Origin of the sequence: Dolichospermum sp. UHCC 0352, assembly GCF_009711925.1 — a bacterium.
In the GTDB taxonomy this organism is placed as follows: domain Bacteria; phylum Cyanobacteriota; class Cyanobacteriia; order Cyanobacteriales; family Nostocaceae; genus Dolichospermum; species Dolichospermum lemmermannii.
The window spans coordinates 1-42,511 of record NZ_VIKY01000258.1 but is presented as its reverse complement, the minus strand read 5'-3'; the positions used below and the strand labels follow the sequence as shown (position 1 = coordinate 42,511).

At 37.2% G+C, this 42,511-nt stretch carries 47 protein-coding genes; 20 read left to right on the top strand and 27 right to left on the bottom strand.

Annotation, left to right across the window (positions count from 1 at the left end; genetic code table 11):
- Positions 1-85: 85 nt before the first annotated feature.
- On the bottom strand, positions 86-241 hold the full coding sequence (locus tag FJR06_RS24510) for a hypothetical protein (protein ID WP_235082109.1): 156 nt from the start codon (positions 239-241) through the stop codon (positions 86-88).
- On the opposite strand from FJR06_RS24510, the gene scpB reads away from it, so the two are divergent.
- Both scpB and FJR06_RS18530 read left to right on the top strand, forming a co-directional pair.
- Positions 234-785 (top strand): SMC-Scp complex subunit ScpB, encoded by a 552-nt coding sequence (gene scpB / locus FJR06_RS18535; protein WP_015083111.1) that lies wholly within the window; start codon positions 234-236, stop codon positions 783-785. The genes FJR06_RS24510 and scpB overlap by 8 nt on opposite strands.
- Positions 786-902: 117 nt before the next feature.
- Positions 903-1,247, top strand: a complete 345-nt coding sequence (locus FJR06_RS18530; RefSeq protein ID WP_041458567.1) for a DUF760 domain-containing protein — start codon at positions 903-905, stop codon at positions 1,245-1,247.
- Positions 1,248-1,257: 10 nt separating this feature from the next.
- On the opposite strand, the gene FJR06_RS18525 is transcribed toward FJR06_RS18530, so the two are convergent.
- Entirely contained in the window at positions 1,258-1,458 is a 201-nt protein-coding gene (locus FJR06_RS18525) for a hypothetical protein (RefSeq protein ID WP_041458566.1), read from the bottom strand.
- Positions 1,436-2,638, bottom strand: a complete 1,203-nt coding sequence (locus tag FJR06_RS18520; RefSeq protein ID WP_015083110.1) for an HhoA/HhoB/HtrA family serine endopeptidase — start codon at positions 2,636-2,638, stop codon at positions 1,436-1,438. The genes FJR06_RS18525 and FJR06_RS18520 overlap by 23 nt, the downstream gene beginning before the upstream one ends.
- Positions 2,639-2,895: 257 nt before the next feature.
- Here FJR06_RS18520 and FJR06_RS18515 point away from each other — a divergent pair, with 257 nt between their 5' ends.
- Together FJR06_RS18515 and FJR06_RS18510 are read left to right on the top strand one after the other, a co-directional pair.
- Positions 2,896-3,783, top strand: coding sequence for a M23 family metallopeptidase (locus tag FJR06_RS18515; RefSeq protein ID WP_015083109.1), 888 nt, complete (start codon positions 2,896-2,898; stop codon positions 3,781-3,783).
- A gap of 5 nt (positions 3,784-3,788) precedes the next feature.
- The gene (locus tag FJR06_RS18510; RefSeq protein WP_168652003.1) at positions 3,789-3,956 is read left to right on the top strand and encodes a hypothetical protein; all 168 of its coding nucleotides are present in this window, start codon (positions 3,789-3,791) and stop codon (positions 3,954-3,956) included.
- A 26-nt stretch (positions 3,957-3,982) separates the two neighbouring features.
- Here FJR06_RS18510 and FJR06_RS18505 read toward each other — a convergent pair whose 3' ends face one another.
- Entirely contained in the window at positions 3,983-4,255 is a 273-nt protein-coding gene (locus FJR06_RS18505; RefSeq protein WP_015083108.1) for a hypothetical protein, read from the bottom strand.
- Positions 4,256-4,663: 408 nt separating this feature from the next.
- Here FJR06_RS18505 and FJR06_RS18500 point away from each other — a divergent pair, with 408 nt between their 5' ends.
- From FJR06_RS18500 to FJR06_RS18475, 6 genes are all read left to right on the top strand, one after another.
- Entirely contained in the window at positions 4,664-7,690 is a 3,027-nt protein-coding gene (locus tag FJR06_RS18500) for a DUF1574 family protein (protein WP_168652002.1), read from the top strand.
- A 75-nt stretch (positions 7,691-7,765) separates the two neighbouring features.
- A complete protein-coding gene (locus tag FJR06_RS18495) occupies positions 7,766-9,265 on the top strand; it encodes an MBOAT family protein (protein ID WP_168652001.1) in 1,500 nt (499 codons plus the stop codon).
- A 173-nt stretch (positions 9,266-9,438) separates the two neighbouring features.
- A complete protein-coding gene (gene psbA / locus FJR06_RS18490) occupies positions 9,439-10,521 on the top strand; it encodes a photosystem II q(b) protein (RefSeq protein WP_015083105.1) in 1,083 nt (360 codons plus the stop codon).
- A 124-nt stretch (positions 10,522-10,645) separates the two neighbouring features.
- Entirely contained in the window at positions 10,646-11,170 is a 525-nt protein-coding gene (locus FJR06_RS18485; protein ID WP_015083104.1) for a Ycf51 family protein, read from the top strand.
- A gap of 164 nt (positions 11,171-11,334) precedes the next feature.
- The gene (locus FJR06_RS18480; RefSeq protein ID WP_168652000.1) at positions 11,335-12,513 is read left to right on the top strand and encodes an iron-containing alcohol dehydrogenase family protein; all 1,179 of its coding nucleotides are present in this window, start codon (positions 11,335-11,337) and stop codon (positions 12,511-12,513) included.
- A complete protein-coding gene (locus FJR06_RS18475; RefSeq protein WP_168651999.1) occupies positions 12,510-13,715 on the top strand; it encodes an aspartate aminotransferase in 1,206 nt (401 codons plus the stop codon). The genes FJR06_RS18480 and FJR06_RS18475 overlap by 4 nt, the downstream gene beginning before the upstream one ends.
- A gap of 83 nt (positions 13,716-13,798) precedes the next feature.
- Here FJR06_RS18475 and FJR06_RS18470 read toward each other — a convergent pair whose 3' ends face one another.
- Genes FJR06_RS18470 through FJR06_RS18450 form a run of 5 tightly spaced genes read right to left on the bottom strand, consistent with a single transcriptional unit; the run spans position 13,799 to position 18,982 of the window.
- Positions 13,799-14,194, bottom strand: coding sequence for a type II toxin-antitoxin system VapC family toxin (locus FJR06_RS18470; RefSeq protein ID WP_168651998.1), 396 nt, complete (start codon positions 14,192-14,194; stop codon positions 13,799-13,801).
- A 4-nt stretch (positions 14,195-14,198) separates the two neighbouring features.
- Positions 14,199-14,453: a hypothetical protein gene (locus tag FJR06_RS18465; RefSeq protein WP_148761238.1), complete on the bottom strand. Its 255-nt coding sequence runs from the start codon at positions 14,451-14,453 to the stop codon at positions 14,199-14,201.
- A 44-nt stretch (positions 14,454-14,497) separates the two neighbouring features.
- Positions 14,498-15,877: a hypothetical protein gene (locus tag FJR06_RS18460; protein ID WP_168651997.1), complete on the bottom strand. Its 1,380-nt coding sequence runs from the start codon at positions 15,875-15,877 to the stop codon at positions 14,498-14,500.
- 8 nt (positions 15,878-15,885) lie between these two features.
- Positions 15,886-16,251 carry a hypothetical protein gene (locus tag FJR06_RS18455; RefSeq protein ID WP_168651996.1) on the bottom strand — a complete coding sequence of 122 codons (366 nt, stop codon included), beginning with the start codon at positions 16,249-16,251 and terminating at the stop codon, positions 15,886-15,888.
- Positions 16,252-16,261: 10 nt separating this feature from the next.
- Entirely contained in the window at positions 16,262-18,982 is a 2,721-nt protein-coding gene (locus FJR06_RS18450; protein WP_168651995.1) for a CHAT domain-containing protein, read from the bottom strand.
- Positions 18,983-19,425: 443 nt separating this feature from the next.
- Between FJR06_RS18450 and FJR06_RS18445 the strand changes: the two genes are divergently transcribed.
- Positions 19,426-20,535, top strand: a complete 1,110-nt coding sequence (locus FJR06_RS18445; RefSeq protein ID WP_168651994.1) for an S-(hydroxymethyl)glutathione dehydrogenase/class III alcohol dehydrogenase — start codon at positions 19,426-19,428, stop codon at positions 20,533-20,535.
- A gap of 87 nt (positions 20,536-20,622) precedes the next feature.
- Positions 20,623-21,114 carry a DUF29 domain-containing protein gene (locus FJR06_RS18440; RefSeq protein ID WP_168651993.1) on the top strand — a complete coding sequence of 164 codons (492 nt, stop codon included), beginning with the start codon at positions 20,623-20,625 and terminating at the stop codon, positions 21,112-21,114.
- Positions 21,115-21,208: 94 nt separating this feature from the next.
- Here the strand turns inward: FJR06_RS18440 and hemW are convergent, their stop codons facing one another.
- Positions 21,209-22,393, bottom strand: coding sequence for a radical SAM family heme chaperone HemW (gene hemW, locus FJR06_RS18435; RefSeq protein WP_168651992.1), 1,185 nt, complete (start codon positions 22,391-22,393; stop codon positions 21,209-21,211).
- Between the two features lie 242 nt (positions 22,394-22,635).
- On the opposite strand from hemW, the gene FJR06_RS18430 reads away from it, so the two are divergent.
- Positions 22,636-23,712 carry a PIN/TRAM domain-containing protein gene (locus FJR06_RS18430; RefSeq protein WP_168651991.1) on the top strand — a complete coding sequence of 359 codons (1,077 nt, stop codon included), beginning with the start codon at positions 22,636-22,638 and terminating at the stop codon, positions 23,710-23,712.
- Between the two features lie 266 nt (positions 23,713-23,978).
- On the opposite strand, the gene FJR06_RS18425 is transcribed toward FJR06_RS18430, so the two are convergent.
- Positions 23,979-24,776, bottom strand: a complete 798-nt coding sequence (locus tag FJR06_RS18425) for a D-alanyl-D-alanine carboxypeptidase family protein (RefSeq protein ID WP_168632870.1) — start codon at positions 24,774-24,776, stop codon at positions 23,979-23,981.
- 87 nt (positions 24,777-24,863) lie between these two features.
- Here FJR06_RS18425 and FJR06_RS18420 point away from each other — a divergent pair, with 87 nt between their 5' ends.
- Positions 24,864-25,781 carry an AEC family transporter gene (locus FJR06_RS18420; RefSeq protein ID WP_168651990.1) on the top strand — a complete coding sequence of 306 codons (918 nt, stop codon included), beginning with the start codon at positions 24,864-24,866 and terminating at the stop codon, positions 25,779-25,781.
- Between the two features lie 65 nt (positions 25,782-25,846).
- Here the strand turns inward: FJR06_RS18420 and FJR06_RS18415 are convergent, their stop codons facing one another.
- Complete coding sequence (locus FJR06_RS18415; protein WP_168651989.1) at positions 25,847-26,368, bottom strand: phosphoribosyltransferase; 522 nt, start codon at positions 26,366-26,368, stop codon at positions 25,847-25,849.
- Between the two features lie 71 nt (positions 26,369-26,439).
- On the opposite strand from FJR06_RS18415, the gene FJR06_RS18410 reads away from it, so the two are divergent.
- Entirely contained in the window at positions 26,440-27,891 is a 1,452-nt protein-coding gene (locus FJR06_RS18410) for an MFS transporter (RefSeq protein WP_168651988.1), read from the top strand.
- Positions 27,892-28,149: 258 nt separating this feature from the next.
- Here FJR06_RS18410 and FJR06_RS18405 read toward each other — a convergent pair whose 3' ends face one another.
- From FJR06_RS18405 to acnB, 11 genes are all read right to left on the bottom strand, one after another.
- A complete protein-coding gene (locus tag FJR06_RS18405; protein WP_168651987.1) occupies positions 28,150-28,551 on the bottom strand; it encodes an endonuclease domain-containing protein in 402 nt (133 codons plus the stop codon).
- A 264-nt stretch (positions 28,552-28,815) separates the two neighbouring features.
- On the bottom strand, positions 28,816-30,834 hold the full coding sequence (locus tag FJR06_RS18400) for an ATP-binding protein (protein WP_168651986.1): 2,019 nt from the start codon (positions 30,832-30,834) through the stop codon (positions 28,816-28,818).
- Positions 30,835-30,969: 135 nt separating this feature from the next.
- Positions 30,970-31,311 carry a XisI protein gene (locus FJR06_RS18395; protein WP_168651985.1) on the bottom strand — a complete coding sequence of 114 codons (342 nt, stop codon included), beginning with the start codon at positions 31,309-31,311 and terminating at the stop codon, positions 30,970-30,972.
- Positions 31,299-31,433: an element excision factor XisH family protein gene (locus FJR06_RS24990; RefSeq protein ID WP_168652004.1), complete on the bottom strand. Its 135-nt coding sequence runs from the start codon at positions 31,431-31,433 to the stop codon at positions 31,299-31,301. Before FJR06_RS24990 ends, FJR06_RS18395 begins: the two co-directional genes overlap by 13 nt.
- Complete coding sequence (locus FJR06_RS18385) at positions 31,424-31,630, bottom strand: type II toxin-antitoxin system HicA family toxin (protein WP_168651984.1); 207 nt, start codon at positions 31,628-31,630, stop codon at positions 31,424-31,426. Before FJR06_RS18385 ends, FJR06_RS24990 begins: the two co-directional genes overlap by 10 nt.
- On the bottom strand, positions 31,623-31,889 hold the full coding sequence (locus FJR06_RS18380; protein WP_168651983.1) for a type II toxin-antitoxin system HicB family antitoxin: 267 nt from the start codon (positions 31,887-31,889) through the stop codon (positions 31,623-31,625). The genes FJR06_RS18385 and FJR06_RS18380 overlap by 8 nt, the downstream gene beginning before the upstream one ends.
- 10 nt (positions 31,890-31,899) lie before the next feature.
- On the bottom strand, positions 31,900-32,103 hold the full coding sequence (locus tag FJR06_RS18375; RefSeq protein WP_168634443.1) for a type II toxin-antitoxin system Phd/YefM family antitoxin: 204 nt from the start codon (positions 32,101-32,103) through the stop codon (positions 31,900-31,902).
- 35 nt (positions 32,104-32,138) lie between these two features.
- Complete coding sequence (locus FJR06_RS18370) at positions 32,139-32,387, bottom strand: hypothetical protein (RefSeq protein ID WP_168634444.1); 249 nt, start codon at positions 32,385-32,387, stop codon at positions 32,139-32,141.
- Positions 32,388-32,408: 21 nt separating this feature from the next.
- The gene (locus FJR06_RS24500; RefSeq protein ID WP_015083081.1) at positions 32,409-33,488 is read right to left on the bottom strand and encodes an MAE_28990/MAE_18760 family HEPN-like nuclease; all 1,080 of its coding nucleotides are present in this window, start codon (positions 33,486-33,488) and stop codon (positions 32,409-32,411) included.
- Positions 33,485-34,579, bottom strand: a complete 1,095-nt coding sequence (locus FJR06_RS18360) for a DUF262 domain-containing protein (protein ID WP_168651982.1) — start codon at positions 34,577-34,579, stop codon at positions 33,485-33,487. The genes FJR06_RS24500 and FJR06_RS18360 overlap by 4 nt, the downstream gene beginning before the upstream one ends.
- A 186-nt stretch (positions 34,580-34,765) precedes the next feature.
- Positions 34,766-37,396 (bottom strand): bifunctional aconitate hydratase 2/2-methylisocitrate dehydratase, encoded by a 2,631-nt coding sequence (gene acnB / locus FJR06_RS18355; protein WP_168651981.1) that lies wholly within the window; start codon positions 37,394-37,396, stop codon positions 34,766-34,768.
- 147 nt (positions 37,397-37,543) lie between these two features.
- On the opposite strand from acnB, the gene FJR06_RS18350 reads away from it, so the two are divergent.
- Genes FJR06_RS18350 through FJR06_RS24985 form a run of 4 tightly spaced genes read left to right on the top strand, consistent with a single transcriptional unit; the run spans position 37,544 to position 39,381 of the window.
- Positions 37,544-37,960, top strand: a complete 417-nt coding sequence (locus tag FJR06_RS18350; protein ID WP_015083078.1) for an element excision factor XisH family protein — start codon at positions 37,544-37,546, stop codon at positions 37,958-37,960.
- Entirely contained in the window at positions 37,948-38,292 is a 345-nt protein-coding gene (locus FJR06_RS18345) for a XisI protein (protein ID WP_015083077.1), read from the top strand. The genes FJR06_RS18350 and FJR06_RS18345 overlap by 13 nt, the downstream gene beginning before the upstream one ends.
- Positions 38,293-38,352: 60 nt before the next feature.
- The gene (locus tag FJR06_RS18340) at positions 38,353-39,105 is read left to right on the top strand and encodes an HNH endonuclease (protein ID WP_015083076.1); all 753 of its coding nucleotides are present in this window, start codon (positions 38,353-38,355) and stop codon (positions 39,103-39,105) included.
- Positions 39,106-39,153: 48 nt separating this feature from the next.
- A complete protein-coding gene (locus tag FJR06_RS24985; protein WP_015083075.1) occupies positions 39,154-39,381 on the top strand; it encodes a hypothetical protein in 228 nt (75 codons plus the stop codon).
- Positions 39,382-39,664: 283 nt separating this feature from the next.
- Here FJR06_RS24985 and galE read toward each other — a convergent pair whose 3' ends face one another.
- Positions 39,665-40,663, bottom strand: coding sequence for a UDP-glucose 4-epimerase GalE (gene galE, locus FJR06_RS18330; RefSeq protein ID WP_015083074.1), 999 nt, complete (start codon positions 40,661-40,663; stop codon positions 39,665-39,667).
- Between the two features lie 497 nt (positions 40,664-41,160).
- On the opposite strand from galE, the gene FJR06_RS18325 reads away from it, so the two are divergent.
- Positions 41,161-41,349 carry a CPXCG motif-containing cysteine-rich protein gene (locus FJR06_RS18325; RefSeq protein WP_015083073.1) on the top strand — a complete coding sequence of 63 codons (189 nt, stop codon included), beginning with the start codon at positions 41,161-41,163 and terminating at the stop codon, positions 41,347-41,349.
- 50 nt (positions 41,350-41,399) lie between these two features.
- Here the strand turns inward: FJR06_RS18325 and FJR06_RS18320 are convergent, their stop codons facing one another.
- From FJR06_RS18320 to FJR06_RS18310, 3 genes are read right to left on the bottom strand one after another with little or no spacing between them, the layout of a single operon-like run.
- Complete coding sequence (locus FJR06_RS18320; RefSeq protein WP_041458565.1) at positions 41,400-41,669, bottom strand: cation transporting ATPase C-terminal domain-containing protein; 270 nt, start codon at positions 41,667-41,669, stop codon at positions 41,400-41,402.
- A 36-nt stretch (positions 41,670-41,705) separates the two neighbouring features.
- Entirely contained in the window at positions 41,706-42,134 is a 429-nt protein-coding gene (locus tag FJR06_RS18315; RefSeq protein ID WP_168651980.1) for a transposase, read from the bottom strand.
- Entirely contained in the window at positions 42,118-42,372 is a 255-nt protein-coding gene (locus FJR06_RS18310) for a hypothetical protein (protein WP_168651979.1), read from the bottom strand. Before FJR06_RS18310 ends, FJR06_RS18315 begins: the two co-directional genes overlap by 17 nt.
- Positions 42,373-42,511: the final 139 nt, after the last annotated feature.

Here is a 42,511-nt window from a genome sequence, read left to right as displayed (position 1 = left end):
TCTTCCAAATGCTTCGCCCCTACTGACAACTGACCACTGTACGGGCGAAGCATTTGGAGAACTATTTTTGGCAATAATCGATAATTTATCTTCCAAATGCTTCGCCCCTACTAACAACTGACCACTGTACGGGCGAAGCATTTGGAGAACTATTTTTGGCAATGATCGATAATTTATCTTCCAAATGCTTCGCCCCTACTGACAACTGACCACTGACAACTAACAACTGATTAATGCCCAAGAATATACCTATAGTCGGCAAAATAGAAGCAATTCTTTATTTAAAGGGTAAACCCTTATCTCTAAGTGAAATTGCTGAATATGCGAAGTGTGATCGCTTCACAGCAGAAGAAGGAATTATCGAACTAATTGAGAATTATTCCCGTCGAGATACAGCTTTAGAAGTCGTAGAAACTGAACATGGTTATAGTTTACAACTGCGTTCGGAATTCCATGATTTAGTGCAAGCTATAATACCAGTAGAATTTGGTGTGGGGGCTTTACGGACATTAGCAGCGATCGCCCTCCATAATCCCATATTACAAAGCGAATTGATTAATTTACGGGGTTCAGGAGCTTATCAGCACGTTCAAGAATTAGTAGAATCTGGTTTTGTTCGCAAACGCCGAGAGAGTGATTCTCGCTCCTTTGCTCTGCAAATAACCCCAAAATTTCATCAGTATTTTCAAATCGAACAACTGCCCCAAATTTTGGCAATTCCAGAGAAAGAACAACAACTAGAACTGGAGTTGGCAGGATTGGAGGCAGAGGAGGAAACAAGTTAAAATTAAAAAACTATTCCCTGTTAGAAAGTTTCCTTTTCCCTTTTCCCTGTAGAAAATGCGCTACTCTATGAATATGGTTTAGAGTAGAATTAGCAGTTACGCTAATATAAATCGCCAATGGTGTTTGATCCTGACTTTTTACAAGACGACTCTGAGCAACACCCTAATCAACTTCTGAATGATCGCTTTGGGGAAAACCCAAATCAATTACTTAAATATTTACAGCATCAATCCCCCGAAGTTTTAGCCCGTGTCGCCCAAGCTGTCAGCCCTGAAATTAAACAAATCATTTCCCAGAATGTCCAAGGACTAGTGGGAGTGATACCGACAGAACATTTCAATGTCCAAATTACAACAGACCGGGACAATCTAGCGGGAATACTAGCATCGGCAATGATGACAGGTTATTTTCTCCGCCAAATGGAACAGAGGATGCAATTGGAACATTTATCCAATCAATAGGAATCAGGAGTCACCGAGTCAGAAGATCAGGAAGAACAAAGAACAATTCTCCCCCTACTTCCCCTACCTCCCCTACTTCCGCTACTTCCCCTACCTCCCCTACTTCCCCTACCTCCCCTACTTCCCCTACCTCCCCTACCTCCCCTGCTTCCCCCACTTCCCCCACTCCCCCCACTCCCTGCTCCCTACTATTGGGGATAATTTCCGGCACGGACTTTAAAGATTTGAGTTTTACCATTGCGGTTGACTTCTATTGCGAGAATGTCCCCAACGGTACTTGATTCAACTATCTTCTGGACTTGGGCAGAAATTTTTATTTGTTTGCCGTTAATCTTTTGAATCACATCACCAGGAAGTAATCCTCCTGTCTGCGCTGGTGATTTTTCCAGAACTTTTCTAATGACAATTCCCACATCTGGCTGAATGTTTAGTTGATCTTCCTCTTTCAGTCGCTGTTTTGTAGTTGTGGAAATATCTATCATCTCAATTCCTAAAAATGGGTGAGCAACTTCTCCTTTGGTAAATAGTTCATTGGCTACACGGAAAGCGGTTTCAATGGGGATAGCAAAACCAAGTCCTTGAGCATCAGCACGGATAGCGGTATTCACACCAATAACTTGTCCTTGAGCATTTAAAAGTGGTCCTCCAGAATTACCAGGGTTAATTGCTGCATCTGTTTGGATAAAACTCACGCGCTTATCAGGAACACCTACTTGGGCGCTAGTTCTGTCTGTGGCACTGATAATGCCAATAGTGACAGTATTATCTAAACCTAAAGGATTGCCAATTGCGATCGCCCATTGTCCAGGAATCAAATTTTGTGAATTACCTAACTTGACTATCGGCAACTTATCGGCAGAAATTTTGACTGCGGCTATATCTGTTACCGTATCAATTCCTACGACCTTCCCTTCAAAAGTTCGCCCATCTTTGAGGGTGACTTGAACTGTATCTGTGTCTGCTACTACATGAGCATTAGTTAGTAACTTACCATCTTCGGTCAGAATAAATCCTGAACCTGTCCCGCGCTCAATTTTTTCTGAGGGCATTAGTCGTTCATCCTCTTGGAAAAAATGCCGAAACAAGGGATTTTTAAAAGCTTCAGTCATCGGATTTGATATTTTCCGAATTGCATTAATCCGCACAACCGCAGGACCAACTTTGCTGACAGCAGTGGCGATAAAATTGACATTATCACCTCCAGGAGAATTGAGTATGCCATTAACAGGTTGGGGAACAACAGATTCAGCAGGTAAAGTTACCGCCACATTTTTTAACTGTTGAAATGAAAGATTGTGTGTCCAAAAATAACGACTAGCAAAGACACCACCACCAGAGCCAATTACCACCAAACCTAGATAAACAGCCAGTTGTTTCAAAGATAACTTCATAATAATTAAGAATAATGGCGCTCAAGGACAGATGGAAGCTTATCTCTTTAGTGTAGTCAAGCAAACGTTCAGTGAACAGATCATTTGACATATAAATATTAGAAATTTGTCAGCATATTCGGGGATCATATCTACTTCTGGGATTTCATCATGAATTTACTCAAAATAGGTAGTAGAAAGATAGAGGAAAAACTTTATCCTATCTTTAACAATTCCCCACTAAAATCTAAAAATTAGCGATTTCTGGACTTATTTGCATGAAATTTTCCTATTGTTCACTATGTTTTTTGAGCTTATTTAGCACTTTGGGTTTATTATCCATACTGCCACAATCACAAAGCGTTAATGCTAGTCCAGGAAGTTGCCCGATTCCCGCTTTAGCTCGTATCCAACGTCATCAAGTTAATCGTGGTGAAACTTTAGCAACTATAGCTAATCGCTATAATTTAGCACCAGAAACAATTATTGGGATTAATCCATCCGTGAAGAATGGGGTCGTAAATCCAGGAACAGAACTGCAAATTCTCCCTTTCAATGGCATTGTTGTCGAAGTTCCTCGTAATCAAAACTGGCGACAAATCGCATCTAAGTATAAAGTCCGTCCAGATACAGTATTTGAAATCAATGGTTGTCAGAAAACCCCTAAATTTGTCTTTTTACCGATACTTCCAGGGGTAATTACTGCTCCTGCTGCTACTTCTGGGACAATTGCTACCGCACCTAGTACCCCGGCTGGAAACATTACTGGTTATCCCTTGCCAAGTAGTACAGATGTTGCATTAGTTTATGGTTGGCAAATTCACCCGATTACAGGAGATGTTTTCTTTCATAGTGGCGTAGATTTGTTAGCACCAGTAAATACTCCTGTGACAGCGATCGCTCCTGGAATCATCGTCTTTGCCAAGGAACAAGGTAGTTATGGCAAGTTAGTCATTATTAACCACGCAGGTGGCTTACAAAGCCGTTACGCCCAACTTGACAGCATCAAAGTTACTCTCGGTCAAACAGTCAACAAAGGCGATATTTTGGGAGCAGTGGGAACTACCGGACAACCAACCTCCACACAACCTCATCTTCATTTTGAAATGCGTTCTAACGGTTCCCTCGGTTGGGAAGCAAAAAATCCCAAAGAGTTTTTAAAGTGAGGAGTATGGCTAACGCCACGCTTCGCTATCAGGAATTCAGGAATTCAGGAATTCAGGAATTCAGGAATTCAGGAGTTCAGGAGTCAGAAGGAAGAATAAAACTACCCAATGACAACGGACAACGGACAACGGACAACGGACCAATCCGATTAAAACTTCGGGACGCAAAATAGAATGATTTTCTGTTAAGGGTGTAATGTTAGTTGCGGCTGGTATTGGGTGTTCTCCTTGGGAATTGACCCTTGTCTAATTTGTGATCATCTGGGAAATTGAGAACAGGTAAGCGATCGCCTCGTAATAATTCTTCACTTGCTTCACCTAGTCCGATTAATGCCTCGCCAGTAGCTTTTTGAGCCATGAGTAGCATCAGTATAGATACTGTACCAACTTGTAAAAGACAAGCAGGGGAAATAGTGAATGCAATGCAATTTAATCCAGATTGAGAAAATGACTGTTGGTTTACGGATGACATTGTAATTTTCAGTAATTAGTAGACGTTTATTTAGTCATCTTCAGATGACTTTTGCTATGAGACTGGGAATTTATTCCCAGGCGGGCTACGGTATATTACATCAATGTTAACAGTAGAAAAATATAGCAGGAAACGGGGAAAAAGGTTAAAACTATTTTGGTGTCTGATAGCACCGCATAATGTTGGTAATGTTTTATTTATCCCTTGCAGAAGGTATTGACTCCTTGGCGCAGCACCCATACTCCTGATTTCTAAACTCTTCATATAAGACTATCTTTGTCAATTTTGCAAGCTGCAAAGGTAACAAAATTGTTAAAAAAAACGGCAAAATGTGATAATTCTATGATTCTAGTTGACAAGTACAGCCGAAATTCCCCAATACAACCTTGCTGTTAAATTCCACCGCCCATGAAAACAGTATTACTTGATAATCGTCAAAATTCCTTAGTGCAATGGGTAAGCCAAGCAACAGGTATAAATACTTTTGGGGTAAAAGTCCGATTGCTAGGTAATGACCTACATATTCTCTGTGAAAGCGTTGAATGTCCACAACGTTGGCAAACCTTATCGGAGTTACTGCAAGCGCTACAGCAAACCGATATAGATACCCTTACCAATGACGAACAACCGTCAATATACCAGATATTAATTTATGGTCGAAAAAAAGGGGAACACCGCCCCGAATGGTGTCATCGGGTGTACTTGAATCAACTAGAGCAACATTTAGAACAGGTAGAACAGTCACTATTATCACAAACAGAAACGCCTATAAACCCCGGTGGCTCGTTAATTATCTCTAATGAGAGTCTGGCACGCCAGGGAGATGCCGATGCCATTGCTCGCTATTTGAGCGAACATCTCAGCCATTTAGGGATAGCAATACAGGTAAAAATTCAACCCTCTCCGGCGAAAAATAACTTTCAGATAGTCGTTAATCGTCTGTGGGTATTTTGTCAGTCTAGCTATAGCCCCGATCCATTATTACTGGCAAAAACGGTAGCCCAAAAGCTCAGATATTTGCAGCTTGTTGGTTATCAGGATGGGATCATTGTAGCCCAAGTTCGCGGGGAAACCGAGCCAGATTGGCGGGTAAGAGTAGATTTAACACCTCCAGAACTGATGTTAAAAGAATGGGCGCGGTGGGGAGATGTGCAAGCGATCGCTAAAATATTAACAGAGGAATTATTAGGCTTCAAAATAGCACTACAAACTTCTCTCAAAGAATCTACCTTATACATATTTTGTACTCCAGCTTTTGACCCCTTAGAAACCGCCCCTGCACCAGATAAAGAAACCGCGCTACAGTCCATTGTCCCCCTGCTAGAAAATATTGCTCCTCAAGCTATTATCTCAGCCGCCATATACGGACAAAAAACAGCGGATAAAAAACCAATTTGGATAGACTGGGTATCTTTACCAGCATCTCAGCATCCCGCTCTAGTGACATCTACCTGGGAACTTGCCCGTACAGGTGATCAACCAGCAATTATTTTTTTACTAGAGCAGTTGCTTAATCCTGACCTAGATTGGCGATTGAAAACAGGTGGTATTCGGGTATTACTAGTTTGCAAAGAATATTTATTACACATCATGTGTGATGCTCCCGTTTGTCCCACACGCCATCAAGTTTCTCGGAAAGTAACTCAATTTATCCGCCAACTGAAAATTCATGGTATTACAGGTGTCCGTGTTTATGGTCGTCGTGCTGGTGATAAAGAACCCGTATGGCATCATGGAGTTGATCTAGAAGAACGTTCTCGATTAGTCCCCGAAGCAACACCAGAATTTGCTGCTACATCAGAATATGTAAATTCCCTGATAATCGGTGAAAACGGTGAAGAAATTTTGCGTCCCGATTTAACAAATACAAAAGTACAAAGTTTTATCAAAGAAAAAACAAAAAATTGGTTAACAAATACCAATGAAATCATCAGAAATTTACTTTTAAACAGTCAACTATTTACATCATCTAATCAAGAAATAGATGAAAATCCCGATAATCAAGGAATTAGAAGTGGAATGATTTGGCTGGCATTAGGATTACTTCTCGCATTACAAAGTGATTTCATGTTAGGCTATGTTGTCGCCCATACTATTAAGAATTCACCAAAAGCTACTAATAATACTATTTCGCCCTTATCCTCACAAGCCCAAGCATCTTTACCATTACCAAATAATCAGAAAACATCATTTTTCAATCAATCAGGAACAACCGAATTACCTAATAATAATCAAGCTGCTTTTAATGCTTCTGAATTTATCAATGAAAATGGTTCTCAATCAGAAAATTTACCAGCCGCACCATTAAAAGAAAAAGCTACAGCGATTTTATTAGCAGCTAGATCACAAATGCCCAGTTTTAATGCTAGGCAATTAGATGAACAATTAGCCCTCTATAAACATCGTTTAAACACCAAAAAACGCCCACCAGATGTGTTGATTATTGGTTCTTCTCGCGCCCTTAGAGGAGTTGATCCTGTTGCCCTTTCTAAAGCTTTAGTCACCCAAAATTATAGCAATATTGATATATTTAACTTTGGTATTAATGGAGCAACAGCCCAAGTTGTTGATGTTCTTATCCGTCAGGTTTTAAAACCTGAAGAATTGCCAAAGGTGATTTTATGGGCAGATGGTTCTCGCGCCTTTAATAATGGCAGAGAAGATATTACTTTCAAGGCAATTGAAACCTCACCAGGATACAAGGAAATATTACAAAAAGCCAAAACAACAGTCAAAAATAATGAAGTTCCTCATAACGCAGAAGATGGAAAAGAAAAAATTAGTAGTAAACCTAAGATAGAAGATATTAGTATCTATCAAGTCGCTAACGATTCGTTAAATCAGTCTGTAGCTAATTTATCTGCTAGTTATAAAAACCGTGATCAAATTAAAATTCTTCTCCAAAAACAACTTCAATATCTACCTTTTAGCTATCAAAATCCCCCGATTAAATCAAAAATTAATCTCACCCATGATTCTGAAATAGACAATAATTTTTCTCTCCCCGGAGTTGATTTTGATGGATTCTTACCTTTATCTATTCGCTTTAATCCCAGCACATATTATCAAAAACACCCCAAAGTTTCTGGAGATTACGACAACGATTATAAATCTTTCCAATTAGCAGGTAAACAAGATCAGGCATTCCATTCTATGTTAGAGTTTACCAAAAATAATAATATCTCCCTTATCTTTGTCAATATGCCCCTTACTTCAGATTATTTAGATCCTGTACGCACAAAATATGAACAACAGTTTCAAGAGTATTTATTAAGCTTTACCAATCATCCTCAATTTATATATCGTGATTTAAGTCAGCTATGGCCAAAAGCAAATGATTACTTTTCAGATCCTAGTCACCTCAATCGCTATGGTGCTTATGAAGTATCAAAAAAACTGGCTATAGATCCAATGATTAGCTGGCCAACAAAGTGATTAAATAGGGAAGAGAAAAAAATACTTATCTTCTTTCTTCCCAATCACAAATTCAAAATCATAAATTAATCAAAAATGAAATTTATATCAATTTTTTACGGGCTGTTTTTGTTGAGTGTTTTAGGAATCTACTGGACTGTTAATTTAGCAAATATAAGATTATGGATACTGCTAATAGCCAGCCTTGTTTTCTACGCATCTTTGCACATTCAATATTTACCATTACTTTTAGCACTAACTTTTATTAACTTCCGCCTAGGTTTAGAAATTGGCAGCAATACTTCACCAGGAAAGCATTCTCAAAACTGGAATTTATCTAACGAAGAACGGCAATTTACCCAAGCTGACTGGAATCAACGTCGTCTCAAAGTATTGTCGATTGGTATAGGTTTTAATGTTTTTATTCTTTTAGGTTCTAAATACATAAATTATTTCCTAACTTTAGTTTTTAATCAGCCGACAAATTCACCAGAATCATTAATTAAGTTAGTTGCACCTTTAGGAATTTCTTTCTTTACATTTGAATGTATTGCTTATTTAATAGATGTTTATCGTGGCGCTACTGCTACTACTAAATTTATCCAATTTGCCACATATAAATTATTTTTTGCCAAACTAATTTCTGGGCCAATTACTCGTTACCATAATTTAGCAATTCAATTTGATACCCTAAGATTTCCCAGCATTGATAGAGTTGCTGAAGGACTGTGGTTAATTGCTAGAGGTGCGGTTAAAAAAGGTATTTTCGCTGATAATTTGGGTATATTTGTGGATTTATGCTTTGGTAACTTACAAAGAGCAGGTAGTACAGATTTGTGGTTAGCTACCTTTGCTTATGGCTTGCAACTATATTTAGATTTTAATGGTTATGTTGATATTGCTCGTGGTAGTGCTTTACTATTTGGTTTAGTTTTACCGGAAAATTTTGATTTTCCCTATTTCAGTACCAGTATTGCCGATTTTTGGCGACGCTGGCACATCACATTGGGTGATTGGTTGCGTAATTATCTTTATTTTCCTTTAGGTGGTTCTCGACGTGGATTAATGCGTACCTGCGGAAATTTATTAATAGTAATGCTAATAGCTGGTATCTGGCACGGTTCAGCTTGGGGTTTTATTATTTGGGGTGTATTGCATGGTGTCGCTTTAGTTGGGCATCGTCTCATTAGTGTATTAAGCGATCGCTTGACAATTCTTAAATCTTTTTGGCAAAACCCGCTAGGAATAATTTTTGCTTGGTTTTTGACACAAATCATGGTTTTTACATCTTGGATTTGGTTTCGTCTCCCCAACCTCCAAGACTCTGCTTTAGTTATTCAACACCTTTGGGGTCATGGGGGTGATCAACAATTTTCCGCAAAGGTCTATATAGAAGCTCTAAATATGAGTCAATATCAAATTTCTTATTTGCTGCTCGGCATAGCTTTGCTGATGAGTATTTCTTATGCTTTTAAAAGAGAAATGAAATTAGAGTTTAGCTGGCCAATTAAAATTGTTTTTGTCCCCTTATGCTTTTATGCGGTTTGGTTACTAGCGCCTGAAGGCAGTTTACCTTATATATACTTTGATTTTTAGGAGTGAATTTGCGGCTGCAATTTCTGTAAACCTCATTACATTAGGAAAACATATAACTGATATAACTAATACTAATTCTAATTATCTTTACAAATTTAAACTTATCCTCTAATGTTGTATACAGGTAGGCAAAACCACCTACCAACATCATAAGAAAATAAAGCAATTATAAAATGACCACAACCTTACAACAGCGCTCAACCGCTAACGTATGGGATCGCTTCTGCGAGTGGATCACCAGCACCGACAATCGGATTTATATCGGTTGGTTTGGTGTATTAATGATCCCTACCCTGTTAGCCGCTACTACCTGCTTCATCATCGCTTTCATCGCTGCGCCTCCCGTTGACATTGACGGTATCCGTGAGCCAGTTGCAGGTTCTTTGATCTACGGAAACAACATCATCTCTGGTGCAGTTGTTCCTTCCTCTAACGCTATTGGTTTGCACTTCTACCCAATCTGGGAAGCAGCTTCCTTAGATGAGTGGTTGTACAACGGTGGTCCTTACCAATTGGTAGTATTCCACTTCTTAATCGGTGCAGCTTGCTACTTAGGCCGTGAGTGGGAACTTTCTTACCGTTTGGGTATGCGTCCTTGGATCTGTGTAGCTTTCTCTGCACCTTTAGCAGCAGCTACCGCAGTATTCTTGATCTACCCAATTGGTCAAGGTTCATTCTCCGATGGTATGCCTTTGGGTATCTCTGGAACATTCAACTTCATGATCGTGTTCCAAGCTGAACACAACATCTTGATGCACCCCTTCCATATGTTGGGTGTAGCTGGTGTATTCGGTGGTTCTTTGTTCTCTGCAATGCACGGTTCTTTGGTAACTTCTTCCTTGGTTAAGGAAACAACTGAAACCGAATCTCAAAACTACGGTTACAAGTTCGGTCAAGAAGAAGAAACCTACAACATCGTTGCAGCCCACGGCTACTTCGGTCGTTTGATTTTCCAATACGCTTCTTTCAACAACAGCCGTCAATTACACTTCTTACTAGCTGCATGGCCAGTATTTGGTATTTGGTTCACCGCTTTGGGCGTCAGCACAATGGCGTTCAACTTGAACGGTTTCAACTTCAACCAATCCGTCATTGATTCTCAAGGTCGCGTTATCGCTACTTGGGCTGACGTAATCAACCGCGCTAACTTAGGTATGGAAGTAATGCACGAGCGTAACGCTCACAACTTCCCCCTAGACTTGGCTGCTAGTGATGTTGCTCCTGTTGCAATGAGCGCTCCTGCAATCAATGGTTAATAATTAAAGCTTTGTTAATAGCTTAATTACAGAATCACCCTCCAGAAATGGGGGGTGTTTTTGTTTTGTGTAAAAATCTGGTGTTGCTGATAGGTAAGATGGTAATATCCGTAATTAAAACCTTATGCCCAGTACCGCTAATTTTCTCCAATATACCCAATGGTCAGGTATTGCGACAATAGTATTTGCAGTCCTGACAATCTTAGCTTTCATTCTTAAATGGGGCTTTCGCTTTCGACTGGTGGGTGCAACTGGCTTTATGCTGGTACTGACAGGGGGATTATTTTCACTTTCCCTCGTTCCCCTGAGTCGCACAATTATTCCTGGTGCTGTCAAGTACAGCCTAGTTTATGATAACGGTTCTAACCAAACAGTAATTGCCGTCGCACCAGAAATTACTCCCACAGAATTAGAAGCAACTTTACGTCAAGCAGCTAGTAACCTTTATTCCTATGGTCGCTTAGGTACTGGTGGTAGTAAGGAAATGATAGTTCGCGCTCGCACTATTATCCACCCAGAAATAGGGTTATCTGTACCGCTGTACTTGGGTCAAGTAAATCGCACTTTGGTCAGTCGTGAAGACCCAGAAATGGCGGTAGAAGTTTATTTAGATAAATTTGCTTCATTACCAAAACCCACTGCTTTATAGGTAATTGGTAATTGGGAATGGGTAATTGGGAAGAAAAATATTCTCCTCTTCCCCCTGCCCCCTGCTTCTTTCTTGTTTGCACATTTTTTGGTCATCTATCATACAATAAAGATTATTTTAAAATTTGATTAAGAAATATCAATAGTTTTGGCAAAATAACGATCATGCCTAATCAACATTCTACTGAAACTTTGTCCACTCAAACCTCTAGTTCATTTTTCAGCCTTTCTGTTGCCCCTGGGAAAGTAATTCGCGGTGCGGGTGTGTTGTCAACCGTTGCGGGTGAAGTTGCTAATTTGGGAACTCGTCCCTTAATTATTGCTGGAAATCAGACTCTCAATCTGAGTCAAGAGAGTTTACAATCTCTTTGCCAATCTCCAGAATTACATCCTTTGTCAGTTTCCTATGGTGCTGATTGTTGTGAAGCTAGTTTGAAAGCCTTACGCAAAGCCGCTAAAGAACATAAAGCTGATCTGATTATCGGGATTGGTGGTGGTAAAGCCCTGGATACGGCTAAATTAGTCGCCCACCAATTGACATTACCAATTGTGACAATTCCCACTTCTGGGGCTACCTGTGCGGCTTGGACTGCTCTTTCTAATGTCTATTCAGAAACTGGGGCGTTTTTATATGATGTGGCTTTATCTCGCTGTCCTGATTTGCTGATTTTGGATTATAATTTAGTTCAGACTGCACCTTCAAGCACATTAATAGCAGGAATTGGGGATGCGATCGCTAAATGGTATGAAGCATCAGTGAGTAGTGGGCATTTGCAACAAACTTTAATTATTGCTGCGGTTCAACAAGCGCGAGTTTTACGCGATATTTTATTGCAAAAGTCTGCTGCTGCGTTACAGTTTCCGGGTGGGGAAGTTTGGCAAGAAGTTGTGGACGCAACTGTACTCCTAGCTGGAGTAATTGGGGGACTTGGTGGGGCGCAATGTCGCACAGTCGCTGCCCATGCAGTTCATAATGGCTTAACTCATATTTCTGGACATGGGAGCATTCATGGGGAAAAGGTCGCTTATGGTATCCTGGTACAACTGCGGTTAGAAGAAATGATCCAAGGAAATCAATTAGCAGCGTCAGCAAGACAACAATTGTTGAAGTTCTATGCAGAGATTGGACTACCCCAAAAATTAGCAGATTTGGGATTAGGTAATATTACTCTGGGTGAGTTACAAACAGCAGCGGAAATTAGTTTAGAACCTAATTCTGATATCCACCGTCTACCGTTTAATGTAGCGTTGGAACAATTGATGGCCGCAATGGTTTCTACCACTGCACCAATAGATATTAATCGTGTTTCCACCAGGGGAATAAGTGACGAGGTGAAGGAATGATTTTGAGTTGGATTTCTCCCGCAGAACGGATACAAAAATTGCCGCCTTATGTGTTTGCCCGTTTGGACGAATTAAAGGCTAAGGCTAGAGAACAAGGGTTAGATTTGATTGATTTGGGTATGGGTAATCCTGATGGACCTACTCCCCAACCAGTGATAGAAGCCGCAATTGCAGCTTTGCAAAATCCCGCTAATCACGGTTATCCTCCATTTGAAGGAACGGCTAGTTTCCGTAAGGCGATTACTCAATGGTATAATCGCCGTTATGGTGTTACCCTTGATCCTGATAGTGAGGCTTTACCCTTACTCGGTTCTAAGGAAGGTTTGGGGCATTTAGCGATCGCCTATATTAATCCTGGTGATACTGTATTAGTACCTTCACCATCTTACCCTGTGCATTTTCGTGGACCGATTATTGCTGGGGGAGTTATCCATAATTTAATTCTCAAGGAAGAAAATAATTGGTTAATTGATTTAGCGGCTATTCCTGAGGAAGTGGCTAGAAAAGCGAAAATTCTCTATTTCAATTATCCCAGTAATCCTACCGCAGCCACAGCCCCCCGCGAATTTTTTGAGGAAATTGTGGCCTTTGCACGGAAGTATGAAATCCTTTTAGTCCATGATTTATGTTATGCAGAATTAGCTTTTGATGGTTATCAACCCACTAGCTTGTTAGAAATTCCTGGTGCTAAGGAGATTGGTGTCGAGTTTCACACTCTCTCTAAAACCTATAATATGGCAGGTTGGCGCGTTGGTTTTGTTGTCGGAAATCGTCACGTTATCCAAGGTTTGCGGACTCTGAAAACCAATTTAGATTATGGCATTTTTTCGGCTTTACAAACAGCAGCAGAAACAGCTTTGCAACTTCCTGATTCTTATTTACATGAAGTGCAACAACGTTACCGCGTTCGTCGAGATTTTTTAATAGATGGTTTGGGTAAGTTAGGGTGGAATATTCCCAAAACGGAAGCAACTATGTATTTGTGGATAAAATGTCCGGTGGGAATGAATTCTACAGATTTTGCTTTGAATGTTTTACAGCAAACTGGGGTGGTTTTGACTCCTGGAAATGCCTTTGGTGTGGGTGGTGAAGGCTATGTGAGAATTAGTTTAATTGCAGATTGCGATCGCTTGGGTGAAGCTTTACAAAGATTCAAGGAAGCGGGGATTTGCTATCAGTCGGAAGTTTCTGTTTCTGCGTGATCATTAAGGTGATATGGGATAGGGGGAAATAACCAATTACCAATCACCTCAAATCTGTTTAAATTTATGATAATCAGGAATTTTTATGATTTTAACCAGTTTTCTAAGATCAGATTAGTAATATTTTCAAAATCACGAGTATTATCAGTTACTAAAATGTAATTCTGAGAAATAGCAACAGCAGCAATTAAAGCATCTAATTGTCCAGTTGGTTTTCCAATTTTTCTAAGTTCATTTTGAATTTTTCCAAATTCAATTGCGGCTTTTTCATCAAAATCTATCATCGGTAATAGATTAGCAAACTTCTTTAAATTATCTAAATTACGTTCGACTTTAGTTGAACAATAAACTCCTTTGTACAATTCTGCTAAAACTAAACTAGAAAGATAGCAAGATTGATGTTTTTCATGAAACTGTGATACAACATTTTCATTAGCTTTAAGTATCGCAATACAAATATTAGTATCTAGCAAGTACATAATTTTAACTATCTAAATTAATTTCACGTCCTAAATCTTGATGACGTTCCTGATTAATAATATCAAAAATTTCATCAATTTCTGTATCATCTTTCCATAGACCAATAACAGCTTCTAATTCTTGCCATTTTGGTTGTTTAATTATTAAGTTATCTGGTATTTCTATAGAAATTTTTACTCCATCAGGTAGAAGAATTTTGTCTAATATTTGATCTAATAATTCTATAGTGTTACCTTTGATAATTCCTTGTATTTTCATGATTTATTCCTTCATTAAATATCTAAGTTATGATTCATTGTAACCTACAATTTCCGCTTTTTTATCCATATACCCAACATAGCTAGAAGAGTACATACTATAGTAGCAATAATGCTTAAAACTAAAGATGCTAAAAAGGGATTTTTTGGTAATGAAGGTAGGTTAATTTTATCAATGTGTTGAACTATAATACCCGAAACTATCGCACCACCACCAAAACCGATTCCTAATATTTGTACTGTTGTTTCTAAAGAGCGATCGCTTTTAGCTTGTTCTATTTCCACTATACCGCGAATTGTGCTGATCATCTGCTCGAAAAGATTTTGCGCTGGTATCAAATAGCCTAAATCCACATCTATTTGTTCAATAAAGGTAGTTTCTGCTCGTTCTAAAAAAGTAGATAAAAATTCTAAATTGTCTTGATGTAGAGATATGGCTTTTATTTTATCCAGATATACAGCCAAGTTTTTACTATTAGCTTGAATTGTATTTTTATGAATTTGTAAATCTCGTAAATAACGACTGTAGTTAAAAGATATTTCTGGTATTTCATTTAACCATTGATTAAACTGCTGCAACTTATTATTAATGGGGAGATTTTTAGCCTTATTAAATGCCATCAATTTATTTTCTAACTTGCTGAAATCTTCTCTAGCTTGTTGATTACACCAAATTGCTTGTGACCGAGCATAAATGATTTTACTACGACAATTGAGAATATCAATTAACGGGTAATAATAATCTCCTTTTTCCTCTAGTGTTGTAGTTTCAGTATTAGTATTTAACCAAATCAAAATATGGCACTGTTCTTTAGGAGAATCAGCATTGTTGTTATATTCAAAAATGGAGCTACCTAATAACTTACCCTGAGACTGACAATAAATTTGCAGTTTTTTGACTTCTGTATCTGAAAGTAAACTCGTGAGACAAGCATCAGCAAAAGCTTGCTCATTTGGAATGTTTCCTATTGGTTTAGCAAAAAGGACTAAAGTTTGTCCCAAGGAAGAATTGATATTTTTAGGAAGCAGATATTGTTCAGGATTTAGTCCTGCTAAATCATTAATTTGTACTTCTGGTTCAGAGTAGCGGAAAGTTAAATCTAGAGCATAGGTATCATGAATTTGTCGTCTATTAATTTCTCCTCTTAAATGGAGACGTGGTTTATGTTCAATTGCAGTAAAAGGTAAAATTCCGGTGATATTAGTAGATAAATGATTCTGCTTTTCGATGAAAGCTGGTAAAGTTTCCAATTTAGGAATGCTGAGTTTTTTACCTAATTCTTGACACTTCAACCATAAATAATCAGCATTTTTAACTGGGGTTTTCATGCCTTGAGATAAATTATAGCGCAGATGAAAAGCGTAAAGCGTGAGTTTAGGATTTGCTACTTTATTTATCGGTAATTTCGGTAATTGCTGTTGCATGATCTAATCTATTTTCCCCCCGAACCAGACACATTACCCTCTAATTTATCATCAGGTTTTTCATCTGATGAACTTTGGTGAATAGCATTATATAATGCTTTTTTATCAGTTTCATATTTAGGAATTTTTGGATTAGGTTTTGTGCTTCCTGGCGCTCTACTTTCGGGCGATTCACTTTTCAATTTTCTCAAAGCATCATTTATACTAGTATGTTCTTCCAGCCATTTAGAAATAGCATTAGAAAGTGCTTTTACTTCATCAGCTTCAGATGCAATCAATTGACTAATTTCCTCTCTATCTTCTAGTGAAAACAAGGAAGCCTGAGTTTTTAACAAATGAATGAAATTATTTACTTTTGTTTCATGTATTGACATAAAGATACTCCTAATTACCCACAGCAATAAAGGCAGCCCAATGAAAAAGAGACTCAAATGGCTTGTATTCCGTCTCTATTTTATCAAACCAATCAAGTATCTCATCATTCCACGTGCTATCTAATGTTAACGTACTCACAAACTTTTTCATATTTTCTTTGGTTGCATTCCGTAGCCAATGTTGAGATTTATTAAGGACAGATGCGACTGATACATCTTTTTCAGAAATAAAAGCAGCATGGAGATTTTGATAGAAGTGAATCATCAAAAATGCGGTGGAAACATCATCAACTTTCCAAAGGCTACTAACTACGCTTGAACTTCCTGCATAAAGAAATCCACTGGGTAAACCAATATATTCATCGCTGACATTATTGAAATCAATCAAACCTGTTTCACAGGCAGAAAGGACAACTAAACGGCATTGATTGAGATTAAATTCTTTATTGAATAAATCACCTAAAGTTAAGCATTTATTTAGATCAATTTCTTCATCAACATCAACACCATTTAAAAGCAGACAAGAATCAGCAGGGGTTTCCAGGTTAAAAGAACCATGACAAGAGAAGTGAAGACAATTTGCTTCTGCTAAATTTGCTATTCTTGAATCTAAAGCATTTCTATCAGCTTCTTTTCCGCGCAATACTGTTATTTTTTGAGGTGAAAAATATTGTTTAATACTTTCTATTTCTAAATCTGCACCAACAAGGTTTTCTGTGGGGTTTTGGATAGCAAATAGAGATTGAAAATTAGGACGTTGACGCAGTTGAACCTGTTGTAATACTTGTAAACTTGGTGCATAACCCACACCTTGAGGAAATAAATCCATTAAATATGAATTTCTAACGGGTAAAGCATGGAGAGGTAACAGGTGTAAGAATTGATGGGGAATCAAAATTAATTTTTCACATTGAGGCGGTATTTTTTCTAAAATTTCTTCAATGTGCAGGATTACTGCTAAATTTTGCAGACTTTCTTCTAATTGATTTTGCCATTGGTCTTTTTGATTATAGTAGTCAGTCAGATATTCATTAATCCAATCTCTTAAAGCTTCTCTATCTTCTGATGAAGATTCCCAAATTTTGATTTCTTTACCTCCTGGTTGAATCACAAAAGCGATAATTTTATCAAATGTAATATACCATTCAATAATTGCCGTATTATCATCAACTATTTTTTCTAATGACGCGAAATTAAAACTAGAACCAATGGGTAAATATGTATCTTGTAATTGTTGCCGTTGTTGTCTTAATTTCTGAAGATGTTGCCATGAAAATGTGGTATTTTCAGCTTTACCAGTTTGCAGTAAATTCTGTCCACTAGCTATTTCATCTCGCAGTTGTTCTAGTTGGGTGACAACATTTGGAGGGAAAATAGTTTTTAAGTCACGGTTAATAATTTCTTCTACTAAATTGCGGGTTTTACTGCGTTCAGCATATTCAATAGCTTCTGTTTCTTTACCCAATGCTAAACAAACTTGCACTATGCGTCTATATAACTGGTTATATTTTTCTGCTTGCTTACGTTTACTGTCTTCTCCAGAAATAATTTCACCGCGTAAATCTTCAACAGTGGCAATAGCAATAACAAAGGTAGAGTAAGCTAAATCAAACTGTTGTAATTTTTGGTAAGCAATACCCAAATTCAACAAAGTTTCAGCATGATCTTGAGGAAAATTGGTACGGGTTCTTACTTCTAAAGCCTTCGTATAAGCTTTGATCGCACTTTCTAAATTATCCGATGGAACGCCCTTGATTCTTTTTTTATAAGCAATCCCCAAATTATTTTGCGTGGTTGCCCAATCCCGGGGAAAATCATCGAGGGTTCTGACTTCCAAAGCCCTCGTATAAGCTTCGATCGCAATTTCTAAATTTTCAGATGGATTACCCTTCTTTCTGTCTGTGTAAGCAATACCTAGATTATTTTGCGTCATTGCCCAATCAGGGAGACAATGATTGCGTCTGTAGATTTGCAGTGCAGCAGTGTAAGCTTTGATGGCAATTTCTAAATTCTCAGATGGATCACCTTTAATTCTATCTCTGTAAGCATTCCCCAGATTATTTTGTGTCATTGCCCAATCTTGGGGAAAATTGAGAGAATCAGGGTGTGTGTATACTTCTAGTGCAGCAGAGAAAGCAGTGATCGCTTGTTCAATATTTTTGGTTTTATCCCCCCTGATTCTTTGACTATAAGCATTTCCCAGATTATTTTGCGTCGCTGCCCAATCTTCGGGAAAGTCAACGCGTGTAAAAATAGTTAAAGCTATTTCATAACCAGTTATGGCAATTTCCATCATGTTGCTGGCTTTCTTACCTAATGGGAACTCCTGAATTAGATTACTAAAATTAACAATCTTTATAACGATAGACTCTGCTTTCTCTGTTTCTGCTTCTGCTAGTATTTTCTTTGCGTGATCCTGTAATACTTCTAATAGAAATTGTAAATAGGTATCAATATCTGCTTCATTAACCAGCGTTTCTGGTTTTGGGATATTTTCATGTAGGGATATATCTAAGGCTTCGCTCGGTTCAGATCCTAAAGCCATCAAGCGATTAGCATTATTTTCCTCTCCTTTTTGGGTAAAATTCTCTGCTACCTCTACCACCATTTGTAAAAAGTCAGCATCGAGTAATTCCGTATTAGCTTGTAATATTGCCGCTTTTTCCCCATCTGGGCAACTTAGCAGTTGTTGAATTAGCTGTTGATATGCCTGGAGACGCTGTTCATCCATAAATTAGGGCTGGGTTGGGGTAGCATTTAGATGATGCTTCAATAGTATTTTCCCATATTTCGGACAATATTATCCTGAAAATCCTCAAATCCTGGATATCCTGATTCAGACAATTAATTATCCTAAAAATCCTCAAATCCTGGAAATCCTGATTCAGACAATTAATTATCCTGAAAATCCTTAAATCCTGAACATCCTGATTCTGACAAAAAATCATCAGCCGGTGCGTCAGATGCGATTATTTAGTGATAATGAATAGATTTTCAATATCTGACGCACCCTACAAAATCCCTATCCTGTTAATCCTTAAATCCTGGACATCCTGATTCAGACAATTAATTATCCAAGGTAAAATGATCCAAGGTGCGCGAATAGTAAGCGCCAACTATGATTATTTGGGTAGATATTAATCCCAAAAACGAACCTTAAAGGAGAATTGCATCTTGGAAGTTAAAGCAGCAATAGCTTACACCGCAGGAAAACCTCTCACAATTGAAACTGTACAATTAGCACCACCACAAGCCGGAGAAGTCTTAATTGAGATTAAAGCCAGTGGGGTTTGTCATACTGATGCTTTTACCCTGTCTGGTGATGATCCTGAAGGTTTATTTCCGGCAATTTTAGGACATGAAGGCGCTGGTATAGTTGTGGAAGTCGGGACTGATGTTAAAAGTCTCAAACCGGGAGATCATGTAATTCCTTTATACACACCCGAATGTCGGCAATGTGATTATTGTTTAAGTTTCAAAACCAATCTCTGTCAAGCAATTCGCGGCACACAAGGACGGGGGGTAATGCCCGATGGCACGAGCCGTTTTAGTATCGGTAGCGACATAATTCATCATTATATGGGTACATCCACCTTTGCTAATTATACGGTATTGCCAGAAATCGCCGTTGCCAAAATTCGGGAAGATGCCCCTTTTGATAAAGTTTGTTATATCGGTTGTGGTGTGACAACAGGAATTGGTGCAGTTGTGAATACAGCTAAAGTAGAACCAGGCGCAAATGTGGTAGTTTTCGGTTTGGGTGGCATTGGCTTAAATGTGATCCAAGGGGCGCGAATGGTGGGCGCGAATAAGATTATTGGTGTAGATATTAATCCCAAAAAACGCGAATTAGCTGAAAAATTTGGCATGACACATTTTGTTAATCCCCAAGAAGTTGCAGGTGATTTAGTTCCTTATTTGGTAGATTTAACAAACGGTGGTGCTGACTATTCCTTTGAATGTATTGGTAATGTCAATATCATGCGTCAAGCTTTAGAATGTTGTCATAAAGGTTGGGGTGTAAGTGTGATTATTGGTGTAGCTGGTGCAGGTAAAGAAATCAGCACTCGTCCCTTTCAATTAGTAACTGGCAGGGTTTGGAAAGGTTCGGCTTTTGGTGGTGCAAGAGGGCGGACAGATGTACCGAAAATAGTAGATTGGTATATGGATGGTAAGATTAATATTGATGATTTAATTACTCATGTGATGCCGATTGAAAAGATTAATGATGCTTTTGATTTGATGCACAGGGGGGAATCTATTCGGAGTGTGGTGACTTTTTAGGTTTTTGTTTCGCGCAAAGACGCTAAGGAGCAAAGGCGCAAAGGAAGAAAGGAGTTATAATTAATTCAAGGTTACTAGGTTTTAATTATGCAGACAAAAAAGGCGAAAGAATCTGCTGTCAACCTGAATCTTTATGAAACGGATTTTTATGCCTGGACTCAACAACAGGCTAATTTATTACGTTATCAGCTATGGAATCAAGTTGATTTAGTTAATTTAATTGAGGAAGTTGAATCTTTGGGGAGAAGGGAACGCCAAGAATTAAGAAATCGTCTGAGTGTTTTCATTGGACATTTACTCAAGTGGGAATATCAATCATCAAAACGTATTCGTAGTTGGTTAGCAACTATTCGGATTCAACGCCGGGATATTATAAAACTACTGAATGAAAATCCTAGTTTGCAGTCTTCTCTAGAAGTAGCACTTGAGGAAGCTTATGAAAATGCCAGGGATTTAGCATCAGGAGAAACCAATTTACCGTTATCAACCTTTCCTCCTCAATGCCTATATTTATGGGAAGATCTAATTAACTTAAACTTTTATCCTGGTGAAATTGCAAATGATGATTTGATGCAATAATCGGCATTGCTAAATTAAAATATGAAATTGGAAACTCACAAATTTCAAACTTTGCGCCTTTGCTTCTTTGCGCCTTTGCGCGAAACATAATTTATTATTCTCCTAACTCCTCAAACAACTTCGCTAACATCACATTAGAAAATATAAAACCATCGGGATCGCTAAAACGCAACCTATCCCCAACAATCTTCACCCAACCCTGAGCAAAGTATGGTTGCAAACAGCTTTGAATTCTCTCAACTTGATGGTTGCCAAAGTTTGTTGCTAAGGAATTTAAACTGATTCCTTCGGCTAACCGTAACCCTAACATGAGAGTTTCTAACAAAACATCTGCCTGTGGTGTGACTTCACAATCAATCACAGCACCATTTTTTAACCATTGGTAATATTCCTGGGTTTTGCGAGGACGGGTGAAGCGTTTACCTTGTATATAGCTGGCTGCACCCATACCAAAGCCATAATAGGGGCGATTTTGCCAATAAACTCGATTATGCTGGCATTGATGTCCTGGTTGGGCATAATTGGAAATTTCGTAATGTTCGTAACCAGCATCAGTTAAGGTCTTTTGCCCCATTTGATACATTTTGACGGTGGTTTCATCTGTGGGTAACGGATGATCTCCCGGTTTGTAATAACGATTGAAGGCTGTTCCGGGTTCAATGGTCAGGTCATAGATGGAAATGTGAGTTGGGGTGGCTGCTACTGCTTGGATTAAGGAATCTTGCCATTGTGCTAAAGATTGATACGGTAAGCCAGAAATCAAGTCTAAGCTAAATTCGGGAATCTCGACCTTGTGAATTAACTCTATAGCTGTAAATATATCTATAAGGGAATGCGATCGCCCAGCAGTTTTTAACAATTCTTCTTGGAAAGCTTGGACACCCAAACTCACGCGATTTACTCCTAAGCTACGATAACCAGCGATATGTGCAAAATCAAACGTCCCTGGGTCAATTTCCATAGAAATTTCTACCCCAGAGGCAATGCCAAATCGCTGTTCTAAGGTTGTCAATATAGATTGCAACTGTGCTGTTGATAATAGTGAAGGAGTACCACCACCAAAAAAAATTGTTTCTAAAGGTTGACTATAAGTTGGTGCAATCCTGATTTCTTGACATAAAACTTCAACATATTCGCCAATTGTCCCAGAATTTTCGCCCCGTGAGTTATTCCCGACCACAAATACCGGAAAATCGCAATAAAAACATCGTCGCCGACAAAAGGGAATATGCACATAAGCAGAACTGGGAATCCCCCAACCAATATCTTTTTGACTCATTTTGAACAATAGTGAAGTTAATTTGATTTGACTGTTAAAAATAATGAAAATGAGGAGTTTGTTTACAACTTTTCATCCTTTTTCCCTAAAAATAAAAATAATATGCAGTAAAAACGCTTTAGTTATAATGTTGGCATATTCTGTCTGCCTGAGCAGCTAAGATGATTCCATCACTAAAAAGGACTCAAACAAGCATACTTTACTCTATCGAATAAATATCGTTGTAGGAACACAACATAACCATGCTGGATGTCATTATTATTCTCTCATTTATCTTGGCAGCGGCGGGAATAGGTTATTTCAGCACTGATCTACTCCCCCCTGGTACTCTTGATGGAGTTAGTGATTTAGATGCCTTACGCCTAGTTTTCGCTGTCTTTGCTGCCATTATCGGTGGTGCAGTTGGGCTGAGTTTCCAGACTACATACCGTCGGCTAGAGTCACAAGTCCGGGAAATGCCCCTAGAAGTCATTCTCACCCGTGCCATTGGCTTAGTAATTGGGCTATTACTCGCCAATCTGATGTTAGCCCCGCTATTTTTATTACCCATTCCCCCAGATTTTGGTTTTATCAAACCTCTTGTTGCGGTTGTTGGCAGTATTATCCTCTCTGTTACAGGAATGAACTTAGCCGATACTCACGGACGGGGTTTGTTAAGATTAATTAACCCCAATACTGTAGAAAGTATGGTGGTGGAAGGAACTCTTAAACCTGCTAATACTAAGGTTTTAGATACTAGCTGCATTATAGATGGCCGGATTGAAACATTACTAGAAACAGGATTTCTAGAAGGATTAATTCTTGTCCCCCAATTTGTTTTACAAGAATTACAACAAGTAGCCGACGCGAGTAAGGATCAAAAACGGGTGAGGGGAAGAAGAGGATTAGAAATTCTCAACCGCATTCGGGAAAATTATCCCGAACGCATTTTAATCAATCCTGTGGACTATGAAGATACTGCCACTGTTGATGCTAAATTGGTGCGTTTTGCTCAAGAAATCAATGGCACATTACTCACCAATGATTACAATTTATCGAAAGTTGCTAGTGTGCAAAAAGTTCCAGTTTTGAATGTTCATGATTTAGTCAATGCTGTTCGTCCAACTTATTTACCTGGTGATTATCTTGATTTGAAAATTCTCAAAGAAGGAAAAGAACCAACTCAAGGAATTGGCTATTTAGATGATGGCACAATGGTAGTAGTGGAAGAAGGTAGAGGTTATGTTGGTGGTGAATTGCGAGTAGTAGTTACCAGTGCTTTACAAACTTCTGCTGGAAGGATGATTTTTGCCAAACCCCAAGCTTCCGCATTAGCCTAAGGAATATGGCACGGAAAACTAGAGTTAAATTATGTAAATCGGTGTGGGGAACTGCACCGATAAACTACATTTAATTTTATTTCGCGCAAAGAGGCAAAGGAGCAAAGGCGCAAAGGAAGAAATAAATACATGAAATCTGAACTAATGTAAAACCAGAAATTATAAATATTTTTCCATTACATAATTTTTAAGTTTTATTCCTCGACGTTCTACAAACAGTTTCATAATTGCTTCAGTGTCAGATATTTGATATTCTCTGACTATCATTATGGTGTTTTTACAGGTTTGATATTTTTGGCTTTATAAAATGTTTCTAAACTATCAGTATCGCCGACAAAACGCCAATGCCAAGGTTCATAACTCACGCCTTGAAGATTATTTTTCGGAAAGGAAATTTCAAAACTAAATTTGGCAGCATTGGCTTGTAACCACTGATAAGCTTTGGTATTATCAAAATTAGCTTGGAGATTAGTTGCTGGGACTGTGCCATCGCCAACATCTACCGCATAACCTGTATGATGTTCACTATGATTTGGTGGTGCGCTGAGGGCTGCTCTTTCGGCTGGGGTTTGATTCCGCTGTGCGCCTACACCGAAAAATAACTGCTTTTGCTCTTGTACAGAACGAAAGCCAGAAATTGGAACTAAAATTACACCCGCACTTCTAGCGGTTTGTACCATGGCTTGAAACTTGACAGCGGCAGATTTTCGCATTCTGATTCTACTGTCACCCGTAATTGGGGCTAATTCTGATTCTGGTGCTTCTGAATAGGGAAAATGTCCCAACACTGTATCATTATTATTTGGGGTATTAGCGGCTATGGGTGTAGAACTAATCGGTGCAGCTACAGAATTAGCAGTTGGCTTAGGTGTTGTCAGCGAAAACAAAAAACCACTAGAGACAGCCAGTAACAAAAATCCTGTTAATCCACCTATAATCAAAACCACAGGTTGGACTTTGATCTTACTTCCTGCATCATTTGTATCGCGTAAAGCCACTGGGATATCATCACCAGAGAGAGGGTAGGAATTGTGCGGTTTTTTAGGAAACCCAGCTTTATTCAAGTTTTTGCTCCTGTTTGTGTTTAATAGTTAGTTAAAGAAGAAAAGAGTTTTTTTAATTCTTAATTCTGAATTATTTCGGGTGTAATTTTGATAAATCTTTTAGAACTATATATCAAGTTAGTGGGATTAATCCTCATGGGATTTATACTGGGACGTAAGTTGCCTAGCAATACTTCCACTTACGTAGGTCAATTTCTCTATTGGGTGGGAGTACCTATAAGCATCATCGGTTTTTTACTACAAACAGATTTATCAGGACAGATTTGGATTGCACCGATAATAGCTCACTTGGCAATCTTTCTGGGGGCATTATTAGCTTGGTTAAGAATCAAAGCCCAAGCCCATTTCATTGATTCAGTTCCCCCCGCGACAACTCAAGGTAGTTTGATTCTAGCAGCAATGGTAGGTAATACAGGTAATTTGGGTTTTCCCATTACTTTAGCAATGGTAGGTAAAGAATATTTTGCCTGGGCTTTATTTTACGATATGTTGGGTTCGCTGTTTGGTGCTTATGGTTTAGGTGTGTTTCTTGCTGCTAAGTTTGGTAATAATACCCAAAATCAGATGCAAATAGCAAAGGTAATTTTGATTAATCCGGCTTTATGGAGTTTTGGATTTGGCTTATTATTGCATCAAGTGACGCTTCCCTCTCCAGTGGTATTTTGTTTGGAAAAATTGGCTTGGGGTGCAGTTGCTTTATCTTTGATGTTAATTGGAATGCGACTTTCCCAACTAAAATCTTGGCGAAAATTACCAGAAGCGGGGAGTAGTGTGTTCATTAAAATGCTATTAGTGCCGATGATTTTAGGTAGCACTCTCTCATTTTTTGGTGTTACTGGTAATGCAGCACAGGTGATAGTTTTGCAAATGGGTATGCCTCCAGCTTTGGCTACATTGGTAATCGCGGAAACCTTTGATTTGGATAGAGATTTGGCTGTTACTGCTTTAGCTATGGGGATGATAGTTTTGTTGTTTACTCTTCCTGTTTGGTTATGGTTGTTTTAACAAAAAGTGAAAAAGTAGAGACGTTACATGAAATGTCTCTACAAAAATTCTGGATAATATTTGGATTATGTGACTACTAAATTCAGCTTTTTTGCCAGTTCGGAAGGACTAATAGATTCGTAATGTTCAAAAGGTTGATGAATCCAAGGATTATCAGCCAGATAATCAACGTGATAATCAGGAACAACAACTGAACAAGCTTTATACCAAATTACAGCGGTGCGAATTTCTTGAATGGGAAAATCATGATGTTTCTGTAACCAGGGAACTGTTTCTTGAATAGTGATACCAGAGTCTACTAAATCATCTACTAGCAAAATCCGTGAACCTAAATTTTCACTAGTCATGGTTAATTGACGAGAAATAATTAAATTACTTCTTTTATATGTCCCTGCGCCGCTGTAAGATGAGGTAGCTAAAATTGCTAATGGTTGATTGTATATGCGGGAGAGAATATCTCCTACTCGCAGTCCCCCTCTAGCTAAACAGACGATTTGGTTAAATTCCCAACCCGATTGATAAATCTTTACAGCCAGTTGTTCAATTTTGTGGTGATAATCTGACCAAGAAATGTAAAGGTCTGACATAAAACTAAAATAAGTGTGTTAATAATTGTTAGTTATCTATTGTCAATTGTCAATTCATAAGGGTGTAATTTATGGTTAAAGATAATTCTCATAATAACGATTTTCACCAATCTCTGTCCAGTGAAAAATTAGATTTTAAAACTAAATTAGCTTATGGTGCGGGAGATTTGGGTCCTGCGATTACTGCAAATATTGCTGTATTTTACATGATGGTTTTCTTTACCAATGTGGCAGGAATTCCAGCGGGTTTGGCAGGTAGTATTTTGATGATTGGCAAAATTTGGGATGGTATCAATGATCCTATGGTGGGAATGTTGACTGATAAAACCCAATCCCGGCGCTGGGGTCGTCGTCTACCTTGGCTTTTATATGGGGCAATTCCTTTTGGATTTTTCTTTTTCTTGCAGTGGATTGTCCCCCAATTTACTGCTGACAAAAGTAGTAATATTTGGTGTTTATTTTGGTATTATGTAGTAATTGGGATTATATCTCAGGCATTTTATACTGTTGTGAATTTGCCTTATACAGCCATGACTCCTGAGTTAACTCAAGATTACGATGAACGAACTAGTTTGAATAGTTTTCGGTTTACGTTTTCCATTGGTGGCAGTATTTTATCGTTGATTTTATCAAAAATTATTTTCTCACAAATTAGCGATCGCCAACAACAATATTTAGTTTTAGCGGCTGTGTGTACCGTGATTTCGGTTTTATCCTTGTATTGGTGCGTTTATGGGGTGCGCGATCGCATTTTAGCTTTTGAAGCTAAACGGATTTCTTTGCCACAAGAAGCCGAAATTCCCTTTTTTGAACAGTTGAAAATTGTCTTTAGTAATAAACCTTTTTTGTTTGTAATTGCGATATATCTTTTTTCTTGGTTAGGTGTGCAAATCACAGCCAGCATTATTCCCTATTTTGTCGTTAACTGTATGAAACTTAAAGAGGGAGATGTCCCCACAGTCATGATTGCAGTGCAGGGAACGGCTTTATTTATGTTATTTATTTGGAGTTATTTAAGTAAAAAGATTGGCAAAAAAATCGTTTATTTCTTAGGAATGAGTTCCTGGATTATTGCGGCTGCTGGATTATTTTTCTTACAGCCAAATCAAGTTGGTTTAATGTATGTTATGGCTGTAATGGCAGGTATGGGAGTTTCTACAGCTTATCTAATTCCCTGGTCAATGATCCCTGATGTGATTGAATTAGATGAATTGCAAACTGGACAACGACGGGAAGGAATTTTCTATGGTTTCATGGTTTTATTGCAAAAATTTGGTTTAGCTTTCGGGCTATTTTTGGTCGGTAATACTTTACAAGCTTATGGTTTTAAAGAAGCGGTTGCTGGACAAAGTTCTTTACCTGTACAACCTGAATCTGCACTTTTAGCCATTCGTATCGCTGTTGGACCCATACCAACAATTTGTTTAATTGCCGGGTTAGTTTTAGTCTACTTCTATCCCATTACCCGCGAAATGCACGCAGAAATCATGCTTAAACTGCAAGTACAACGGCAGAGGACATAAACCCGAATTTCTCACAAATACTCATAAACCCAAAATGTCTCTTTTTGTTCTATACTCTGGAATAATTGCACTTGAGAAGCAATTTCTTGAAAGGTAGTTAGATGATTCATTTATTTGATATTGGTTAATGGATTAAGTCTATTTTTACAATTATATCAAATAGTAAAGCGATATTGACCTCTCCCCCAACCCCTCTCCTACAAGGAGAGGGGAGTAAATCTTGCTCCCCCTTCCCTCGTAGGGAAGGGGGCTGGGGGGTTAGGTCTTTTCACAACAAGTTTGATAAATTCGCATCAAAACTTGATCAATTTTCTCGGTTATTTCTTGATTTTTAAATCTCAATAAACGCAAACCTCTAGCTGATAAAATTTTGTCTCTTTCTATATCATATTCTATTTGTTGTTCATGAATTTTTCCATCTACTTCTATGACTAAACTAGCAGCATGACAATAAAAATCTACTATAAAACCATCTATAATTTGTTGACGGCGAAAATGTAACCCATGCAAGCGGTTGGCGCGAAGATGTTCCCACAGAATTTTTTCTGCTGATGTCATTTGGCGACGCATTTCTTTGGCGAGTTCGAGTTTTACGGGTTCTATTTTTTGTCCAATGACTATGTTATGAAGTCCGTCTTTTTTCGGTGGTTGGTTGTTCATTTGTGGGGTGTGTTTTTATATCGTGTTTGACCTCTCCCCCAGCCCCTCTCCTACGAGGAGAGGGGAGCAAGATTTCTCCCCCTTCCCTTGCAGGGAAGGGGGTTGGGGGGTTAGGTCGGTTTGGGATGTTGGAGGAATGCGATCACTCTTCAAACTTCCTGTATACTAAAAAGCGATCGCACTCATAACTCTCTACATCAAAAAAGCGATTGCTCTTACTAAATCATCAGTTAAAAAAGTACAATTTAAAGGAAAAATTACTATTTAATCTTCATAATCTTCGTATTTTTTAAGCTGCTTCTCTTCAGTAGATTCAGGATTATTAAGATACTCAATTAATTCTTGTAAAACAATTACATCCATGATATTTCCACGTATCTCAAGATTAGACATTCTATGTGTAACACCATGATAAGGTCTATACTCAAGGTAATCTTCATGTAGTGTAGTTGTTATTTGATAATTTTTCTGCCACTCTTCTCCTGTTTCCCAAACTACAACCAAGTTAATATCTTTGGAATTTTTTATTCCTGTATCTATATCCTCAATTAATCCATCCAATGAATACTTGTACTCTAAAACTTGAGGAGCAGACTGAAATGGTAATACTTTTTTAGATTCATAATCTTCTAGATTTTCCTCTTGAACTCCCAAAGGATTTCTGTCTTTATCATAGATATGTAAAGGATTGTTATCTATAATAATTCTGTATAGACTATCATAATCAGAACGCTCATTTGTTGCCATTATTTTAATTCCACGAATAACACCTCCAGCAATCATCTGATTAAAAAGTGCAATCACATCTTGTTCTCGTGATGGTATTGATGTAATAGAGATTTCTTTTGTTGGATTGAAAAAGTTCTTATTAATTAAATTTAAAGGATGTTGTTGCTCATGTTCTTCCATTTCCTTTTTCCAATCATCAATTCTCTTTTGTATTAAAATATCCTCTCTGCTTTTTCCACTTCCAGTAGGTCTCAAACATTTATGATACCTAAATAAAACATCTACTAAACGGGAAGCAATTTTTTGTGCTAGTTCTTGTAATTGTTTTTTGTAACTTTTCCGACCTAAATCTGGTGTATAATTTTCAAAATGAATCAACACAAAAGCATTATTTTGACGACTGATGTTTTGTCCTAATGGAATTTGAATTGTTTCTCCTTGTGGCATATTATTTGATGCTAATTGTATCCCACCAGATAACACTTTATTTCCTATTCTATAATCTAACTCACGACTAAAATTATTCCAATGATTAACTGACCAAACATAAGCACAATATACATATGGCTTATGTTTATCTAAAAGTTCTTTTTCTTCCTCTTCTAATTTTAGTTTTAGTTCTTTATGAGAATCAGATGAATCAAAATTCCACTCACCATAAATAACATATTTATTTATAAAGCTTTTAGGTAATTCATTATAATCTTTATGTTTATCTAGTAATTCTTGTTTCTTCTGTTGGATTATTTCATAACAAATAGATTTTGATTTTTGAGTAGTTTCATGAATACGTAGATAAGTAGGACTTGTGATTGATTCTTTAGTTAGTTTTCCATTTTTATCAATTACATCTAAAAAAACCTCTAATTTTTCAGTGGGTTTAATAGATCCTAATGCTGTTTTAAGTCTTAAAACTTTTAGCCACGAACTAGCTTCTTTCATTCCTACCCAAGTGAGGTTTTTAGGAAAAGTATTTTTATCAAATTCAAGACAAATGGAAACACCTGTGTCATTATTTTCTACAATTGTTCTAAAATATGGATCTAAAGGTTCTTCATCAGGAGTTACGTGAGGCCTTCCTAAAGAATTATCATCATCATCTACCCATTCTCTTGCATTAATCATTTTTCCTATAGCACTATAATTAGAAGTTTTAGTACACAGTTGAATATAATTAAATCCATAGGCTAAATAGGTTGCTCCAACACCTTTATGTCCGCGATTTTTGTTATTCTTAAAAGAAAAGAAGGGGGTTAGAAATGATTTAAATTGTTTTTCATCTAAACCTGTTCCATTATCTGTTACTATTAGTATATTCTTTTGTAAATTAATAGTTATCCAAATTTTTGGGATATAAGTAGACTCTTTAGTAGCACGTTTTTCTACAGAGTCCATAGAATTTTGAATAGTTTCAGAAAAGGGATCATACCATCCTGCATAGGATGTTAAAATACCTTTAATTTGGTTTTTAAGGGATTTTAGCTTGACTTCTGCATCAGCTTCAGTTTTCGCTTCAAGAGGATCAAATGAGTCAAAAGCTTGGAAAGATAGCATAATTAAGTTATTCTCTCGTTTGTGTATAAGATGGACTATTATACCCCACCCTAAATATTACAGTATACCAGAGACCTCTCAAGTTTAGGTATCTTATACCATAGAAATCACCCACAGAAAATCATCAAAACGTCTCTAAGCAACAGCAAACTCCGTCAATTTACGAGTTTCTGGATCATGAAAAGCCAAAACAATATCCTCTTTGGGTACACCTTCCTTCAATAACTCCGTTGCAATTCCTTCCTCAGTCCAATCTTCTTCAATGTAAATCTTCTCATTTTTAATACGAATATGGACAGAAATTCCCTTAATTCTTTCCTCAGTTGTCCAACCAACTTGAAACCATAAATATTGATCTCTTTGCTCATCAAAAGCTAAGAGCATTTCTATATTATCAGGAGATGCAGAGGAAAAAAGTTGATGATATTCTGTTAAGATTTTTTTGATTAAAAATCGGTAATTTTCTAACTTATCCATTTGGTAATAACCTCCTTATCTGTATCTACAATGATTAATTTAAGTTGGTTTTCATCAACAACAACTTGGATAGTTTCATCAAAATTAGCTTTATAAACAAGTTGACCAAGTGCTAAGTAAATCTGATGGTCTGGTGCTGTTCTTTTAAGATAATTATTTCCCTTGCGCCCATATCTATAGGAACTACTCTCCTTTTTCCTTCAACTTCACGAGTATATAAACAATGATCACCTTTTCCCTCTCTATGAAAAGTACAACCTGCTTTTTCTAATAACTTAATTAATTCTTTGGGTTTTAAAGAAAGTATATTTTTAGGCATAAACCTTCCTCAATTCATAGATTTCTGATTGTTTTTCTTTTTCCTCAACTAATAAAAATTCATGTAATTCATCTATAGAAATAGGAGATTTATAAATATTATCTTCTGATTCATAAATACCTTCAAAAGATTCTATTGCTTCCTTTAATTTATTAACTGCATCTTCTTGAGTATCTCCCTGTCCAACAATCCCATTTTCTAAACACAAACCCACCCAATAACCGGAACTTTGTCTGAGAACAACTGTGTAAAAGTTCATTTTTGTTTACCTATGGATTATGTATAAGCATTTTCTTAACATCAGCTAAAGATACGGAAAGACTATCTTTCTCTTCTTCCTTAGCATCCCGTAAATCTCTTAAATCTTCCAAATCTTCTAACAATTCCGTAATCTTCAAAAATTCCTCATAAGGTAAAACTGCAAATTGTTTTTGACCATTTTTTGTTAAAAACTCAGAATTTAATTCTATCATTTTTGCACCTCTTTATATTCATAAGATTTTATCCACTAATCATCTGCTAAAGTTTCCAACTCATCAGAAATTAAATTTTGCCAATCTTCATCACAATGGGAATGCAAATGAATAGAAGCTACCAGCAATTCTGAGAGAATTTTACCCTTTTGACGATCGCTTAATTCAGAAAGTTGTAATTGATTAATCAGAGAAATCACATTCTGGCATTCTTCCTGTAATTCCATTAGTAACTGATTAAGCGTTGAGTTTTCACTGCTAATTTTTTGTTTCGCGAGTTTCATTAATAGTTTCACGATAATTAACTAATTTATCCATTGTACAATTTCCTCTTTTTCTGTATTAATAATAACCAAAGCAAGTTGATTTAATTGAACTACAGTTTTAATTGATTTCCTTTGAAAAAAAGTCTCATAAATTTCATCTTTTACAGCTAAATAAATTTCTTGGGATTCATTTTGAGATAGTTGAATCAAATTACGATATAAAATATATTGTCCTAAAGCATTCTGAAAATCTTTGATGAGTGAAGAACTGATAAAACTTGTGATCTCAACAATAATTTTACGTTGTTTTTGGTTTTCTGAAATTATCTTTTCTATAGCTAAATCTGGATAAAGTTCAACGTCTTCATATTCCAGAGGACAAGTATCTATTGTAATTGTCCAACCGTCTTTAATTAAAGCATTTTTAACCGGATTCTTTTTTAAATATTTTTCATTAGATAGATAACTCTCTATATTTTCTAATATTCCCCTTAAATAACAAATAACTCTTTTTTGAATTTCCAATAGCTCATCAGAAGTAGCATCTCTACCAACTTTCTCAAAAGACTTAAAACCATGTGTTAAGTCTTTTCTATGATCTTTAATTCGTTGTAAATCCTTACCATTTCCAGTTTTTCTAGCATTAGTCTTATATGAAAATCCATACATTTCGGCTATATCTTTGATTCTTTGTCCATCAATATTTCCTGAAAATAATCTATCTCTATTAAAAGTAGCTGATATGATATCAACCGAAATATTTTGAACTGTAACTAAAATATCTTTAGTAGATTTATTATCTTTATCTTTTAGATTATCAATAACAATCTTTTTAATTTCGTCTCTTACATCATCGAAAGAAATATTTTTAGTTTTTAATTCATCAAATATTGTTTCAATTGCATTACGCATTGTAGATTCAACTAGATTATATAGTAACAAAAATCCTGTTGCTTTAAGAGTTTTTTCTAAATCATTGTTTATCGGTTTGATTTTTGTATTGTTTGTATTACCCATACTTAATTGAATTGAACCTTGCTCTAAATTTTTCAATAATATAAAATATCGTCTTACTTCTTGAGCGCGTTTATCAAAATCTTCAAATAATGTACTTCTCATGAATTACCTAAAAGCTGATCACGAACATAATAAATACGATTAATTACTTTGTTTTTAGAACTACTCGCATTAGAATTGGTATAATCTTTAAATTCTTTAGAGTTTAAAAACTCAATTGAATTGGGAACTATATCTGGATTTATTCTTAACGCTAAAGCAATACCTACAGTAATTGATTCAAACTTAATTCTAGTTGTAGGTTCATAGGATTTTTTTATTTTGATATAGGTATGTAAAGCATCAGAAAAATACTTTTGAACAAAATTTAACATTAAATAAAATTCATTTTTAGCTGCATTAATATCTAATGTTTCAGACTTATTCTCTTGCTCTAAATAATCATCCAAAAATTTATGAATATCACTTTTCCCAGGATAATTTTCATAATTATTCAGAAATGCAAAAAACCGGAGAACAAATTCTTGGGGATCTCTCTTATTTATCTGAGTTGGAGTAAAAGAACATAAATCTCGAAATTGTTGATATTTTGATAACTCTTCGATTATATCCAAAAACTTTCCTGGTTGAGATCCTCTGCGTTTCTCCATTTCATTCAATTGAACACTACCAGTATTAAGTCTCTCAAAAATATCCCTTCTAATTTCTTCACCTGAATGTTCGGTTAATTGAATCATTCTCATGGTAGTTCTGTTAAAACGTCTTTGACGTGGTAGCGGTAAATCTTGAAAAGTAAACCCATTGAGGCTTTCTAATTTATTTAGATTTTGTAATCTAAGCTCATTGTTAATGAACTTAGCTAAAGTCCGAATACGTTGTGTACCATCTATAATTTCTAATCGTGCTAAATCTTCTGTACTTGATATATCCGCAACAAAAATATAAGGGATTGGTAAACCTAACATCACAGATTCAATGAATTTTGATTGTCTATCTTCATCCCAAGCTATTTCTCGTTGATAATCTGGAATAAACAATTCATTTTCATCTTCCTTCTCCCCATCTAAATATTTTTGCACAATTACTTCGATAGGATATTCTAAGGTGTTGTAGTCAACACGCTTTGTTTTGTCACGAATTTCCGCTTCAGCATTTTCTTTGCGTTGATCTGTAATTTCTAGTTGATTTACCATAGTTGACAATCTTTTTCGTTAACGTTTAAAATTAGAGATTTGTTGATTAAATGAGTTAGTATAACTACATTTTATCACTTTATCACTGAAATAGCTTAATTTAGATAGAGTAAAAAATCTTAACAATTAGATTAAATATAAACTTCTTAAAATCAAGGTGAGTCATCAAGACTCACCCCAATTACATTATACCAACAAAGCCTGTTCCTCCTTACTAATCACCCTCCCCTCATTCTCAAAACCAACAATTTGATCAAAGTTCAAATAGCGATACAAATCATCAGCAAAAGGATGAATTCTTTCAGCCACAATATCCAAATATTCCTGCACATTAGGAAGCCTTCCCAATAATGCACAAACCGCTGCTAATTCCGCCGAACCTAAATACACTTGAGCGCCTTTACCCATGCGATTATTGAAATTACGAGTCGAGGTAGAAAACACAGTTGTATTATCATCAACTCGCGCCTGATTTCCCATACATAAACTGCATCCGGGAATCTCAGTTCTCGCCTTTGCAGCCACGAAAACATCATAAACACCTTCCGCCTTTAATTGGTGTTCATCCATTCTTGTAGGAGGTGCAATCCACAACCGCGCTTTCACATCTCCTGCACCTTCTAAAACCTTCGCAGTTGCTCGATAATGTCCGATATTTGTCATACAAGAACCCACAAATACTTCTTGTACAGGATCATTGGCAACTGCCGATAATAACTTAACATTATCAGGGTCATTGGGAGCAGCTACAATTGGTTCTGTGATTTGGCTTAAATCAATTTCAATTATTTCTGCATATTCGGCATCAGCGTCAGCAGATAATAATACTGGATGATCTAACCATTCTTGCATTTTTGCCACCCGGCGCATAATAGTTCTGGCATCACTATAACCCCGGGCTACCATATTAGTTAAAAGGGCAATATTGGAACGTAAATATTCCGCAATTGTTTCTTCGCTTAATTTAATTGTACAACCAGCACAAGAACGTTCTGCGGAAGCGTCAGTTAATTCAAAAGCTTGTTCAACTTTCAAATTTGGTAAACCTTCAATTTCCAAAATCTTGCCAGAGAAGATGTTTTTCTTGTTCTGCTTCTCGACAGTTAACAAACCTTTTTGCATGGCTACATAAGGAATGGCATTGACAACATCCCTTAAAGTAATTCCTGGTTGTAATTCCCCTGTAAATCTGACCAAAACTGATTCTGGCATATCCAAAGGCATGACACCCAATGCACCAGCAAACGCTACTAAACCCGAACCCGCAGGAAAGGATATACCCAAGGGGAAGCGAGTATGGGAATCTCCACCTGTACCCACGGTGTCGGGTAATAACATCCGGTTTAACCAGGAGTGAATGATACCATCACCAGGACGCAACGCCACACCACCACGGGAGGAAATGAAGTCGGGGAGTTCCTGATGAGTTTTAATATCCACAGGTTTGGGATATGCGGCTGTATGACAGAAACTCTGCATGACCAAGTCTGCACTGAAACCTAAACAAGCGAGTTCTTTCAATTCGTCTCTGGTCATTGGGCCTGTAGTGTCCTGAGAACCCACTGTAGTCATGATTGGTTCGCAAGATGTCCCCGGACGTACTCCTGGCAAACCAGCGGCTTTCCCGACCATTTTCTGCGCCAATGTGTAGCCTTTGCCGGTGTCCACTGGGGCTTGAGGACGGATAAATAAAGTGCTGGGCGCTAAACCCAATGCTAGACGGGTTTTATCGGTGAGGGTACGTCCAATTAGTAGGGGAATGCGTCCACCTGCGCGAACTTCGTCTAAAATGGTGTCAGGTTTGAGGCTGAAGGTGGAAATTACTTCTCCTGCGGCGTTGAGAACAGTTCCTTTGTAGGGATAAATGGTAATTACGTCACCGGTTGCCATTTTGCTGACATCGCATTGAATGGGTAATGCACCGGCATCTTCGGCTGTGTTAAAAAAGATGGGAGCGATCGCACTTCCTAAAATATAACCTCCCGCCCGTTTGTTTGGCACAAAGGGAATATCATTGCCCAAATGCCATAATACAGAATTGATTGCAGATTTACGAGAAGAACCTGTACCCACGACATCACCAACGTAAGCAACGGGAAATCCTTTTTTCTTTAACTCTGCAATAGTTTCTAAACTTCCCGGTTGACGAGTTTCCAACATCGCCAAAGCGTGTAATGGAATATCTGGTCTGGTTGTAGCGTGAGTTGCGGGTGATAAGTCGTCGGTGTTAGTTTCTCCGGGAACTTTGAAAACCGTAACAGTGATAAATTCTGGTAATGTGGGACGCAACGTAAACCATTCTGCTTCTGCCCAGGAGTTTACCACTTGTTTGGCGTAGGGGTTGGTTTTGGACAATTCCAAAACATCATGGAAAGCATCATACACCAACATAATTTTGCTGAGGGCGTTGGCTGCATAAGCGGCGATTTGTTCTCTTCCTTCTCCTCCCATGACCAAGGGTGTTTCTGAAGATTCTGATACAGAACTGCTAGAAACTTGGAGTAGATCAATTAAGGACTGAACATTGTAACCACCAATCATAGTTCCTAGTAATTCTACTGCGTCAACTGGTGAAACTAAAGGACTGGTAATTTCTCCTTTAGCAATCGCAGTCAGAAATCCAGCTTTTACATAAGCAGCTTGATCTACTCCAGGGGGAATGCGATCGCGTAATAAATTTAATAATAACTCTTCTTCGCCTGTGGGTGGATTTTTCAGTAATTCACACAATGCTGATGTTTGTTGTGCGTCTAATGGTAAAGGAGGAATACCCAATTGAGCGCGATCGGCAACCTGTTGACGATATTCTTGTAGCATGGTTTAGATTGTGATCCTGTAATGTCTTGCTTTCTTTATTTTATTGTAAGGGAATTGTTACAGGAGTTACTGGTAAACGAATTTGTCAGAAATAGACAGTTTATAGTTTATGATCAGATTATTAAAATTTTTCTGAATTTAATTTTTATGTCAGCTAGGGATACTTACCATGAAGCAATTAAAAATGCCTTGATTAAAGACAGTTGGATGATTATTCGTGATCCTTATACTATTAAATATGAGGAGATACAATTATTTGCTGATTTATTAGCTGATAGAACTTTAGAAATTGAACGCAATGGACAACAAATTATTGTAGAAATTAAAAGTTTTATTGGTCGTTCACCCATGCGTGAATTTGAAACAGCTTTAGGGCAATATATTATTTATCGTACCTTGTTAAAAGTTATTCTTCCTAAAGTAACAATTTATTTAGGGGTAAGTCGCAGTATTTATCAATCTTTTTTTCTGCAAAAAGCGATTTCGTTCATCATGGCAGAAAATGATTTAAAATTAATAGTTGTTGATTTGAATAAGGAGGAGATAGTACAATGGATAAATTAAACCAATATCGCAATGTGATCAAGAAAATTCTGAATGAATATGAGCAATTAGCATCACAAACGCCTAATCCTGATGGTGTTGATAGTATTCTAGCTTTTGATGAACAAAGAGATCAATATCTTTGGTTTCAAACAGGTTGGCATAATGATCACAAAGTTAGAGGTATTACTGTTTATGTCAGAATTAAAAATGAGAAAATTTACATTGAAGAAGATTGGACTGAGGAAGGTATTGCAACTGAGTTATTAAGGGAAGGTGTACCACAAGAGGATATTGTTTTAGCTTTTCATGATCCTGAAACTCGCAAGTTTACAGAGTTTGCAGTCGCTTAGGTTGAATATTTGGGAATAGTTAAACACAATATTTTTGATAATCAAAAGGAGTTGTGAATAATGAAAAAACCTGATAATTGGGATCGCCTGATAGATTCATTTAGTGATTGTAATTGTCCCTATGCTTATATAGTAGGTTATTATCTTTCAAGATTTGATAAAGATAGTTATCAGAGATTAGGACTTGGTAACAAAGGGGAAACACATCAGAAAATTGGCTCTATGCTTGAAATTTCATCTAATACACTTAAAAATTTTAGAGATGCTTTTGATCCTTATCATGAAAACAGTCGTAAAGGTTGGTGGCAAAGAGATTTATGGCGTGTTGAAAAAGAAATTTATGATGGATTTAAAGCATATCCTGAAGAAGAAATATATGATTTAGTTTGTAATATTTTAAATAATCCAAAACTAGATTTTGAATACTTTTTCGATTCTGTTAGTGTAATAGATGATATCCTATTATTTCCTGATGAAGTAAGAGAAACAGAAGAAACTCAAACCTTAAAAGAAGGGTTTATTCGTCAAGTAACAGTTAATGCTTATGAAAGAAGTAATCAAGCTCGAAAACAATGTATTGAATATTATGGCATAACTTGTTATGTTTGTGGGTTTAACTTTGAAAAAGTTTATGGTGAAATTGGTCAAGGTTTTATTCATGTTCATCATTTAATTCCTTTATCGGAAATTAATCAAGAATACGAAGTTGATCCAATTAAAGATTTACGTCCAGTATGTCCTAATTGTCATGGGATGATACATCGGAAAAATCCACCATATACTATAGAACAACTTAAAAATATACTTCAATAGCTGGGTGTTAGCTTACCGTAGGTATCGCTTAATCTTTCATCCTCAAAAATAACTCCATCCTGTAAATCCTTAAATCCTGGATATCCTGATTCTGACAATAAAAATTATGTTTTAGATCAAAATCAAAAACCAATTGCTGTACAAATTCCTATGACTGAATTTGAACAAATAGAGGAAATTTTAGAGAATTATGGACTAGCACAATTGATGCAAGAAGTAGAAACTGATGAAATTTTATCTAAGAGGGTGTTTGAAAAGTTTTTAATGTATAAATAAACCCCTCTCCAAACCTCTCCCCGACGCGGGGAGAGGCTTTGAAACACCCCTTCCCTACCAGGGAAGGGGGCTGGGGGGTTAGGTTCTTGGAAATTATTGGTTTCATCTAATACTTTTCAAACAACCTCTAAACATGAAGCTTTAAAATATTTAGAACTACTGAAAAATAACCATCTGGAAAGTTGAATCAACAAGAGCGGAAGCTCCCAGACTTCTCCTTTAATGATGTCAATAAGTGATGAATCAATCGTAGAAATCGGGGAGCTAATCCTTACACTAAAAATTATTTATGCCTTGTTTTATGCCATTGCCAAGCGTGAGAAACGATATCCTTAATACCTGGATATTGAGGTTGCCAATTCAAGATTTTTCTGGCTTTTTCACTTGTACCAATTAAGGCTGGAGGATCTCCAATCCGGCGATCGCATTCCTGCACTGATATTACCATACCTGTGACATCTTCTGCCGCAGCAATCACTTCTCGAACTGAAAAACCGTTACCATTTCCTAAGTTAAAAACTTCGCTTTCACCACCATTTAATAAATATTCTAACCCCAAAACATGGGCATCTGCTAAATCATTTACATGAATATAATCCCGAATACAAGTACCATCAGGAGTAGGATAATCAGTTCCGAAAATACTAATAGCTTCTCGTTTACCTAATGCTGTTTGTAATACTAAAGGGATTAAATGGGTTTCGGGATGATGATCTTCTCCTAATAATCCTTGGGGGTTAGCACCAGCAGCATTAAAATAGCGGAAACGCACTGATTTAAAATTGTATGCCACATCAAAATCAGTTAATATCCTTTCTACCATTAATTTAGTTGCCCCATAGGGATTAATAGGATTTTGGGGATGATCTTCTGTAATCGGAATAAAATTCGGTACACCATAGGTAGCACAGGTAGAAGAAAAGACAAAATTCTTAATAGAAGCTGCTAACATTGATTCTAATAGTGTCAGCGTTCCTAAAACATTGTTACGGTAATATTTAGCCGGATCTGTTACAGATTCACCTACATAAGCATAGGCGGAAAAGTGCATAACTGCGGCAAAATTACGACTCTGAAAAAGATTATCTAATAAAAGGCGATCGCTTGTATCCCCTTCGATCAATTCTACCCGCAAAACCTGTTCTACCAAATCCCGATGTCCATACACCAAGTTATCAAGAATTACCACCTCATAACCGGCTTGCTTGAGGGCTAACACCGTATGAGAACCAATATATCCTGCTCCCCCCGTTACCAAAATACTAGGCTTTTCCGCTGACATAGTTTCTCCTTGATGGTTCTTTGATTATAGGACTTACGCAAGTGTCACACTAAAAATCTGTTGTAGGGTGCGTCAGATATACTCAAAACGGCTTGATTGTTTGATTCTAAACGTAGGGGTTTAGCTCTTGCTTTACCCCTACACATCTGGGTTCTTTGTCATTTGGCAAAAGTTTAAATCTCACCCGTGTTTAGTATATCAACAATCTGTTTATTTGCAGGATTTATGCAGTCGGACGCACCCTACCAATGTGCCAGTTGCGTAAGTCCTGTATGAATCTAATTTAGCCTAATATTATTTCCTTTTGAAGATGAAATTTATTCTTTGTTGTCCAGAAGTTGCATGAGTAGAGATTCTCCACGCTATAAAATTTATTTAGCACACCTTTACATAAAATTGGTATAATTTTAATGATTATAGAAAATAGCCAATTGACAATTTCATCATTTAATATTAAAGTGTGGGAGAATAAATGAATTATTAAATAGATATAAAAAATGCAAAATACATCAGAGTTTTATTGTGCTTATTGTGGAGAAGTAAACTTAACTTTTATTGATTTTAGTGCCGGAATGCAACAAAACTATATAGAAGATTGTCAAGTTTGTTGCCGTCCTAATATTTTGTATATCAGGATTGATGAAGACACACTAGATATTGAAATAGATACCGAATATGATGGTTAAATAATTCGGAACAGCCTCACAAAAAATGGCTCAAAAAAGAGAAATATTAGTTAAAACTTTACCCGACTGTAAAAAATACCTTTAACAATTTCCGCAGCCGTGACATAGAGGGCAACTATTGCCATTAAAATGAGGACAAAACTCAAAGGTAAGGCTTGAAAACCCAACACAGATGCTAAGGGAGTATAGGGAATAATCAATGTAATTATAGCGATCGCTATTGTTGCACCAAACAGGTATGGACTGGGTTTACTGTGGAAAATAGATTGACGAGTCCGAATTACTAAGACAATCATAGATGCAGAAATAACCGATTCCATAAACTTTCCAAAATTGGCACTAGTGGTCTGTCAATATTAATTTTGTGGATAAAGACGCTTGAGACGGACACGGGCATCCGCTGTTGTGAACTGCCAATCTACAGATTTTTGTAAATGATTGCGTTGAATATACCAAGCCGTTGTTTCTTGTTCTAAAGTTTCGCGGTCAGGAATCCGACGATCTAAACATTGTCGAGTCATTGCGGACAGTTCGTTTTCAGCGATATTGAGCCAACTACCATGTTTAGGGGTGTGGTGAATGGACAAGCGTTCAACCAGACGACGGGCAATGGATGGCTCAAAAGCTTGATATAGGGAGGCAAGTTTATGAGTATTTAGCTGGTCACATACTAAAATAACTTTGTCGCTATCGGGATAGTCGTTATCGAGTAAGTGCTTAATTTCTGTTGCCCAGTCAACCGCTGTTCTCCGGTCACTGACGACTGTTTTACGCCACCCAGACAAGGGTTATGTAAACATAAAAATATTGGCTGTTCCATTGCGATCGCAAAACATAATCCACCGACTCTGAGTGTCCAGGTTTAGCTGGCAGAGGAACGCGGGTTTCTTTGACCAATTGTATAGGTTGCTCATCCATGCAAATCACTGGATACTTGGGGTCATAGGGCAAGTGATAAATCTCCAGAACATCTTCCATATGAGATACAAATTCGGCACTTTGTTCCGGTGGAATTACATACATCTGCCGCAGATGAGGTTTGAGTTCGTTTTTTTTAGCACTTGACGCACGGTTTCGTGACTAATTGCTGGCACAATTTCTAACTCGACTGCCTTGTCTGCCAGTAATCGCAATGTCCAACGAGCATAACCAGCAGGCGATT

Coding starts and splice junctions, on each gene's coding strand:
- FJR06_RS18385 (WP_168651984.1), bottom strand. CDS start 31,630: ATGCCTAAAAATATACTTTCTTTAAAACCCAAAGAATTAATTAAGTTA.
- FJR06_RS18360 (WP_168651982.1), bottom strand. CDS start 34,579: ATGGTAAATCAACTAGAAATTACAGATCAACGCAAAGAAAATGCTGAA.
- hemW (WP_168651992.1), bottom strand. CDS start 22,393: ATGAGTCAAAAAGATATTGGTTGGGGGATTCCCAGTTCTGCTTATGTG.
- FJR06_RS18520 (WP_015083110.1), bottom strand. CDS start 2,638: ATGAAGTTATCTTTGAAACAACTGGCTGTTTATCTAGGTTTGGTGGTA.
- FJR06_RS18460 (WP_168651997.1), bottom strand. CDS start 15,877: ATGCAACAGCAATTACCGAAATTACCGATAAATAAAGTAGCAAATCCT.
- FJR06_RS18320 (WP_041458565.1), bottom strand. CDS start 41,669: ATGGAATCGGTTATTTCTGCATCTATGATTGTCTTAGTAATTCGGACT.
- FJR06_RS18510 (WP_168652003.1), top strand. CDS start 3,789: ATGGCTAACGCCACGCTTCGCTATCAGGAATTCAGGAATTCAGGAATT.
- psbA (WP_015083105.1), top strand. CDS start 9,439: ATGACCACAACCTTACAACAGCGCTCAACCGCTAACGTATGGGATCGC.
- galE (WP_015083074.1), bottom strand. CDS start 40,663: ATGTCAGCGGAAAAGCCTAGTATTTTGGTAACGGGGGGAGCAGGATAT.
- FJR06_RS18455 (WP_168651996.1), bottom strand. CDS start 16,251: ATGTCAATACATGAAACAAAAGTAAATAATTTCATTCATTTGTTAAAA.
- acnB (WP_168651981.1), bottom strand. CDS start 37,396: ATGCTACAAGAATATCGTCAACAGGTTGCCGATCGCGCTCAATTGGGT.
- FJR06_RS18400 (WP_168651986.1), bottom strand. CDS start 30,834: ATGCTATCTTTCCAAGCTTTTGACTCATTTGATCCTCTTGAAGCGAAA.
- FJR06_RS18495 (WP_168652001.1), top strand. CDS start 7,766: ATGAAATTTATATCAATTTTTTACGGGCTGTTTTTGTTGAGTGTTTTA.
- FJR06_RS18405 (WP_168651987.1), bottom strand. CDS start 28,551: ATGAACAACCAACCACCGAAAAAAGACGGACTTCATAACATAGTCATT.
- FJR06_RS18375 (WP_168634443.1), bottom strand. CDS start 32,103: ATGATAGAATTAAATTCTGAGTTTTTAACAAAAAATGGTCAAAAACAA.
- FJR06_RS18370 (WP_168634444.1), bottom strand. CDS start 32,387: ATGAAACTCGCGAAACAAAAAATTAGCAGTGAAAACTCAACGCTTAAT.
- FJR06_RS18470 (WP_168651998.1), bottom strand. CDS start 14,194: ATGTACTTGCTAGATACTAATATTTGTATTGCGATACTTAAAGCTAAT.
- FJR06_RS18440 (WP_168651993.1), top strand. CDS start 20,623: ATGCAGACAAAAAAGGCGAAAGAATCTGCTGTCAACCTGAATCTTTAT.
- FJR06_RS18465 (WP_148761238.1), bottom strand. CDS start 14,453: ATGAAAATACAAGGAATTATCAAAGGTAACACTATAGAATTATTAGAT.
- FJR06_RS18350 (WP_015083078.1), top strand. CDS start 37,544: ATGTCAGCTAGGGATACTTACCATGAAGCAATTAAAAATGCCTTGATT.
- scpB (WP_015083111.1), top strand. CDS start 234: ATGCCCAAGAATATACCTATAGTCGGCAAAATAGAAGCAATTCTTTAT.
- FJR06_RS18395 (WP_168651985.1), bottom strand. CDS start 31,311: ATGGATAAGTTAGAAAATTACCGATTTTTAATCAAAAAAATCTTAACA.
- FJR06_RS24500 (WP_015083081.1), bottom strand. CDS start 33,488: ATGAGAAGTACATTATTTGAAGATTTTGATAAACGCGCTCAAGAAGTA.
- FJR06_RS18485 (WP_015083104.1), top strand. CDS start 10,646: ATGCCCAGTACCGCTAATTTTCTCCAATATACCCAATGGTCAGGTATT.
- FJR06_RS18415 (WP_168651989.1), bottom strand. CDS start 26,368: ATGTCAGACCTTTACATTTCTTGGTCAGATTATCACCACAAAATTGAA.
- FJR06_RS18530 (WP_041458567.1), top strand. CDS start 903: ATGGTGTTTGATCCTGACTTTTTACAAGACGACTCTGAGCAACACCCT.
- FJR06_RS18500 (WP_168652002.1), top strand. CDS start 4,664: ATGAAAACAGTATTACTTGATAATCGTCAAAATTCCTTAGTGCAATGG.
- FJR06_RS18380 (WP_168651983.1), bottom strand. CDS start 31,889: ATGAACTTTTACACAGTTGTTCTCAGACAAAGTTCCGGTTATTGGGTG.
- FJR06_RS18325 (WP_015083073.1), top strand. CDS start 41,161: ATGCAAAATACATCAGAGTTTTATTGTGCTTATTGTGGAGAAGTAAAC.
- FJR06_RS18310 (WP_168651979.1), bottom strand. CDS start 42,372: ATGTATGTAATTCCACCGGAACAAAGTGCCGAATTTGTATCTCATATG.
- FJR06_RS18515 (WP_015083109.1), top strand. CDS start 2,896: ATGAAATTTTCCTATTGTTCACTATGTTTTTTGAGCTTATTTAGCACT.
- FJR06_RS18410 (WP_168651988.1), top strand. CDS start 26,440: ATGGTTAAAGATAATTCTCATAATAACGATTTTCACCAATCTCTGTCC.
- FJR06_RS18345 (WP_015083077.1), top strand. CDS start 37,948: ATGGATAAATTAAACCAATATCGCAATGTGATCAAGAAAATTCTGAAT.
- FJR06_RS18480 (WP_168652000.1), top strand. CDS start 11,335: ATGCCTAATCAACATTCTACTGAAACTTTGTCCACTCAAACCTCTAGT.
- FJR06_RS18450 (WP_168651995.1), bottom strand. CDS start 18,982: ATGGATGAACAGCGTCTCCAGGCATATCAACAGCTAATTCAACAACTG.
- FJR06_RS18475 (WP_168651999.1), top strand. CDS start 12,510: ATGATTTTGAGTTGGATTTCTCCCGCAGAACGGATACAAAAATTGCCG.
- FJR06_RS18505 (WP_015083108.1), bottom strand. CDS start 4,255: ATGTCATCCGTAAACCAACAGTCATTTTCTCAATCTGGATTAAATTGC.
- FJR06_RS18340 (WP_015083076.1), top strand. CDS start 38,353: ATGAAAAAACCTGATAATTGGGATCGCCTGATAGATTCATTTAGTGAT.
- FJR06_RS18430 (WP_168651991.1), top strand. CDS start 22,636: ATGCTGGATGTCATTATTATTCTCTCATTTATCTTGGCAGCGGCGGGA.